The organism is Burkholderia sp. Bp9015, assembly GCF_003853505.1.
Classification (GTDB): domain Bacteria; phylum Pseudomonadota; class Gammaproteobacteria; order Burkholderiales; family Burkholderiaceae; genus Burkholderia.
Window position 1 is genome coordinate 1 of record NZ_QTPZ01000038.1, and the last position, 57,264, is coordinate 57,264.

Annotated in this window: 51 protein-coding genes; 20 read left to right on the forward strand and 31 right to left on the reverse strand. The window is 66.5% G+C overall.

All coding sequences use genetic code 11. The features are described from left to right. Together DIE12_RS38250 and DIE12_RS30505 are read left to right on the forward strand one after the other, a co-directional pair. A partial coding sequence (locus DIE12_RS38250) for a hypothetical protein (protein WP_185641018.1) occupies positions 1-234 on the forward strand: 234 nt, incomplete at its 5' end. A gap of 262 nt (positions 235-496) precedes the next feature. Further along, on the forward strand, positions 497-967 hold the full coding sequence (locus DIE12_RS30505; RefSeq protein ID WP_124523133.1) for an ATPase: 471 nt from the start codon (positions 497-499) through the stop codon (positions 965-967). A 161-nt stretch (positions 968-1,128) separates the two neighbouring features. Here DIE12_RS30505 and DIE12_RS30510 read toward each other — a convergent pair whose 3' ends face one another. From DIE12_RS30510 to DIE12_RS30550, 9 genes are all read right to left on the reverse strand, one after another. Continuing rightward, positions 1,129-1,833: a DUF429 domain-containing protein gene (locus DIE12_RS30510; protein ID WP_124523068.1), complete on the reverse strand. Its 705-nt coding sequence runs from the start codon at positions 1,831-1,833 to the stop codon at positions 1,129-1,131. A gap of 9 nt (positions 1,834-1,842) precedes the next feature. After that, positions 1,843-2,367, reverse strand: a complete 525-nt coding sequence (locus tag DIE12_RS30515; RefSeq protein WP_044848835.1) for an HD domain-containing protein — start codon at positions 2,365-2,367, stop codon at positions 1,843-1,845. Positions 2,368-2,488: 121 nt separating this feature from the next. Then, entirely contained in the window at positions 2,489-5,959 is a 3,471-nt protein-coding gene (locus tag DIE12_RS30520; RefSeq protein WP_124523070.1) for a YhaN family protein, read from the reverse strand. A gap of 3 nt (positions 5,960-5,962) precedes the next feature. Further along, positions 5,963-7,213, reverse strand: a complete 1,251-nt coding sequence (locus DIE12_RS30525) for a DNA repair exonuclease (protein ID WP_124489712.1) — start codon at positions 7,211-7,213, stop codon at positions 5,963-5,965. A gap of 617 nt (positions 7,214-7,830) precedes the next feature. Then, complete coding sequence (locus DIE12_RS30530) at positions 7,831-8,370, reverse strand: hypothetical protein (protein ID WP_044848832.1); 540 nt, start codon at positions 8,368-8,370, stop codon at positions 7,831-7,833. Between the two features lie 247 nt (positions 8,371-8,617). Then, positions 8,618-9,040 carry a hypothetical protein gene (locus tag DIE12_RS30535; protein ID WP_124489713.1) on the reverse strand — a complete coding sequence of 141 codons (423 nt, stop codon included), beginning with the start codon at positions 9,038-9,040 and terminating at the stop codon, positions 8,618-8,620. A 118-nt stretch (positions 9,041-9,158) separates the two neighbouring features. Further along, entirely contained in the window at positions 9,159-9,638 is a 480-nt protein-coding gene (locus DIE12_RS30540; RefSeq protein WP_044848830.1) for an RES family NAD+ phosphorylase, read from the reverse strand. Beyond that, entirely contained in the window at positions 9,635-10,090 is a 456-nt protein-coding gene (locus DIE12_RS30545; RefSeq protein WP_044848829.1) for an antitoxin Xre/MbcA/ParS toxin-binding domain-containing protein, read from the reverse strand. Before DIE12_RS30545 ends, DIE12_RS30540 begins: the two co-directional genes overlap by 4 nt. A 345-nt stretch (positions 10,091-10,435) precedes the next feature. After that, positions 10,436-11,077, reverse strand: a complete 642-nt coding sequence (locus DIE12_RS30550; RefSeq protein WP_124523072.1) for an HD domain-containing protein — start codon at positions 11,075-11,077, stop codon at positions 10,436-10,438. 216 nt (positions 11,078-11,293) lie between these two features. Here DIE12_RS30550 and DIE12_RS30555 point away from each other — a divergent pair, with 216 nt between their 5' ends. From DIE12_RS30555 to DIE12_RS30565, 3 genes are all read left to right on the forward strand, one after another. Further along, positions 11,294-12,259 carry a GlxA family transcriptional regulator gene (locus tag DIE12_RS30555; protein ID WP_185640901.1) on the forward strand — a complete coding sequence of 322 codons (966 nt, stop codon included), beginning with the start codon at positions 11,294-11,296 and terminating at the stop codon, positions 12,257-12,259. 460 nt (positions 12,260-12,719) lie between these two features. Next, positions 12,720-13,031, forward strand: a complete 312-nt coding sequence (locus tag DIE12_RS30560; protein ID WP_124523074.1) for a DUF4148 domain-containing protein — start codon at positions 12,720-12,722, stop codon at positions 13,029-13,031. 312 nt (positions 13,032-13,343) lie between these two features. Then, positions 13,344-14,057 carry a dienelactone hydrolase family protein gene (locus tag DIE12_RS30565; RefSeq protein WP_124523076.1) on the forward strand — a complete coding sequence of 238 codons (714 nt, stop codon included), beginning with the start codon at positions 13,344-13,346 and terminating at the stop codon, positions 14,055-14,057. A 505-nt stretch (positions 14,058-14,562) separates the two neighbouring features. Here the strand turns inward: DIE12_RS30565 and DIE12_RS30570 are convergent. Both DIE12_RS30570 and DIE12_RS30575 read right to left on the reverse strand, forming a co-directional pair. Next, complete coding sequence (locus tag DIE12_RS30570; RefSeq protein ID WP_044848839.1) at positions 14,563-15,504, reverse strand: LysR family transcriptional regulator; 942 nt, start codon at positions 15,502-15,504, stop codon at positions 14,563-14,565. 237 nt (positions 15,505-15,741) lie between these two features. Further along, the gene (locus DIE12_RS30575) at positions 15,742-17,031 is read right to left on the reverse strand and encodes an adenylosuccinate synthase (RefSeq protein WP_124489719.1); all 1,290 of its coding nucleotides are present in this window, start codon (positions 17,029-17,031) and stop codon (positions 15,742-15,744) included. Between the two features lie 140 nt (positions 17,032-17,171). On the opposite strand from DIE12_RS30575, the gene gcvA reads away from it, so the two are divergent. Beyond that, the gene (gcvA, locus tag DIE12_RS30580) at positions 17,172-18,077 is read left to right on the forward strand and encodes a transcriptional regulator GcvA (RefSeq protein WP_124523078.1); all 906 of its coding nucleotides are present in this window, start codon (positions 17,172-17,174) and stop codon (positions 18,075-18,077) included. A 323-nt stretch (positions 18,078-18,400) separates the two neighbouring features. Here the strand turns inward: gcvA and DIE12_RS30585 are convergent, their stop codons facing one another. Both DIE12_RS30585 and DIE12_RS30590 read right to left on the reverse strand, forming a co-directional pair. After that, the gene (locus DIE12_RS30585; protein WP_044848822.1) at positions 18,401-18,727 is read right to left on the reverse strand and encodes a hypothetical protein; all 327 of its coding nucleotides are present in this window, start codon (positions 18,725-18,727) and stop codon (positions 18,401-18,403) included. A gap of 229 nt (positions 18,728-18,956) precedes the next feature. Then, a complete protein-coding gene (locus DIE12_RS30590; protein WP_124523947.1) occupies positions 18,957-19,535 on the reverse strand; it encodes a hypothetical protein in 579 nt (192 codons plus the stop codon). 1,728 nt (positions 19,536-21,263) lie between these two features. On the opposite strand from DIE12_RS30590, the gene DIE12_RS30595 reads away from it, so the two are divergent. After that, the gene (locus tag DIE12_RS30595; RefSeq protein ID WP_044848821.1) at positions 21,264-22,580 is read left to right on the forward strand and encodes a replication initiation protein; all 1,317 of its coding nucleotides are present in this window, start codon (positions 21,264-21,266) and stop codon (positions 22,578-22,580) included. Between the two features lie 90 nt (positions 22,581-22,670). Here DIE12_RS30595 and DIE12_RS30600 read toward each other — a convergent pair whose 3' ends face one another. Together DIE12_RS30600 and DIE12_RS30605 are read right to left on the reverse strand one after the other, a co-directional pair. Then, the gene (locus DIE12_RS30600) at positions 22,671-23,702 is read right to left on the reverse strand and encodes a ParB/RepB/Spo0J family partition protein (protein WP_124523082.1); all 1,032 of its coding nucleotides are present in this window, start codon (positions 23,700-23,702) and stop codon (positions 22,671-22,673) included. Beyond that, complete coding sequence (locus DIE12_RS30605) at positions 23,695-24,390, reverse strand: ParA family protein (protein ID WP_011879640.1); 696 nt, start codon at positions 24,388-24,390, stop codon at positions 23,695-23,697. The genes DIE12_RS30600 and DIE12_RS30605 overlap by 8 nt, the downstream gene beginning before the upstream one ends. A gap of 396 nt (positions 24,391-24,786) precedes the next feature. Here DIE12_RS30605 and DIE12_RS38255 point away from each other — a divergent pair, with 396 nt between their 5' ends. Beyond that, complete coding sequence (locus DIE12_RS38255) at positions 24,787-25,047, forward strand: hypothetical protein (RefSeq protein ID WP_185641249.1); 261 nt, start codon at positions 24,787-24,789, stop codon at positions 25,045-25,047. Between the two features lie 1,236 nt (positions 25,048-26,283). Here the strand turns inward: DIE12_RS38255 and DIE12_RS30615 are convergent. After that, positions 26,284-27,408 carry an MBL fold metallo-hydrolase gene (locus tag DIE12_RS30615; protein WP_124523084.1) on the reverse strand — a complete coding sequence of 375 codons (1,125 nt, stop codon included), beginning with the start codon at positions 27,406-27,408 and terminating at the stop codon, positions 26,284-26,286. An 84-nt stretch (positions 27,409-27,492) separates the two neighbouring features. Here DIE12_RS30615 and DIE12_RS30620 point away from each other — a divergent pair, with 84 nt between their 5' ends. From DIE12_RS30620 to DIE12_RS30635, 4 genes are all read left to right on the forward strand, one after another. Further along, on the forward strand, positions 27,493-28,143 hold the full coding sequence (locus DIE12_RS30620; RefSeq protein ID WP_124523086.1) for a TetR/AcrR family transcriptional regulator: 651 nt from the start codon (positions 27,493-27,495) through the stop codon (positions 28,141-28,143). 193 nt (positions 28,144-28,336) lie between these two features. After that, on the forward strand, positions 28,337-28,828 hold the full coding sequence (locus DIE12_RS30625; protein ID WP_044849164.1) for a flavodoxin family protein: 492 nt from the start codon (positions 28,337-28,339) through the stop codon (positions 28,826-28,828). Positions 28,829-29,490: 662 nt separating this feature from the next. Next, complete coding sequence (locus tag DIE12_RS30630) at positions 29,491-30,150, forward strand: ProQ/FinO family protein (protein ID WP_044849165.1); 660 nt, start codon at positions 29,491-29,493, stop codon at positions 30,148-30,150. 782 nt (positions 30,151-30,932) lie between these two features. Then, positions 30,933-31,994: a DMT family transporter gene (locus DIE12_RS30635; protein WP_124523088.1), complete on the forward strand. Its 1,062-nt coding sequence runs from the start codon at positions 30,933-30,935 to the stop codon at positions 31,992-31,994. 125 nt (positions 31,995-32,119) lie between these two features. Here DIE12_RS30635 and DIE12_RS30640 read toward each other — a convergent pair whose 3' ends face one another. The 10 genes from DIE12_RS30640 to DIE12_RS30685 all read right to left on the reverse strand — a co-directional run bounded on the left by DIE12_RS30640 (position 32,120) and on the right by DIE12_RS30685 (position 41,533). Further along, positions 32,120-32,485 carry a bleomycin resistance protein gene (locus tag DIE12_RS30640; RefSeq protein WP_124523090.1) on the reverse strand — a complete coding sequence of 122 codons (366 nt, stop codon included), beginning with the start codon at positions 32,483-32,485 and terminating at the stop codon, positions 32,120-32,122. A 117-nt stretch (positions 32,486-32,602) separates the two neighbouring features. Beyond that, on the reverse strand, positions 32,603-33,193 hold the full coding sequence (locus tag DIE12_RS30645) for a nitrogen fixation protein NifQ (RefSeq protein WP_124523092.1): 591 nt from the start codon (positions 33,191-33,193) through the stop codon (positions 32,603-32,605). Positions 33,194-33,278: 85 nt separating this feature from the next. Continuing rightward, on the reverse strand, positions 33,279-33,704 hold the full coding sequence (locus tag DIE12_RS30650) for a molybdopterin-binding protein (protein ID WP_124489331.1): 426 nt from the start codon (positions 33,702-33,704) through the stop codon (positions 33,279-33,281). A gap of 183 nt (positions 33,705-33,887) precedes the next feature. Further along, positions 33,888-35,387, reverse strand: coding sequence for an efflux transporter outer membrane subunit (locus DIE12_RS30655; RefSeq protein WP_124523094.1), 1,500 nt, complete (start codon positions 35,385-35,387; stop codon positions 33,888-33,890). Beyond that, positions 35,384-36,349, reverse strand: a complete 966-nt coding sequence (locus DIE12_RS30660) for an HlyD family secretion protein (RefSeq protein WP_124489329.1) — start codon at positions 36,347-36,349, stop codon at positions 35,384-35,386. Before DIE12_RS30660 ends, DIE12_RS30655 begins: the two co-directional genes overlap by 4 nt. Before the next feature lie 2 nt (positions 36,350-36,351). Next, positions 36,352-36,564 (reverse strand): DUF1656 domain-containing protein, encoded by a 213-nt coding sequence (locus DIE12_RS30665; RefSeq protein WP_044849171.1) that lies wholly within the window; start codon positions 36,562-36,564, stop codon positions 36,352-36,354. Between the two features lie 34 nt (positions 36,565-36,598). After that, on the reverse strand, positions 36,599-38,749 hold the full coding sequence (locus DIE12_RS30670; RefSeq protein ID WP_124489328.1) for an FUSC family protein: 2,151 nt from the start codon (positions 38,747-38,749) through the stop codon (positions 36,599-36,601). After that, positions 38,746-39,225, reverse strand: coding sequence for a MarR family winged helix-turn-helix transcriptional regulator (locus DIE12_RS30675; RefSeq protein WP_124523096.1), 480 nt, complete (start codon positions 39,223-39,225; stop codon positions 38,746-38,748). The genes DIE12_RS30670 and DIE12_RS30675 overlap by 4 nt, the downstream gene beginning before the upstream one ends. Positions 39,226-39,494: 269 nt before the next feature. Next, the gene (locus tag DIE12_RS30680) at positions 39,495-41,204 is read right to left on the reverse strand and encodes a dihydroxyacetone kinase family protein (protein WP_124523098.1); all 1,710 of its coding nucleotides are present in this window, start codon (positions 41,202-41,204) and stop codon (positions 39,495-39,497) included. Next, on the reverse strand, positions 41,201-41,533 hold the full coding sequence (locus tag DIE12_RS30685; RefSeq protein ID WP_124523100.1) for a hypothetical protein: 333 nt from the start codon (positions 41,531-41,533) through the stop codon (positions 41,201-41,203). The genes DIE12_RS30680 and DIE12_RS30685 overlap by 4 nt, the downstream gene beginning before the upstream one ends. Before the next feature lie 24 nt (positions 41,534-41,557). Between DIE12_RS30685 and DIE12_RS30690 the strand changes: the two genes are divergently transcribed. Continuing rightward, the gene (locus DIE12_RS30690; protein WP_124523102.1) at positions 41,558-42,766 is read left to right on the forward strand and encodes a collagen-like triple helix repeat-containing protein; all 1,209 of its coding nucleotides are present in this window, start codon (positions 41,558-41,560) and stop codon (positions 42,764-42,766) included. A gap of 176 nt (positions 42,767-42,942) precedes the next feature. Here the strand turns inward: DIE12_RS30690 and DIE12_RS30695 are convergent, their stop codons facing one another. Then, the gene (locus DIE12_RS30695) at positions 42,943-44,061 is read right to left on the reverse strand and encodes a sigma-54-dependent Fis family transcriptional regulator (protein WP_124523104.1); all 1,119 of its coding nucleotides are present in this window, start codon (positions 44,059-44,061) and stop codon (positions 42,943-42,945) included. Positions 44,062-44,149: 88 nt separating this feature from the next. On the opposite strand from DIE12_RS30695, the gene DIE12_RS30700 reads away from it, so the two are divergent. The 5 genes from DIE12_RS30700 to DIE12_RS30720 all read left to right on the forward strand — a co-directional run bounded on the left by DIE12_RS30700 (position 44,150) and on the right by DIE12_RS30720 (position 49,292). Next, positions 44,150-44,386, forward strand: a complete 237-nt coding sequence (locus DIE12_RS30700; protein ID WP_124523106.1) for a hypothetical protein — start codon at positions 44,150-44,152, stop codon at positions 44,384-44,386. Between the two features lie 189 nt (positions 44,387-44,575). Next, on the forward strand, positions 44,576-45,136 hold the full coding sequence (gene msuE / locus DIE12_RS30705) for an FMN reductase (protein ID WP_124523108.1): 561 nt from the start codon (positions 44,576-44,578) through the stop codon (positions 45,134-45,136). Positions 45,137-45,172: 36 nt separating this feature from the next. Then, on the forward strand, positions 45,173-46,276 hold the full coding sequence (sfnG, locus tag DIE12_RS30710; RefSeq protein WP_044848650.1) for a dimethylsulfone monooxygenase SfnG: 1,104 nt from the start codon (positions 45,173-45,175) through the stop codon (positions 46,274-46,276). Positions 46,277-46,465: 189 nt separating this feature from the next. Further along, positions 46,466-47,695: an SfnB family sulfur acquisition oxidoreductase gene (locus tag DIE12_RS30715; RefSeq protein WP_124523110.1), complete on the forward strand. Its 1,230-nt coding sequence runs from the start codon at positions 46,466-46,468 to the stop codon at positions 47,693-47,695. Between the two features lie 148 nt (positions 47,696-47,843). Then, positions 47,844-49,292: an APC family permease gene (locus DIE12_RS30720; RefSeq protein WP_124489320.1), complete on the forward strand. Its 1,449-nt coding sequence runs from the start codon at positions 47,844-47,846 to the stop codon at positions 49,290-49,292. 43 nt (positions 49,293-49,335) lie between these two features. Here DIE12_RS30720 and DIE12_RS30725 read toward each other — a convergent pair whose 3' ends face one another. Further along, a complete protein-coding gene (locus DIE12_RS30725) occupies positions 49,336-49,983 on the reverse strand; it encodes a LysE family translocator (protein WP_124523112.1) in 648 nt (215 codons plus the stop codon). A gap of 106 nt (positions 49,984-50,089) precedes the next feature. On the opposite strand from DIE12_RS30725, the gene DIE12_RS30730 reads away from it, so the two are divergent. After that, positions 50,090-50,938 (forward strand): LysR substrate-binding domain-containing protein, encoded by an 849-nt coding sequence (locus DIE12_RS30730; protein ID WP_124489318.1) that lies wholly within the window; start codon positions 50,090-50,092, stop codon positions 50,936-50,938. Between the two features lie 32 nt (positions 50,939-50,970). Here the strand turns inward: DIE12_RS30730 and DIE12_RS30735 are convergent, their stop codons facing one another. Further along, positions 50,971-51,861, reverse strand: coding sequence for a LysR substrate-binding domain-containing protein (locus DIE12_RS30735; protein WP_124523114.1), 891 nt, complete (start codon positions 51,859-51,861; stop codon positions 50,971-50,973). Positions 51,862-52,014: 153 nt separating this feature from the next. Here DIE12_RS30735 and DIE12_RS30740 point away from each other — a divergent pair, with 153 nt between their 5' ends. After that, the gene (locus tag DIE12_RS30740) at positions 52,015-55,068 is read left to right on the forward strand and encodes an FAD-binding and (Fe-S)-binding domain-containing protein (protein WP_124523116.1); all 3,054 of its coding nucleotides are present in this window, start codon (positions 52,015-52,017) and stop codon (positions 55,066-55,068) included. 81 nt (positions 55,069-55,149) lie between these two features. Here the strand turns inward: DIE12_RS30740 and DIE12_RS30745 are convergent, their stop codons facing one another. Both DIE12_RS30745 and DIE12_RS30750 read right to left on the reverse strand, forming a co-directional pair. After that, the gene (locus DIE12_RS30745; RefSeq protein WP_124489315.1) at positions 55,150-55,452 is read right to left on the reverse strand and encodes an XRE family transcriptional regulator; all 303 of its coding nucleotides are present in this window, start codon (positions 55,450-55,452) and stop codon (positions 55,150-55,152) included. Between the two features lie 88 nt (positions 55,453-55,540). Then, positions 55,541-56,695: a branched-chain amino acid ABC transporter substrate-binding protein gene (locus DIE12_RS30750; protein ID WP_124523117.1), complete on the reverse strand. Its 1,155-nt coding sequence runs from the start codon at positions 56,693-56,695 to the stop codon at positions 55,541-55,543. Positions 56,696-57,264 lie beyond the last annotated feature (569 nt).

Sequence of the window (57,264 nt, forward strand, 5' to 3'; positions counted from 1 at the left end):
TTTAAAGAGCATTTCTGCGAGGACCCGGAGGTTTTCTCAGCAGCGCTGCGTTTTCAGCAGCAGAGAAGCGAGATTATGAACCGCTTTTTTCAGTTCGTCAACAACTTTTTAACTGCTTCGTTGCGACGGCTGGGGTTCAACTTCCTGCACCGCCGAGGCCGCTACGACCCGCCCGACAGCACCGCTTCCCTTCTTCCCCCGCGCTGCGTTTCCGTTAGCGCGAAAGAGGCGTGATTCTAAGCACCCGCCCCGCTCTCCGCAACCCCTTTGTGAAAATATTTTGAAAAAGCCCCGTGCGCTGCCGCGCTCGGGGCTTGGGGTGTCACGCTCAAAATACTGCAGCGCGAGAAGTCCACGGCGGATCAGGAGCGCCGCCTTCTTTCCTCCTATATATAGACGGTCGACGACATCCTCTGGTCCACCGCGCTCCGTATTGGCGTCGCGCTCTCGTCATCCTGCTGCGGAACAAACGAGGGGGCGCACGCCGTCGAGTATCATGCCGCGATCGAACAACGCACTCACACCGACGATGGACAGCACCACACAATGCGGCGACGCCGATCTCCGCGATGAATACGCCGCGCTGCGCGAGCGCGCCGTCATGCTCGAAGAACAGGTCCCGCCGCTCCTGCAACGCATCTCGGATGTACTGCCGCGCATCAGCGGCGATTCCGAACTAGCGGACGAGCATCGTGAACGGCTCGTCGGCGCGCGCAACGCAGCGATGGTCTCGATCGAAAACTATCAACAGGCGATCCCGTTCCTGCAGACCGCCGACTCGATCATCGAGCAGCTCGACAAGACGCCCGAGCGCGACGAGGACATCGAGTGGCGCGAATCGCTGCTGCAGCGGCTCGACGAACTGATCGACGTCGCGGTCGTGATGATCGACGATGCGCAAGGCTACTTCGAGCAGGCAGATGCCTGCGATCTCTCCAGCGTACCGAAGTCCATTCTCGAAGACTGAGCATCACGGCCGTGAGGCATACGGTGCGTCGACTGCCTATGTCGATGCGCACGCCACCTGCTGCGCACATGCCGAACGGCCGTCCCTGCTCGACACCGTGACGTCGGCAGTCCGATGCGCCTCCCGAAAAAGCTCACCCCGCTGCCACGGGTTCACCGGTATCAGCGAGCCGCGGCCCGTGACTGGAGCGTATCGAGAACGATAGTCTCGCCGACGACCGGTACACGGATATACCCGCCCTCCGCATCGCCATACGCGTGTGCGCTGCCGTCGATCACGTATTGCGCGGTCAATGCGCACAGCGTGGCGTCCCGCGCGTCGACCGATCGCAGCGTCGAAACATCGATTCCGAGTTGCGCGAGCAATTGCCGCCGCTGGTTGCGTTTCTGCTTCGCCGACGCAATCGCCTTGCCGAGCATCGCACAGGTAATCGCGTACGGATAAGTCTCGAAGCTCACGCGCCCGCCGGCATACCGTGCGTCGGTCAGCAGCGGATAGGCGCCGGCCAGCGCGCGGTAGACGCGCTCCCCCATGAACATCCAGTCGAAAAAGCCCGACGTGCTGGCCACGGCCTGCTCGCGCGACGGCGTCGGGAAACATGAGATCCGTTCACGCGCGAGCGCCTGCTCGGCCGCCCGGCGCCCGCTTCCGGTCCACCACAGGCTCGGCGCGTCGACGCCGACCGCCACCACGTCATGCTCGATACACAGCGAAGGCAGCGCTTCGGGCGCGATCCGCGCCTCGCGCCGGACGATCGTCGAGCCGCGCAGGATCACGAGGTCGCACTGCTTCCTGTCGCCACCCACGTCGACGCCCGCCACCGCAGGCAGTGACCGCGCGACGGATCGGGATCGGGCCGCCCGCATGGCCGCGCGTCAGTCGGCCGGCCGCGCGTCGTACGCGGCGTCGAAGATCCCTTCCAGACCCGGATGTACGCCGCGCATACGGTCGACGACCGACTTCGCCCAGTCGAAGTACGCCTGTTTGCGCTCGAGCGGCCAGTCCGCGGGCGGATGCCGGGCGATGTCGCGCAGGTTGCAGATCTTGTCCGCGAGCTTCACGAGCTTCGCGCGGCGGCTGATCGTCGCCGCATGCTCGACCTGCAGGCGCTTGCGCTCGTCCTTCGGCAACGACTTGTCGTCGGTGACTTCCATCACGATGTCCGCGACGTCCTTGCCGAACAGCCGCAGCAGTTCCTGCTCGGTGGTCTCCGTGTCCTCGATCGTGTCGTGCAACACCGCGGCGACGATCACGCGCTCGTCCTCGATGCCGGCTTCGTTGGCCAGCACCGCGGCCAGCGCAATCGGATGATTGATGTATGGCGACGCCTCGTCGTCCTTGCGCCGCTGATTGCGATGCTTGTCCGCCGCGAACGCAATCGCAGCTACCAGCTTGTTCATGTCGATCCCTCGTGTGGCTGGACCCGTGACCGGCAGAACCGGTCGCGTGCGTTTCGGAACCGCACATACTACCTGTACGCGATGACCATTCCCACGTATCGGGACATCGGGCCGCCCGGCGTCATGCGCCGGCTGCCTCGCGCTGCAGCGCGACCACGTTGACCTGCGCGCCGAACACGTCCCGCACGAGCGGCAGCAGGTGATCGTGGTGCGTCAGGAACAGCACCTGGGTTCGCGTCGACAGATCGCGCAGCGCCTCGAGCCCCGCCTTCGCACGTGCATCGTCGAAGTTGATGAACAGGTCGTCGGCAACGAACGGCAGCGCGGTCCTGCTGGCGAGCTGCAGTTCGAGCGCCGCGATCCGCAGCGCGAGGAACAACTGGTCGCGCGTCCCTTCGCTCAGGCCGGCGACCTCGACCGACGCGCCCTTCGTGCGCCGCGCATACAGCGCGGGCGGCGTCCGTTCGGTGTCGACGGTCAGCCGCGCGAATTCGCCCAGCGTGAGTCCCGCGAAAATCTCGCCCGCCCGGCGCAGCATCGGCCCCTGCTTCTGGTCGCGATAACGATCGGTCGCCCACTTCAGCAAGCGACTAGCGGTCGCCGCTTCCAGATACTGTTCCGCTGCATCGCCCATCGCCGCGAGCGCTTCCTGCCGCTTTGCTTCGGCCACGGCCGCATTCGCCTGGCCGTCGATCGCGCCGAATGCCTGCCGGGCCACCACCTGCTGCTGCGCGAGCGCGTTCAGGCGCGTGCCGACGTCGCCCAGCGACTGCTTCACCGCTTCGAGATGCGCGGGCACGTCGGCGATGTCCTGTTCAGCGACCTCGGCCTCGACGGCCGGCTGGGACAAGCCGTCGCCGTCGCGCACCAGCGCCTCCTTCGCGGCATCGACGGCCTGTCGAAGCTGGCGCTGCCGATCCGATTGCTCGGCCAGTGGCAGCGCCGCGTCGATCGATGCGACGCCGGCCAGTTGCAGCAACGGCTGAATGCGCGCATCCGCGCCTGCCACCGCGGCGGCGGCATCGGCGACCTTGCCGTCAGCCTGCCGCACCGCGTCGTCGGCACGACCGATCGCACGCGCGGTTTCCCGTGCGGCCGCAACGCGCATCGTCAACCGGCGCGCAACGTCCAGCCAGTCGCCGCTCGCCAGCCACGCGGGCTCGAGCGCTTCGGCCAGCCGCCGTGCGCCGGCCTCGAGCGCGGCCAGCTCCGCGCGGATCGCGGTCATCCGATTGCGCGGCGCATCGGCGTCGGCCAGTTCGGCGGTCACCGTATTCGCGAGCGCGAGCGCACCTTCCGCGGCAGCCAGCGTCACCGCATGGGCGGACAGCTTCGCGTCGGCAAGCGCGTCGCGCCATTGCGCGTGCCACGCATCGTAGGCGGTCTGGGCCTGGTCGGCGCGCGAACGAGCCGTCGCGCATCCGCGTTCGGCTTCGCGCGCGCGGTCCTCCAGGCTGTCCTTTTGCGCGAGCGTCTTTTCCGCCGACTGCACGAACGTCCCGGCGATCGCGATGAGTGCCGTCAGGCCGTCGGCGTCGCCGCCGCGCGATACCATGCGCAGCGCCGAACGCAACGCGGCTTCCGCACCGGCCCGCGCATCGCGGATCGTCGCGAATTCGCGGCGCAGGCGGTCGAGCTCGAGCTGCGCGGCAAACACCGTGTCGCGCTTGGCGAGCCAGTCGCCCATCGCCGCCAGCGGCATGCCGGGCACGCCGGCCGTCGTCGCCAGTTCGGCCCACGCGTCGCGATGTGCCGCCAGCTCGCGTTCGCGCTCGTCCACGGTCGCCTGTCGGCGCGTCAACACGACGCGCGCGGATTCGACCTGCTGACGCAGCGATTGCAGTGTCGCCGCCGCTTGCGTGGCGCCGAGCTGCGCATCGACGAGTTCGTCGGCAAGGCGAATTGCATCGTCGACGGCCGGCGCGCCGGTTGCCAGATCCACCGCGCCGCTGCGAACGTCGCCCCAGGCGCCATCGCGGCGAGCGCGCGCCGCCAGCACCTCGGCGGTCGTGACGACCTTGTGGGTCTGAGCGAAATGCTTCTCCTGCAGTTCGAGCCGCTCGTATTCTTCCTGCGCGCCGTCCCGTGCATCGCGTGCGGCGGCGGCCGCGCTCGCGCGTTCGCTCGCTTCGGTCAGCAGCACACCGAGCCGAGCCGCCGACGGCACGTCGAGCGCACGCAGCGCGTCGACCGGCTTGCGCCACTGGCCGAGCGCATCGAGCGCGTCGGACAGCGTCTGCTCGGCGGCCGCGATGTCGCGTTCGAGTGCCTGTTCACGCTGCCCGCTATTGCGAAAGCCCTGCGCATCGGCGAGCGCCGCACGAAGCGCTTCAGGCACATCGACGGTCGACAGGCGCGCCAGTTGTTCCCGTGCCTGCGCGAGTTCCTGCGTGCGCTCGTCGAGCGACTCGCGCGCGCCGGCCAGCGCCTGATGCAGCGCGCCGTGGTCGCGCAGCAGGTTCGCGACCGTCTTCAGCGACAGCGCGGTCGGCAGGGCCGCGCGCAGCGACGTCTCGTCGGTCGGCCAGCCGAGCTGCGCGGCGGCCGAACCCGCGGCGGACAGATGCCGCTCGACGTCCGCGCCGAGCAACAGCAGATCCTGTGCATGATTCATGCATGCGCCGCGCAGCCGGTCGAGCGCTTCGATATCGGCTTCGAGCGCGAGCGCGTCGGCATCCGGATCGATCGCATCACGCGCCTGCCGTTTCGCGAGCAGGTCCGCGCGCCGTTCCTCGAGCACCTTCTGTTCGGCCGCGAGATCGCCTTGCGCTTTCAGCAAGTCGGCATACGCGGTCGGCGGCAGCTCGACGACGGCCCCCAGTTCGGCCAGCGCCGCTTCCTTGATCGTCAGTTCCTTCAGGTACGGCGCCAGCCGCCGCACGCGCTCGAGCTTCGAGCGCAACGCTTCGAGGCGACGCTGCTCCACGCGCGCCTGCTCGATCTCCTGCTCGACCGCGTCGCGCGCCTCCTTGCGATCGACCCAGTCGCGCGTGCGCACCTGGACTGCCTTCAGTTCGCCAACTGCTTCGTTGAACGAAGTCTCGGCCTGCGCGAATGCGCTACCGCTGCGCCGCGGCGCCCACAGCTCGGCCGCGCGCGCGTCGAGTTCCTCGCGCACGGGGCCGAGCGTGCCGACACCCGCCGCCGATTCGAACAGCACCTGGCCGAGCTTGTCGGACGCGTCGAGAATGCTCCGGCCGCCGTCGACGAGCCGCCCGTGGTCGAGCCCGAACATCTGTTCGAAGAACTCGCGCGTCGCGCCGTCGAGGATGGCGTCGAGATAGTCGTCCGGCAGCTTGTCGTCGGCGGGCGTGCGCAGCGGACTGCGCCCGCGGGCGCGATGAAAGGCGAGCGCGCCGGCGCCGCCCTCCAGCACGCCGCCGATCCGCAGTTCGGGCGTCGCATGCAGGAAGTCGAGCGGGGTCTGCAGTTTCATCCCGAACAGCAGTTCCGACACGGCCGTCCGGATCGTCGACTTGCCGGCCTCGTTCGGCCCCACGATCACGTGGAAATCCTGGCCGGCCGACGGAAAGCGCAGCGTCTCGTCGGTGAACTTGCCGTACTTGATCAGGTCGAGCTGGCTGATTCGCATCGCTTATTCCCCCCTCGCCAGCCGCGCGAGCAACGCGGGACCGACCTGCTCGACCAGCGCCGTGAGTTCGCCGGCGCGCGCCATCGTCAGCAGCGGCACCTCTTCCTTCACGTCGCTGCGCACCTTGCCGACGAACGGCTTCAGGTCGCGTTCGAGCAGCGCGAGAAAATCCGGATCGTGTGCGGCATCGGCCAGGATCTGCTTCAGATCCTCCAGCGCCTCGAGTTGCTCGCTCTCGCCTTGCGGCTGCACGGGCGCGGACGTCGCGAGCCGGACCTTCTCCAGCCACAGCCGTTCGTTGCCGATGATGCCGATCTGGTTCAGCACCTCCGCACGCAATTGCGGCGCACGGCCGAAGAAGAGACCGTGCGCGGGCGTGCGGCCCGTGACCGTCACGCGCACCGCGCGCGGCACGTGGCCATCGACGCTCAACAGCGTCTCCAGCGACTGGCCGATCTTTCTCGACAGGTCGGCGACCGTCAGGCAATCGGACGCGTCGACCGACAACGCTTCCCAGCGCAGCACGTCGAGGTACAGGCGCTCGACGTGCGTGCGGCCCTGCTCCACCGTCACGAGTACCGCACCACGGCGGCCCGTCTCGCGGATATGGCGCCCCTGCAGGTTGCCGGGAAACACGACGGTCGACGGCCCCGACCAATGCTGGAATTCGTGCACGTGGCCGAGCGCCCAGTAGTCGTAGCCTTTCGCATGCAATTCCGCCAGCGAGCACGGCGCATAGTTTGCATGCGCCGCATAGCCTTCGAGCGCGGTGTGCAGCACGCCGATGTTGTAATGGCCCGGCACGGGATCCGGATAGCCGATCGCGAGATTGTCGACGACGGCCTTGTCCTTGAAGCTCTGCCCGTGCAGCGCCACGTCGAATTCCGGCAGCTTGAAGGTTTCCGGCTTGCGGTGGCCGAACACGGTGACGTTGTCGGGCAAGGTCAGCTTCTTCGTCATCTCGCTTTCGGCATCGTGATTGCCGCCGAGCACGAATGCGCGAATGCCGGCCTTGCGCAGGCGGCCCATTTGCTGGCCGAAGAAAATGCCGGTGTTGTGGTCCTTCCAGTCGCCGTCGTACAGGTCGCCGGCGATCACGAGGAACGCGACTTCCTCTTCGATCGCACGATCCACGAGCTGCCGCAGCGCCTCGCGCGACGCGTTGCGCAACTGCGCGGCCGGCGCATCCGGATACGCGCTCAGGCCGTGCAGCGGGCTGTCAAGGTGAATGTCTGCGGCGTGGATGAACTTCACGAAGATTCCTCTGGTTCATGACGAAAGGGCGATGTCGACCGGCATTGTGCGCCGTCGAACGACGCGCGGCCGCTGGTCGCAGTCCGGACCGCCGCCGGATGCGCCGTCGCGGGTGGCGGCGCTCGTCCGCACCGATCGTGCCGCCCGTCGCCAGCGGGTCGGGATGGTACCTGAAAGCGGGCGCCGCGAATTCGTCCGGCCTCGCGCCCACCGTGCTCACCCCGCACGCGTCACTCGCCGCACGGCATAGGCGGTGACGCGCAAGCCGCGAACCGCGGCACGCAAGCAGGCGCGAGAAGACGGAGCGGGATGGTCATGGTCGTGGTGCCTCGGAATGTTATCGGACCACGCCGGGCGGGCCGCGGCAGCGCTTTGGAGTCGTCTGTCGTCATGATGCCGATCGGACATGCTTGCCTGCATCGACCGGTGCCGCGCAAGAACGACCGTCGACCGGGAGCCCCGCTATTTAAGCATGGCGGGCAGGCAATGGGCAGAGGGTGCGCGGCACGCCTGTTCCGGTTCGCGGCACACTGACGCGGCCGCGATGCGCGGCTCGCGCCCAAAAAAAGACCCGGCCCGCATCGAAGCGGGCCGGGCCTTGGCTGAAAGCGTATCGCTTACAGCGCGCCGCCTTGTGCCGACGCCGAACCCTTCACGCCGACCGATGCGCCGCCCTGCACCGAGTTCGCCGCACCCTCAAGCGCTTCGCCGGCCTTCGCCTTCGCGCCGCCTGCGACATCACCCGCCGTCGACACCGCGCCTTGCGCGTGGCTCTTTGCCGAGGATGCAACGTGCTTCACGTGCGACTTCGTCGTGTGCACGGCCGATGTCGCGGCATCCTTCGCCGAACCTGCAGCCGAGCCGACCGCCTGCGTCGCACCGCCAACCGCATTGCCCGCTGCCGAGCCGACGCCGCCGACCGTCTTGCCCACGCCGTTCAGCGCACCGCCGACCAGGTTGCCTGCGCCCGAACCCGAGCCCGCGGCATTCGCGCCTGCACCCGCCTGCACGCCCACGCCGCCGCCGAGCAGCGGCGTCTGGACTTGTGCGCCGACGCCGGCGGAACCTTCTGCGCCCGTCTGGGCCGTTTGTGCGAAAGCGGCCGACGCGATTGCCGTCAGCGCGGCGCCAAGCAGAATCGTGCGAATCTTGTTCATGGTCATTCTCCCCAAAGACGTTGTTGCTGCGGGCCGCCTTCGTGCGGCTTGTCGCATGCCTCACCGCGACGTGCGGCAGGTGGAGCCAATGTAGCCGCACCCACGCCCGAAACCGTCGAATTGCGGGGACTGTTACTTCCGTTGCAAATGCTGACGATTGACTCACACTGTTTGACAATCATCGCGGCAGGCACGTGATTGGCATCGTCCGATCGCATGCATCGGCGCATCCGGTACGCCGCATCGGCTAGCAGGGAAACCGGCCGTTCCTGTAGGCATCCCAAAGAACGCGTGACGGCCAGCCGTCGGTGCGGCCCGACAGCCGGCTTCGCGCGATCAGCTCGATGTCGTCCGACACGCACGCCGCGATGTCGGCATTCCCCGATGCCCGGAACGCGAGCCTGAACGCCTTTTCCCTCAGGGCATCCACGGCCGGCTTGTCCAGCACGGCGCCCGGATCGCCGTCGATTTCGTCGAATGCCGTCATCCAGCCGGCGTCGAACGGCTCCGCCTCGCGGCTGGCCAGCGCTCGATCGCAATCGACGTCGCCGAGAAAATCGAAAAACCCCGGGCCCGACAGGATGGCGTCAATTTCGAGCAGATGCGCGTTCGTCACGGCACCCCCTTGCCACGATGCGTGGCCGTTCTGTTCATCGATCGTTGCTGCCATGTGCCGCCTTCATGTTTCGCATTGGTGACGTGCAGCACCCTGCCCGCCGCGACCGGCAGACCGGAGCCGCAGGCGAGCGCTGATCGGCGCGGTGCCGCGCGACGGCGCGCAATCAGCCCTATTCGCTCTTGTTCGACTGGATCAGCCGCAGAATCCGGCTGTCGTACGGCGACTGCATGACTTCGGCGATGCGGATCCCGGATGCGGCAGGGTGCAGCGGATTCAACAGGAAGTTGTGCGCGTGCGGCACGACGACGCTCGGTACGCGCAACAAGGCGCTCGGCTGCGTGTGCAGCCACTCGGTGCCGGCGCTGCGGGTCCAGTCGACGTCTTCTCGCCAGTCGGCCGGCGCATCGCCCTCCGCGATCTCGGCAACATCCACCGATTCAGGCACCTCGACCCGAAGCAGCTGGTAGCCGCTCGGCAATTGCGCAACGGTGGCGATTTCGAAGTGAACGAGCGTCTCGAGCAGCGCGAGCGCCGGATGCTCGGCGAGATAGACGACGGGCTGCCCGGCAAAATGCCAGCGCCCGCCGGCCCGCAATCCGCCGATGCCTTTCAGGTCCGCGTAATTGCTGATGCGCCACAGCGTCGTCAAGCGAAGTACCCCTCGTCGATCTGCGTGAGGGCTTCCTCGACGAGCCGCGCGCCATGCTCGGTACTCGCCATGTCGAGCGACGTGCGTCCGCCGAAGCGCTGGAGCCCGTTGCGCAGCCACGCCATCGCCTTGTCCTGGTCGCCGAACGTGGCCGTCGCCTGCGCGACGATGCGCGCCAGCCGGATCGCCTTGTCGGACTCCTCCTGCGACAGCCGTTCGTGCGCCTGGCGGCGATGGCTCAGCGTGCGCCGCGGGATGATGAAGGCGAGTTCGTCCGACTTCAGGCCGCGCTCCGACAGCCGGTCGATCACCGCGACGTCGACACGCGCGCTCGCCAACTCCGCGAGATCGGCGCCCGAGCGCACGCGAATCGCGAGCAGTTGCTCGAGGATCGTGAACTCTGCCTGGCGCGGGTGCGCGACGCCCGAAGGGTGAAACGCGATCGTACTCATGACTCTTCTCCGGCAATTTGCCCAACCATTATAGGCGTTTTGCCGAAGACGGGCGGATTCGGTCGTCAGGCGGTCGACGACCGGTCGACGGCGGGCAATTGCGGGTGTCGGCGAAACGGGGCTTCCCGCTCGCCGCGCCGGCACGCGCGGCCGGAGATGCGCGTCTGAAGCGGGATCGTGAAATTCACGTATATGAAGTCGCTGACTGACGTCATGAAGTTGTCACGTAACAACTTTTCTAATGAATATTCCATCGACGAAACGGAGCCCGCCACGTCCGGCCACCGAATTCGACATGCGTCGCACCGGTTGCCTTCCCCCCGCCCCGCCTGCCACCGACACCGATCAACCGGCCCACGCCGACGCTCGGATCACGCTGCAGAAATTGCCTGCATGGAAATGCGGATCCTTGTCGGCCAGCACATCGGCCTTCACGTTGCCGAACGTCGTGTCCGGCTTGTGCCGGATACCGTCGTAGAACGCCTGGATGATGTCTTCCTTGAAGCGCGGCGTCCTCGGATGCGCGTGGACGACGGCTTCTCGCTCGACGTCGCTGTACTCCGGATACGTGAGGCCCAGCACGTCCATCTCGACACCCGCGGTGACGAGCGCGACGACCGGATGCATGTGCTGCGGAATGCCGGGGGTGGTGTGCAGTGCGATCGCGGTCCACACGACGTCGATGTCCTGCTGCGAAATACCCCTGCTCTTCAGGAAATCGCGGGCGGCATTGGCGCCGTCCACTTCGAATCGCTCGCACGCGCTGCTGTGTCGATGCGTGAGCCCCATGTCATGGAACATGCAGCCGCAATAGAGCAGTTCGGGATCGTAGCTCAGCCCGCGGCGCTGGCCCGCGAGCGCACCGAAGTAGTACACGCGGCTGGAGTGATGAAACAGCAGCTCGGACTCGGTATCCCGTACGAGTTCGGTGATCTCGCGCGCGAGTTGGCTATCGGGAAGGGTGATGCCGGCGACGTTCACAGTCATGATCGACCTCCTTGGAAGACAGCATTCATTCTGCGGAGACCGTCGTTTGGCATCAATCGGCGTATTACGCCAAATCCTGCCATTTTGCTCGATCGACGGCCACCACTGCCGGAACCATCGAATCGCACCCGCGTAATGCGCCGATGCCCCGCCCGTCGCATCGCACCGCGCGTCTATACTGCTACGCGTCACATTCGACACATCACGCAACCGAACATGCCGAAGGTCGTGGGTATTTTCGCGGTACCGGGCGTACAGCTGCTCGACGTCTCCGCGCCGCTCGACGTATTCGCACAGGCAAACGCCGAAAGCGGCAAACCGTTCTATACGCTGCGGATCATCGCGAGCGAGTCCGGCCCGATCCGCACGTCATCGGGCGCGCAATTGCTGGCCGACTGGATCGCTCCCGACATTCCCGATCGCATCGATACGCTGCTCGTTGCCGGTGCACCGGGTGCCGGCCGGATCGCGCTGCGCACCGACGTGCTCGCGTGGCTTCGATCGGCCGCCGTGCAAAGCAAACGGTATGGCTCGATCTGCACCGGCGCATTCATCCTCGCGGCGACCGGCCTGCTGAAAGGACGACGCCTGACGACGCACTGGGCCGCGGCCGATGCGCTCGCCGCCGCCTATCCGTCGCTCACCGTCGAAGCGGACGCGCTGTACGTACGCGACGGCAAGCTGCGCACCGGTGCCGGTGTCACGGCCGGCCTCGATCTCGCGCTTGCGCTGGTCGAGGAGGATCTCGGCCGGGAAATCGCGCGGCGCGTCGCCGCGCAACTCGTCATGTTCTTCAAGCGCCCGGGCGGGCAGCTCCAGTTCAGCCGCAGCGGCGCGGCGCGCCCGGCGGGGCGTTCGGTGCTGCAGGAAGTCCAGCGCTGGATCGCCAGTCATCCGGAACTCGAGCACTCGGTGGCGGAACTCGCGAAGCATGCGGGCATGAGCCCGCGCCACTTCGCACGGCTCTTTCGCGCGGAGGTCGGCATGACGCCGGCCGCGTGGGTCGAAGCGACCCGCGTCGCGGCGGCTCGCCAGTTGCTCGAAAACGGACATGACACGCCGAAGCAGGTCGCCGCGAAATGCGGCTTCGCGAATGTCGATACGCTCAGACGGTCGTTCGCGCGGCATGTCGGGATCACGCCTGCCGAATACCGGAAACGGCAGGCGATCGTCGACGCGTGATGCGGTACGCGCGACGAGATGGCACGGGCATTCCCGTCGATGCGTGCAGAAAGGCTCGGCTCGATTTCAACGCGATGGGGCGTGCGGCTTTCCGTGCCCACCATCAATACTTCGTTATCCGATTCAATTGAGCTTTCTATCGGCCAAGCTCGGGGCCAAGGTCGGCGTTCGGTCGCCATACGCTCCTGTCCTGTAGCGCGCCGGCCCATCGTTCTTGCGTCGACATGCCATGCTCGACTCACCGCCGCCGCGACGATCATGCCGCACCGCAACCCGTGACCGCCATCAGGCACGCCAACAATCGTCCGACAAAACCCGATTTTCCCGCGAATCGTTTACCCAGTTGCAATAATCATTCGCTGGAACGCCTATTTCCGACCGGTATCGCGATCGCTACGATGCAAATCAACCGCTCAACGCAACAAGCGAAGCGCGAAATCTACGAAAACCGGAGGTCATCATGAAGTCGTTCATCTACGCAGTCGCCGCGGCCAGCGCCCTGTCCGCATCGTTTGGCGCATTCGCTCAGTCGAACCCGTCGGACCAACTGACGCGTGCCCAGGTCCGCGCAGAGCTCGTCCAGCTCGAACAGGCCGGGTACAAGCCGGAAGTCTCCGATGTCCACTACCCGAATGCGCTGCAGACCGCGCAGGCGCGCGTGACGAACGGCGACACGACCGGTTACGGCGCACAGGCCGCCGCCGGCGTGCGTGCCGGCCGCGCGATCGTGGTCAAGCAGAACGCTCGCGACTCGGTCTATTTCGGTCAGTAAGACTGCCGCACGCGACGCATTCCGCGATACGCCCGTTGCCGACGCAACACCCCGCTCCCGTCCATCGGGGCGGGGTGCTGTGTTTTCGGCGCACGCGACATGCGCGCCGCACGACGCCCGATCGATGCGCGCGCGCGAATCGGCCGCCGCATCGCGCCGTTCACGCAGACCGCCGGCGTTTGCGCATAGAATGGCCGCGTGGTCGGCGCCGGCCGAAGCGAACGCGAGCGAGACCTCGACTCACCGGGCATACCGCACTCGCTGGCCGACCCGATGCTGCACTGATCGCATTTTTCGAAAAGGAGCGGTTTCATGTCTCAATCATCCGGTTCCATGATCACGTTTCGCCGTCCGGACGGCCAGGAACTGCAGGGCTACCTCGCCACGCCGGAAAAGACCGAAGGCGCACCCGCGGTCGTCGTCATCCAGGAGTGGTGGGGCCTGAATGACCAGATCCGCGGCGTCGCCGATCGCCTCGCGCGCTGCGGCTACTTCGCGCTCGTGCCCGACCTGTATCGCGGCAAGTCGACGGTCGAGGAGGAAGAAGCGCACCACCTGATGACGGACCTCGATTTCGGCGACGCCGCATCGCAGGACATTCCCGGCGCGGTGCAATACCTGAAGACGCACGCGTCGCGCGTGGCGGTCACCGGCTTCTGCATGGGTGGCGCGCTCACGCTGCTGTCGCTGCAGTTCGCCGAGGCGGACGCCGGCGTCACGTGGTACGGCTTCCCTCCGCTCGACTACCTCGACCCGTCGAAGATCAAGGTGCCGCTGATGGGTCACTGGAGTACGCAGGATGCGTTCTTCGCGATCGACCAGGTCGATGCGCTGGAGAAGAAGCTGACCGATGCAAAGGTCGACGTCGAATTCCACCGCTATCTCGCGCATCACGCGTTCGCGAACGAAACGGCCGTCGGCCCCGGCCGCATCGGCGGCACGCAGTTCGATCCGGTGTGGTCGCAGATCGCGTGGGATCGCACGCTCACGTTCTTCGGGCGCACGCTCTGGGACAAGCAGCAGTAATACCGCAGCAGGCATCCGCCACTGCCGTGCAGCGGCACGTCAAGCAAAACGCCACGGACTTGCATCCGTGGCGTTGTCGTATGCGGCAAGGATTGCGTTACGCGAGCGGCGATGGCGCCTGCCGCGATCACCAGACCGGCCTCGATTAGCTGGCGACGGAATCCGGATGGTCGGTCTGCCATGGAAGCCTGTGTTCGACGGAGCGGAAACGGAGGAGCGGGTTGCGCGTGGCCGGTGCACGACTTGCAAACGGTCGCGTGAACGCGCGGGCACGCGTCGCATCGATGCCAGGCGGTCGACACTTCACGCCGAACCGACGATCTCCGATATCGAAAGCAGGTTTTCCATAACGGCGCGCATCGAGCGATGCAGCCGGCCGGTGAAGTCGTGCCGCGTCTTTTCACCATCAATTCAGGTATGCAAAGTATCTTGCTCAGCCGAACCTGGATTCAAGGACGATGCGTGTGCCGCATCATGCGATCCGGCACACGTCGTCCGCCTTCGCTCAGGACTCGCAGGAACCGCGCAGCGCAGCCTCGTCGGCGGACAGCATTTCAGGCACGCATTCACGCAGGAAATCGACGAAGGTACGGATCTTCGCGTCGAGGTACTGGCGCGACGCGTACAACGCGTAGACCGTCAGTTTCTGCAGTCGGTACTCGGGCAACACGCGAACCAGCGCGCCGCTCGCCAGTGCGGGCACCGCGGTCGACATCGGCAACGAACCGATGCCGAGGCCGGCGCGCAACGCGGCGCCGAGCGCGTCGGCGATGTTGACCTGGAAATCCGCCAGCGGCAGTTCGAACGTCTCGCGACCGTCGGGGCCGTCGAGATGCCAGCGGTCGCGCGGAAAGATCGGCGTGACGATCTGCAGGCACGCATGCGCTTCGAGATCGCGCACGGTGCGCGGCGTCCCGCGTTCCTTCAGGTACGCCGGCGACGCGCACAGCACGCTGTGCACATCGCCAAGCCGCTGCGACACCAGCCCCGAGTCGGGCAACTCCGTCGCGCTCAGTTGCAGCGACACGTCGTAGCCTTCGTCGATGATGTCGGGCACGTGCTGCGACAGCGTGAGCTCGACGGCCACCGACGGATAGCGCTGCCGGTATCGCACCACTGCGGGCACCAGGTAGGCCTGGCCGAAACTGGTCGTCGCGTGCACATGCAGGCGCCCCGACGGCTTCGCCTGCGCATCGGCCGCCTCGGCTTCCGCTTCGTCGATATAGCCGAGGATGCGCTGGCATCGGTCGAGATAGCGCTGTCCGGCATCGGTCAACGCGATGCGGCGCGTGCTCCGGTTGAGCAGACGGGTGCGCAGGTGCGTTTCGAGTTGCGCGACCGAACGCGATGCGTAGGCGGTGGTGATGTCCAGGCGCTGGGCCGCGCTCGTGAAGCTGCCCTCCTCCGCCACCCGGACGAAAATGCGCATCATCTGTAACGTGTCCATCGACATGTCCCCGGGATTGAAATCGCTTCGCAGCGGGGCCCGCCCCGGCACGGGCCGGTCTGGCGCGAATCGTGCGGAACAGTACCGCAGCGATGCAGGCGTGTCCAGTTTGCCGTGCACCGCGGCGGCAGGCAGTCGTTCACGCGACAACCCATGCCCCAGGACGACCGGCGCCGGAGCGATGCAGGCCGCATGGCGGCGGCCTGCCGGGCACGCATTGCGCGTGCCGCGTCGCGCTCAGGCCGGGTCGAAAGGATTGCTCAGCACGATCGTGTCGTCGCGCTCGGCGCCCGTCGTGATCATCGATACGGGCGCGCCCGCGACCGCCTCGACGCGTGCGATGAAATCCTGAGCGGCACGCGGCAGCGCCGCACGCTCGCGCACGCCCTTCACGGTCCCGTCCCACCCGGCGAACGTTTCATAGACGGGCGTTGCGCGTGCCTGCGCATCGAGGCTCGCGGGCAGATGGTCGACGCGTGCGCCGTCGAGTTCGTAGCCGACACACAGCTCGATCGACGCAAAGCCGTCGAGCACGTCGAGCTTGGTGAGCGCGAGCGAATCGATACCCGAGATCCGCACGGCCTGCCGCAACTGCGCGGCATCGAGCCATCCGCAGCGGCGCGGCCGGCCCGTGTTGACGCCGAATTCCTGTCCGCGTGCGCGCAGCGTTTCGCCGGTGGCGTCGTTCAGTTCAGTGAGGAAAGGGCCGCCGCCGACGCGCGTCGCGTACGCCTTGGTCACGCCCAGCACGTGGCCGAGTTTCGACGCGCCGAGGCCGGTGCCGGCCGCCGCTGCCGATGCAACGGTGCCCGAGGACGTCACGAACGGATACGTGCCCCAGTCGATGTCGAGCATCACGGCCTGCGAGCCCTCGAACAGGATGCGCTCGCCGCGCTCGTTCGCGTCGTTGAGGTCGGCCCACACGGGACGCACGAACGGCAGGATCTTCGGTGCGATGTCGACCAGCATTGCAACCATCGCGTCGCGCGAGCACGGCTCGAGCCCCAGGCCGCGGAACCATGCATTGTGGTGATCGACCAGCACGTCGAGCTTGCCGGCAAGCCGGTCCGGCTCCGCCAGATCGGCAACCCGCAGCCCGCGGCGCCCCACCTTGTCCTCGTAGGCCGGCCCGATCCCGCGCAGCGTGGTGCCGATGGGCTCGCGACGCAGACGCTCCTGCGCCTGGTCGATCGCACGGTGAATCGGCAGGACCAGCGTGGCGTTCTCCGCGATCGACAGATTGTCCGGCGTCACCGACAGCCCGAGCTCGGCCATCCGCCCGATCTCGGCCAGCAGCGCCTCCGGATCGAGCGCCACGCCGTTGCCGATCACGCCGCGCTTGCCGCGCACGATGCCGCTCGGCAACAGCGCGAGCTTGTACGTCTTGTCGCCGACGACCAGCGTATGGCCCGCGTTGTGGCCGCCGTTGTAGCGTGCGACGAGATCGGCCTGCGCCGCCAGCCAGTCCACGACGCGCCCCTTGCCTTCGTCACCCCATTGGGCGCCCACCACCACCACGTTCGGCATGCTCCATACTCCATGTGAGAAATTCAGACACATATTCCGGCCGCGTAGGCCGTTTGTGTGCCATATTGGCGAAGCATGATCGCCCGATCAAACGATTAAATCTGAGCATTCGCGTGAGTAAAACTCACGCGAAACGATGAATGGCCCGACGACTTCCTCCGTTGAATTCGCTGCGCGCGTTCGAAGCCGCGGCCCGGCACGGCAGTTTCACGCTCGCCGCCGACGAGCTGTGCGTGACGCATGGCGCGATCAGCCGGCATGTCCAGCAACTGGAGGCGTGGCTTGGCCGGCCGCTGTTCGAGCGGCACAACCGGCGGGTCGACCTGACCGATGCCGGTCGCGCGTACCTCGCCGAGGTCGGTGCATCGTTCGACCGGATTGCGCTGGCCACCGCGCAGCATTTCGGCCAGGGGCAGCAGCGCGTGCTGCGCGTCAGCGCGCCCGCGACGTTTTCGCTGCGCTGGCTCGTGCCGAAGCTGTCGTCGTTCCAGGTCGCCCATCCGGCCGTCGAAGTGCGGCTGTCGACATCGAACGAGCCGATCGAGAAGTTGCGCGACAAGGTCGACCTGATCGTCCGCGGCGGCCCGCAGGCAATCGACGGCTATGTCGCCGAGGAATTCCTGTCCGAAGTCAGGCTACCCGTATGCGCGCCGAAGCTGCTCGATGGCAGGCCGTTGCGTACGCCGGCCGATCTCGCGGGCTTCACGCTGCTGCATGCGGCGACCTATCCCGGCATGTGGCCCGAGTGGCTCGCGGCAGCGGGGCACGCGAATCTGGTGCCGCGGCATTCGCTCACGCTCGAGCATTTCTATCTGACGCTGCAAGGCGCACTCGACGGTCTCGGCGTCGCGATGGGGCCGATCGCGCTCGTCGCGGACGACATCGCCGAAGGCCGGCTGGTGCAGCCGTTCAGCGAACCGGCACTGCCGCCGTGGCGCTACTTCACTTATGTGGCGGCTGCGCGCGCGGAGGACGAAGCCGTGCGGGCATTCAAGGACTGGCTGAAAGTGACGGGGAATGCGGCGACAGCGAACGCGCGGCGCTGACCAGGTCCTGATGGCGACGATCGCTCGGTCGGTGTGGGTTTCGGGCGCCGTTGCGACGCCGCGTATTGCTCATGCTCGAACGTCTTTCGCCTCGCCCTTCATCCAACGTTTTTCATTCAGTAGGATTACTACTAGTCTGAACAGGACGGACAGAGCAGAAAGAGTCAACGCATCGAGATGGTTTCCACTTCATCTAAAAACAAAGGACATCGAATCATTTGATGCGAATGTGATACCCGCATGCGTGCCCGGACACGTATCGCGTTTCCGCAGCACAAACGACAAACCCCGGCTCGAGCCGGGGCTTTTCACGCGAGGGACGCTTATTGGCTGGCGCCCGCGGCTTCGCCCGCCTTCTTCTCAGCGTTCTGCAGATTCTGCGGGTAGTTCGGATCGTTGGCCGCCGGCTTGTAACCCGCGTCTTCGAGCTTCTTCAGTTCGGCGTTGTTCTTCGCGCGCGCTGCCTTGTGTTCGGCTTTGCGTTTTGCCCGTGCTGCCTTGCGTGCTTCACGCTTCGCAGCTTTCGCATCCGAAGCGGCGGATGCGGCCGGTGCGCTGGCGTCGGTCTGCGCGAACACCGGAGCAGCCGAGCCGAAGAGGAACGCCGCTGCCGTAGCAGCCAGCGTCAGTTTTTTGATCTGGATTCGCATCGCTGAACTCTCTTTTCTGATTGGTCACGGAGTGAAAGTACATCGAGATACCGCCCCTGCCCCTGGCCGGTCTTCATCTCGCGATCAGGGCCTTTGCATCATAACCGCGTTGCAAAAAATGTGGCGCTATCGTGCGCACATTCTTGGGGATATACGTATGGGAAACGTCGCATCGTCACGTCTCCCGCGTGTCCGCCGGACCCTCGTTTCGCAGGGACACGGCAATACATCACGCGACGCGTGCGACCGCCGCAAACATGTGACGAAGCGGATTGTTCCGTCGATACGATGCAGGTTGCCGATGAGGATGAGATCCGCTTCGGCGCACCGCGCCCGCGTACGACGCCGACTGTTTCATCCGTGGAATTTGCTGCTCCCGCAACGCGATCGTTGCCTCATGAGCGGAACATGCGACGAAATCGCGGACCTGTGCGCCATGTTGCGATTTGCGGCCGCGCGAACGACGGCTCCTCCCATAAATGACCACGAATCGTTCCATGCCGAGTCCGCCCCGTTCCTCCACTACACGTCGGCCCGATACGATGCGAACGATCGGGTAACCGGTGGCCGCTTGCATGGTTACCTGTTCGGCGCGATTCGTCGCCACTTTTGGGAGACGGCATCTGCAGCACAAGGTGAGCGCTTCGATCGGCATTCGTTCACGATCGCGCATCTGCATCGTACGATGCAGTCGCATGAGCGCCTGCGCTGCGCGCGTCATCGTATCTGCGTCACGAAGCGTTTTGCGCCTGTGCGACAAGCACGCCGGCGCGTCTGGCGCTGCGCGCATACGCCACAGCTTTTCCATCGGGTGCCCGCATCTCGTGCGGACGCGTCGCACGGATGGTCCATCAACCTGCGAGGAGCTAGTCGGTGAGCCTTTACAGGATCCGACAACTTCCGACGGTGAGCATTTTCGGGATTCGAGTATGTATCCAGTGAGGGGGAGCCTGGTTGATGGCGCTTGCCTCACGTTCGGAACCATGCCGGGATCGCCGTGACCGAAGCGCGTTTGATTGTCGTGTCGACCGGCACAGGGATGCAATTCTTGTCCCGGCTGTCGGGATCCTGTACCGATTCCGATACAGGCCCAAAGGTAGAAAGCTATGAGGCCAAATGAACGGAGCAAGGGCCGGGGGTTTCGTCCGCGCACGGGTTACTGACTGAAAAGTGTCGGACGAGCCGGCGCGCGATAGCCGGAGACTTATCCACGGAAGCGCGGGCACAGACGCAAAAATAACCGCTTGCGGATGAATTCCGGTCATTTCTCACTGCCCTGAGGCGTACCCGCAGTATTCCTGTGCGGGTGTGATGGCCGTCGCCTACGGGTAATCCCGGACGGAGAAACCTCCCGCTGTGGGCATTTTCCGATCCCATAGATGGGAACCTATGTCCTGAAAACGCGGATTCCATCCCATAGGTTTCTACGTTTGAGCGCTTGTTAGTAGGTACTCACCTTCTTGCGAAGCCTTGTCAGGCCTGGGAGGCTCGCAGAATGAGGCCACATATCCGGGGATCCACAGGCTGGAGACCCGGATTGCTGTGCCAGTTGAGCCCGCTGGAGTCCCTTTGGTAGCGGTTTATGGGGGTTGTTTTTCTGCACAGGCACACGTGTGTTTACATCTTTGGTAAACAACGTTTACTTCTTTAACTACTTTTAGACGGCTCACAGCCTTGTCTGGCAAGGGTTTGACAGGTGTTCGGTACCCATTTATGGGAGCACAGGCGGAAGAGTATGGGGTTTCAGGTCTGTGGATTTGGGGAATCGGGTACCGCGTTGTGGGAAATGGGGGTTGTGGATATGGGGCACGCGTAGCCTGTTATGGGAATTCGGCCCAAAAACACTTCAGGTAGCCCTCTATGGGGGAATCCATTGGTAGCCATTTATGGTGCGTTCCAGCTGATCGGTTCGTGCCGCCGGGCACAGCATTTTATGTGGGGTAGCCGGTTATGGGGCGGACTTCAGGTAGCCGTTTATGGGTGCCTGTATTGACCGCGTGATCTCGTTTGGCTCGTCCCTATGGTTGTGGCGTCCCATAAACAGGATCAGGCCGGTAGAAAGGTTACCTTCTGTGGGGGAGTCTGAAGGTAGTCATCCATGGGGAGCATTTTCGCCTGTCGGACACAGTTGAAGACACAACGCCACGCCGGTGGATTTCGACAGGTACCCATTCATGGGGCGTGTCGAAGGTAGCGCGTTATGGGAGGAACGCAGATCGTGTTGCAGGGCACCACGAATCGGGTTCGCCAATCCAGTTCGAGTCGATTGTTTCCCATGAATGGGTACCTTTGATAGGGCAAGTCCCATGCCGGATCCTGGCGACAAACCACACAGGTAGAAGGTTTTGGGAGCTACTTTTGACCCAAAGGTATATGGATATGGGGCTCCGAACAAATAGGAAAACCTAGGTTTTTCCTTTTGTGACTGGAACTTAGCATCGATAGTGAAAGTGATACCGTAGAAAGAGACGTTGCTCGGTGGCTGGAAAAGGTATAAAGTCCGCCATCAACACGGTCACCTTCTCCGGACATCACGATGCCGCGCAAGCCCGCAATCAAAGGCTCCGACAAGCAGGTTTCGCTATTTCAGACGCCCGAGCCTCCCGATCTGCTGCGCAAGGCGGTCCAGGCCATTCATATCGCTCCGAAGTCCGGAAAGATCGGGCTGCAGCAGCGCAAGATGTTCAGCTCGTTGATCAAGAATGCCCTTCGTCAGGAAGCGTTCGAGCCCGGCCGGACGAGCTTCTCGATCTCGATCGCCGCGCTCTCGCACGAAAGCGGGTTGAACAGCAACAACACGAAGTACGTGAAGGACACGGTCAACTCGCTGATCAGTACCGTCGTCAACTGGGACTACCTTGCGGCCGACCGCTCGACGGTGTGGAAGGCGTCGGGCCTGCTCGCCGGCGCCGAACTCGAGCAATCGGTGCTGAAGTACAGCTTCTCCGACCAGATTCGCAGCGAGCTGCTCAATCCGGAGATCTACGCGCTCATCGATATGCGGATCGCGCGCGAGTTTCGGCGCTCGCACTCGCTTGCCCTGTGGGAAAACACGGTGCGCTACGAGGGGATCGGCATCACGGCGAAGATTCCGCTGCCAAAATTCCGCGATCTCATCCTCGGTCAGGACAAGGCATCGCAATCGTACAAGGAGTACAAGCTCTTCAAGAGCAAGGTCCTGGTGCCGTGCATTCAGGAGGTGAACGAAGTTTCCGACCATACGCTCGAGCTGATCGAACACAAGTCAGGTCGCAGCGTGGAGGCCGTCCAGTTCAAGGTGACGCGCAAGCAGAGCGCAGATATGGTGGAGGAAGGCGACGTCAAGAACGAAGCACTCGTCGACGAAGTCGCCAAGTTCGGCATCCCGCGTTCGGAAGCGCGCCGGCTGATCACGCAGTACGGTGTGCAGCGCATCAAGGCGGCAATTGCCTATACGCTCAATCGGACTACGAAGAAGAATGCCGCCCCTGTCGACAACGTGGCCGCGTATTTCCGCAAGGCGCTGACACACGGCTATACGCTGGCCGACGGTCAGGGGACCGAAACGGCCGCGCCGGCAAAAGAATCCGCGCAGAGCAAGCAGGAACAGATTCGCGACAAATACCTGGCGGCGAAGGTCGACGAAGCTGGCGCGTATTTCCGCGAGCTGGAGATCGACGACCAGACCAAGCTGATCGAGCGCTACAACGAGACGGTGGCCGGTTCGAAGGATCTCACGCTGTCGCCGAAGAAGAAGGCGAGCAAGCTGGCGCAAACCAGTTTCTTCCGTTGGCTGGCGATCGACACCTGGGGCGAACCGACCTCGGACGACCTGCTGGAATTCCTGCTGAAAAGCAGCCTCGCGACCAACTGATCAAGGCCTCGCAGCCTGGCATGCGCCGCGCGCCGGACTTCATCCGGTTGCGCGGTGCCGTGCAGGCGCGGGGCCTTTGTCTTGGCGCGGCTACTTTTGCGCGGCGTCTGCCAGTTCGGCGACGTACGCATCGATTACGGTCTTGAGGCGGTCGGCGAGTGCTTCCTGGTGAGACGCATCGACTCCCTTCAGTTGCAGATCCAGACGCCCGTCCGGATAGGTCTTCAGCTGACCGATCGCGCGTGATTCGAGCGCGAAATCGTGACGGACGCTGTAGCGCGTGCGCCCCGCCTTCTTGTTGCCGTCGCTCTGCGCGCGCAGGAAATTCTCGAGGTCGCGTACCGACTTTTTCCGGTCGATCACCGCGGTGAGCAGCCGGTCGGCAGCCGGTTCGCCCAGGCGCTCGAAAATCAGCTTCAGGAAGTACGCCGCCTGCAGGCCGACCACATCGTTCGCGCTGGCCATCCGTTCGAGCAGCGTGTTGGGCAGAGCGTTCAGCGACAGCGTCTTGCTGATCGATGCCTTGTCCTTGCCGATCTTTTCCGCGAGCGTGTTCTGGTCGGGGAAGACCTTTTCGTCGAGAAGACGCTTCCACGCGACCGCATCGTCGAAGATCGTCTGGCGCTCGTGGTCGTGGTTGGCGCGATACGCGATCGTATAGAGTTGCTCGGGCGTGTGGTCCGTGCGAAACGTCGCGTTGATCGTCTCGTCGCCGTTGATGCTCGTCGCGCGCAGGCGGCGTTGCCCGTCGATCACGACGAGCTTGCCGGGAAACTCCGGGAGCCGCGTGACCTTGATCGGCTCGATCTGCCCTTCCCGCTTCAATGTCAGTGCGAGCTCGTGCAGGCTCGATTCCGAATAGAACACGCGCGGGTTGAACGGGTTCGGGATGCAGTCCTTGACCGCGACTTTCTGCGGCGCGCCGAGGTCGATCGCGTCGGCGGACGTGGTCGAGGCGGGGGCGACGGGGGAAGCGGCTTCGGTGGCGGGATTCGACGCGGCCACCGGCTCCGGCAGGCGCGTTTCGAGCGCCGCGTTTTCCTGCGCGAGCCCGCGCAGCAGCCCGGCCGCGAGGTGCAGGTTGCCGGTCGGCTTCTTCTCTTTTGAGGTGTCCTTAGCCATGAGCGGCTCCGGTAGCGCGCGTCGACGCGATGTATTGGGCCATTTCGGTGACCAGCCGCTCGATTTCCGCGCGGGCTTCCTTCAGCCCCTTCAGGTATCGATTGTGATGATGGATCGTGGTGCCGAGGGCGAACGTCTGCCGGTAGACCTCTCGCTGCGCGATCTGGCTGTCGAGCAGATGCTCCCCTATTTCTTCAGCCTTTAGAATTTTTAAAATTTCTTCACGCATTTTAGTTTTTCCATTGACGCTATTCAGCATCAGCGCGGAAGACAAATTCGGGTTCCGAACGGCACGCATCGACTCGATCATCCGAATCATCGCGACGGTGCTGTACAGGTCGGCGGGCGACGGGGACAGCGGGACGAGGCAGAAATCGGCGACTTCCAGCACGGACGCGATGCGCGGGTCTTCGAGGTTGCCCGGGCAATCGACGACGATCACATCGAAATTTGCATCCTGCTTCTTGATCTCGCCGCCGATGCCGCGACCGGCGGGGGCCAAAGACAGAACCGTCATCGGGAGCGTATTTTCCCCGCTTGTGACCCATCTGACTGACGTGCCTTGAGGGTCGGCATCGATCAAGGCGACTTTGTTGCCGCCAGCCTCGAAGGCCGCCGCGATATTGACGGAGATGGTCGTCTTTCCAGTACCACCTTTTTGATTACTAACGGCGATCTTGAAAGCCATTAAATTCCTCCAAGGAGTTTTGCGTAATATATGCAGTTGTTGTTGAAAAGTCCAGAAAAGTGTTAGATAAACAGAGAAATTTTCTGATCAATGTGGTTGTCACGTGACAAGCAGGCCAAATGGCTAGCAGATTATTTCTTGAGTTCAAATCGACTGAAAAATAAAAACGGACAACACGTCATTTGAGATAGTAAGTGCCGATGGAGTGGTGGGGAATTCAGCGGCGGAAGCGACAAGAATCGCGGTGCGGTTTCTAAGGGTGATTTTGTTGTCGACCTGAAAATGCGGGACAGGTTTTCCAACTACTTGAGAACTTGAACAGCGTCGGGATCTGCAGTTGTCACGTGACAAGTCGATGCGGATGACTAAGATCGCAAATGCCCGCCGACGGGGAGTATGCAGATTCGACGCGCGGTGGACTCGTGGGGATTCTTTCTTCCTCTTTCGTCATTGCCGCTGTTGCACTCAGATATGCTGGTGCTGGTGCTGGTGCTGGTGCTGGTGCTGGTGCTGGTGCTGGTGCTGGTGCTGGTGCTGCGACTGCGACTGCGACTGCGACTGCGACTGCGACTGCGACTGCGACTGCGACTGCGACTGCGACTGCGACTGCGACTGCGACGGACGTGGTTGTTACGTGACAACCCGCCTCAGTTGTGATTCCGGGTGGGTTCGCTTGCCTCAATGCACTTACTAGAGAACTTGCTAGCGTGAAGAAATCCGTGCGATATGTGAAGTGACGTGGTCGATCGGACTAGGTCATGGATGGGGGAGCCGTTCGAGTCGCATGGTTGTCACGTGACAACCGCTGAGGTCTCGTGTCGGAATGACCTGCTTCATATCGATGCGGCGTCTTCATTGGGGAGCCAAATTAGCGAGTTGGAACGTGCGAGTGATATGTGCGAGCGAGCGGTACTGGCCGGGCGGCTCGGCCATCCTCTAGCATTCTTGTACTGTGCGGGCTCTCGATCTCCCCACGGCATGTCAGATGGGAACTTTGGCGGCCATGATATGGCCCCAATAAATTGACCCCTGTCTGCGCTCCCCTTGCCACGACGACGTGGCAAGGGGAGGGTTGATATTCGGAGCTTTGTTGCGTTGACGAGTGCTTCAATGGTGGCGGGTATCGACGTCGTTTCACGTATCCTGATCGCGCGACGGCTTTTGGGGCGAATTCATGCATGTCGACGAGGCGAGATGACGCGAATCGACAGGGTCGTGAAACATTTCTCTAAAACGGTTCGTCTCCGTAAACCCTTGTCTAGCAATCAGTTGCGCCACTTTCTTCATGTTGTTTCACGCGAACTGAACGTGATTGATGGGTAAAATGGGGGCGCATGGATCTCGAGCGTCCTATTGGGTTCAAGCGATGAAGAGCGAGGTCAAACCGTATCAATGAAAACGTGTTTTGTAGTTTTCAATACGTTTCGCTCTGCGAAGACAATCGACACGCCGTCGAGCTGCGACGTCGCGCCGAACAGACCCGGGATTCAAGAAATGCGACGCTCCTCTTCATCGCCAGTTGTCACGTGACAACGCGCTGTCCCGGCGGTGCCGGATTGCGAATCCACGGGGGTTGGGAGAAATCGAAGCGGGCGCCGGGCCGATGTTGAATTTACCGGGCGTCCAAAGACTGCGTCGAACTAATGCTGATTCTGTAGACAGCCTCGGATGAACGTCTCCGAGGGGCTTGGCCAATGTCTATCGCAGCGCATACGAAACGGGGATCTGCAGAAACTGCATCAAGATAAGGTGCATTGCCATCGTCGGGCCGGCCGTGTCTATCTGGATAGCGTGGAAGGTCAGATTTCCGGCCTCACCGACCATCAATCCCGTATCGCGACGAAAATTCATCGCCGCGACGTTTCCGCCCAGAAACCGTCGCGGCCATCGAACCTACTTCGTCGCTTGCGACGCGCAGGGTTGCCACCGGCGTGTCTTCGTTTCGGAAGTCTTTGCCGGCTCATCGACCGATCGCCACCACCGCTCGCCGCGATGCGGCTTATTCAGATCGAGTCGCTCGCCCATCCTGGGCGTTGACAGCTCGACGCCATGCACCATTGCCAGCGCGGTGACGCGTTCGAACGGCTCCTGCCAACGGTGCATCGCGAGATCGAACGTGCCATTGTGAATCGGCATCAGCGTGCGACCGCGCAGGTCGATATGCGCCTGCACGGTTTCTTCCGGCTGCATGTGCACGTAAGGCCATTGCGGGTCGTATGCGCCGGTCTCGATCAGCGTCACGTCGAAGGGCCCAAGACGCTCGCCGATTGTCCGGAAACCGTCGAAATAGCCGGTGTCGCCGCTGAAGAACACGCGCAGATCGTCGTCGACGACGACCCACGACGCCCACAGCGTGCTGTTGCCGTCAAACAGGCTGCGCCCGGAGAAGTGCTGCGCCGGTGTCGCGATCAGCGTCAGGCCGTCGACGTCGATGCTCTGCCACCAGTCGAGCTGCCGTACCTTCTGCGAGTCGATACCCCATTCGATCAGGCGGTCGCCGACGCCCAACGTCGTGACGAACACGCCGGTGGTGGCCGCAAGCGCGAGCACCGTGTCGCGGTCGAGGTGATCGTAGTGATCGTGAGACAGGATCACGCCGCGCAACGGCGGGAGGTCCTCGAGCGCAATCGGCGGCGCATGGAAGCGCTTGGGGCCGACGCGCCGGAACGGCGATGCACGCTCGGCAAACACGGGATCGGTCAGCCAGAACTCACCGCGCAGTTTCAACAATAACGTTGAATGCCCCAGCCGATACAGGCTGCGGTCGGGGGCCGCGTCGAGTTGCTCGCGGGTCAGTGAATCGATGGGCAATGCGCCTGTCGGAACCGTGTTGCGCGGCTTGTTGACCAGCATGTTCCATGCGATACCCAGCGTCTTGCCGAAGCCTTCGACCGGTCGCGGTGCGACGTTGCTGAAGCGTTCGCCGTTGTGCTGCGGCGACTCGCCGGACAGCGTGCGGCCACGCCTGGCGGCGGCGAAACCCAGTACGCGATGAAGAAAAACGAGAGGCGAAGCCATGTCGATTCGTCCGGAAATAAAAGTACACCGAGCAGTGTAGTTTATCCCTGGGAAAAGTAAACTCGGCGGTGTAAAATTTTTTGTATGGATACGAGCACTTCTCCTCAGCGCCTGACCGACCGAAAGCGTGCGGCAATACTCGCCGCGGCGATCGAGGAATTTCTCGCGGCCGGCTATGACGCAACCAGCATGGATCGCATTGCCGCGCGCGCCGACGTGTCGAAGCGCACCGTCTACAACCACTTCCCGGGCAAGGAAGCATTGTTCGCGGCGATCCTGCATCAGCTGTGGGACGCGACACTTACCGCCGGCGCGCCGGCTTACTGCGCCGACGTGCCGTTGCGCGATCAACTGCTCGCGCTGCTGGGCCGCAAATTGCGGTTGCTGAACGACGAAGCGTTTCTCGCACTCGCACGCGTCGCGATCGGTGCGGCCATCCACTCGCCGGAACGCGCGCGCGACATGGTCGAGCGCATGGGCGAGCGCGAAGAAGACGTGACGGTCTGGATTCGCGCGGCCGCGGCGGCCGGCCGGCTCACGGTGACCGATCCGGTATTCGCCGCGCATCAGCTGCACGGAATCGTAAAAGCGTTCGCGTTCTGGCCGCAGGTGACGATGGGCCAGCCGCCGCTCGGTGTGCGGGAGCAGAAGAAGGTCGCGGAAACGGCCGCCGACATGTTTCTTGCGTACTACGCGCATGCGGACCGCGCCGATGCGAGTGCCGGGCAGGACTGACCGCACATCGTGCGAAGCGCGGAGTGGAACAGGCGCGTCGATATACTCGATGTGCGCTGCGTCTGCCGCCTCGAAGAATCTGCCATTCGACAGCGGAAGAACGCAGGCCCGGGCACACACGTCGACGTAGTCCGTTTGAGCCGTACCGACGTGTGCGGCGGACGCATTTGAAACCGAACGCGAGCGAACCCCGATGAAGACGCTGTTGATCGTCTATCACACGATGACCGGAGGCACGCAGCAGATGGCCGAGGCGGCCGCGGATGCCGCGCGTCAGCAACCCGGCGTCGACGTCAGGTTGCAGCGTGCGGATGCGACGAGCGCGGATGACGTGCTCGCCGCCGACGCCTACCTCTTCGCGACGCCGGAAAATCTCGCCGCGATGTCCGGGCTGATGAAGGATTTCTTCGATCGCTGCTATTACGCGGCACTCGATCGGGTGAACGGCCGTCCGTATGCGGCGATGATCTGCGCAGGCAGCGACGGACAGAACGCGCTGCGCCAGATCGACCGGATCGCGACCGGATGGCGGCTCAGGAATGTGGCGCCGGGCCTGATCGTCTGCACCCATGCGCAGACACCGGAGCGCATCCTCGCGCCGAAGACGATCGGCAGCGAGGATCTCGCGCGCTGCGCGGAGATCGGCGCGGGTCTTGCCGCAGGGCTTGCTCTCGGCGTGTTCTGATTGGCGACGATCGAGCCGGCCGCCGCGAAGCCGCAACTGCGCGCAACGACCGGAGCGCGACGCCTCGTGTGCCGCATTCGATGACCGCGAGTGCTAGCGATGCGCACGATTCGCGGGACACCACTCCAGCGAACCGCATTGCCGTTCGCGGCAGCGACACCCAGCGACACCAGCGACACCCAGCGATACCAAGCGACACCAAGCGACACCAAGCGACACCAAGCGACACCAAGCGACACCAACAGCTTGTCGATGCCCCGGTCAACCTTTGCCGACACTGGCAGCCGATGATGTTCGGGCCACATGCTTTTCACGTGAAGCGCACTGAAGCGAGAAAGTGCGGAAAGCGACACTACGTAACGCGTGTGTCGATACCTGTCGAAAACACCGCCATAATGCGCGTCACGACTGCGCGGACGCCTTGCCTGCCACCCGGATCCGTCAAATCCGAACCGGTGAGTCAACCGACTGCCGCGCGTACCGGTATACTTCCACTCCTGCCTTTGTCCGGCATCGTGGCCGGGTGCCTGAAACAGTGGTGGTGGCGATGCGGCCCCGCAATGATCCGCATCGGTGGCAGTCGAGCCGCAGGCGATGCGGCGAACGCCGATGTGCGGAATGGCCGCACGAACCACACCTTATATTCCTGGTGGATTGAATTTATGGGTTTTGAACAACTTGCCGAATTGCGGGCGCAGCTCGCAGCCAAGGCCAAGCAGGAGCGCAACGCGAAGCGACCGGCTACGCAACCGGACGCAGGCGCGAAGCCGAAGTCCGGCGATCGGCCCGCTCGTGGGGCCAAATCGGGTGCCGGGGCCAAAGCGCCGTCCGGCGCGAAGCCCGCTTCGGCGAAGCCGTCGACGCCGGTCGATCCGGTCATCGTCGCAATCGGCAAACTGCAGCGCCGGTTCCCGCGCGCGTTCCCGAAGAATCCGGCTCCCAAGGTGCCGCTGAAGGTCGGTATCTGGGACGATCTCGCCCGCGAGGCGCAAGCCGTCGGCCTGAGCGAAGCCGAGCTGCGCGAGGCAATGTCCACGTGGTGCCGCGGCAATCGTTACTGGTCGTGTCTCGTCGAAGACGCGGTGCGGGTCGATCTGCAAGGTAACGAAGCCGGACGTGTGACGCATGACGACGCCGCGCGTGCGCGCCGGCTGAAGTCGCGTCGTCCGGGCAACAAGGGCGGCGCACAAGCAGCGAAGGGCGCACCGCAGCAGCCGAAGGCCGATGCACAGGCCGACGCCGCCGCGCCGCAGCCGGCAGCCGTGGAAGCACCGGCCGACGCAGCACCGCAGGCCGAGCAGCAAACGGCCGCGAGCGAGTAACACGCGATGCGTCGCCGCGCGATATGCGCGGTGACGCGCCGGCCTTCACCGCGCATATCGCGCATCACAGACGGACCGACCTGTCCTTGTCCGGGCGGGTCGGGACTGCCACCGCTGGCCGTACAGCCAGTCAGCCTTGCCCGATCAGCATCGAACTGCCAATCGAACCGACGACGAAAGCACGTCGGCGGACGCGGCTTGCGAAACGTGTCGCTTACGTCGGGCGCGCGGCGATCAGGCATCGGGGAGTGTCAGCGCGCATCATGAATGCACGGTGCCGTCCCATCCGGAGAACGATGCACAGGCGGGCGTCCCGCACGACTGCGTATCCGCGCTTGCGCGCAGACGATCGACGCATGCGCCATCGAGTGAGTGACCAACGCACATCCGCTTGCGTTCAATCATGATAATTCGTGTTCCTAATGTAATCGGATCGGCGATGAAATCCGGATTCGCACCCACGCGAATATGTCTCACGGGAACTGTTGTCAGGCGTGAAGTGCGGCCGTATTCGAGAGACGGACGTTGAGATGTCCGGATGCGCCGCCGCGGCCGGCCGCTCGTCAGTTGGCGACCCGCAACACAAACGCGATAATCTCCCCGGCACGAATCGTCGGGCCGGCCTGCGTTGCCGCCCGCGCATGACGCGACAGGTACCTGAAAGCCTGCGCAATTCGTCCGACATTCCCCGACATTGAAAGGCACCGGCAAACCGCAAGCGCCACCGCATCGCACGCAACCTGCCGATTCCATACGCCCAACGCCAACGCCAAGACCGCATCATGAACCCGAGACATTCCGCGATTCTCGTCGCGCTCACCGCCGCCGCGCTGTTCGGCGCCGCGACGCCGCTCGCCAAGGCACTGATCGGCGCGATGTCGCCGTTCATGGTCGCGGGCCTGTTCTATCTCGGCAGCGGCATCGGCCTGGGCGTCGGGATCCTGCTGCGCGGGTTGCGCCGCCGCCGCGCGCCGGCCGAGGACGCAGCGCCGCTGCAGCGCGCGGACCTGCCGTGGCTCGCCGGCGCGATCGCGGCCGGCGGCGTCGCGGGTCCGGCGCTGCTGATGCTCGGGCTGTCGAGCACGCCGGCCGCCACGAGTGCGCTGCTGCTCAATCTCGAAGGCGTGCTGACGGCGGTCATCGCGTGGGTCGTGTTTCGCGAGAACGTGGATCTCCAGGTGTTTCTCGGCATGGTTGCGATCGTCGCGGGCGGCACGCTGCTGTCGTGGGTGCCGGGGCGCGCCGGCGTGCCGGTCGGCGCGTTGCTGATTGCCGGCGCATGCCTGTGCTGGGCGATCGACAACAACCTGACCCGCAAGGTCGCCGCGAACGATGCGATGGTCATCGCGTGCGTGAAAGGCCTGGTCGCCGGGCCCGTGAACATCGGCATCGCGCTCGCGACGGGTGCGTCGCTGCCCGCCGTTCCGGCCACGGCCGCCGCGATGCTGGCCGGCCTCGGCGGCTACGGGATCAGTCTCGTGTTGTTCGTCGTCGCGCTGCGCCATCTCGGCAGTGCACGCACGGGCGCGTATTTTTCGGTGGCGCCGCTGTTCGGCGTCGTGCTGTCGTTGCTGATCTGGCCGGCGCTGCCGTCGGTCACGTTCTGGATCGCGGCCGCGCTGATGGCGCTCGGCATCTGGCTGCATGTGCGCGAACGGCACGAACACGAGCATGCGCATGAGCGGCTCGAGCATACGCACCGGCATCGGCACGACGAACATCATCAGCACGCGCACGACTTTCCGTACGACGGCGATGAGCCGCACACGCATCCGCACGTGCATCTGCCGATCACGCACAGTCACGCGCATTTCCCGGACATTCACCACCGCCATCGACACTGATCGCGCGGCACGGGCGCACGACCCGCGCTGTGTGCCACGCGCATCGCAAGGTAACCGTTTATGGGGCCGTCGTTCGTGTCCGCTGCACGGCTTCGGCGTCGATCGACGGGGCGAACCGTAGCGAGTCAGTCGTCCGTCTGAATCAACCGGATCAACGACCCGTCCGGGTCGATCAGCGCGCCGACGGTGCCGCCCCATGCCTCGCGTTTCGGCCGATGCACGCGCGGCCAGCCGGTCGTTTGCTCGGGAATACCGGCGGCGAGCACTTCGTCGAAAAACGCACCGACGTTCCCGAGCCGGAAGCAGCAGCTGAACCAGCTCGTGGCCGGATCGAGACCGGGATGCAAAAAGAATTCCAGCAGCAGGTCGCCGCGCCGCAGGATCATCCAGCCGTCGTCGCGCCAGGTTTCGACGAAGCCGAGCTTCGCGTAGAAAAGCGACGTAACTTCGAAATCGCGCGACGGCAGATTGGGACTCGCAAAGTCGGTCAAGGCGGTTCCTCCAGTGGGCGCAGCGATCGAACGAAGCGCGGGAAAAACGTGCGGACGGATGTCGCGCATGGTCGGTCAACGATGCGCACCGGCAAGCCGCGCAAGCCGCCGCCGCGACTATCGTCCGGCGGGAAAGCAGAATCCGAAATCCTCGCAGCCCGGGCATCCGGGGGCGGGCCCGGGCGGCAGGCCGAGCGATGCGGCCGCTTCCTCCGCGAGGAATTTCTTCCAGCGCAGGTTCGCGACATTGCGTGCGGCGAGCGCGGGAAAATAGCGGTCGAGCAGCGCGGACACCGCGGCGCGTCCGTCGAGGCCGAGATCGCGCCACAGGTGATCGGGGCGCAGGCACGCATGCGCGATGATGGTAGCGACGCAGTCGGCATCGTCGCGTGCGACGGCGCAATGCGCATCCTGCATCAATCGCGCGTGCAGTGTCGCGACGAACTGCGCGTGCGCGGTCGGCAGCGGCGCGATGGCGGCCGCCGACACGAGCGCGGCGGCATCGTCCGAACCCAGGTGCGGGAACTGGCGAGCAAGCAGGCCGCTCAACCGCGCGGGAGACAGACCGAGCAGCGCGAGCTCGTTGCGGCATGCGCGTGCCGCGACGAGCGTGCCGAACAGACGTGCATCCGGAGAATCGGCGTCGGTCGCCCCGGCCAGCAGCGATTGCAATATGCGCTCATGCGCGTGCTCGAGCATGGACGTCATCGTGTGCGCCCGCGCGCCGGTCGAGCGTCGCACGCCGCGTGCGGGCGCGGCGCACGATGGATCGTCGGTGCGGTCGACAGGGCGCTCACTCGACTCCGACGATCACGCTCGACGCCTTGAAGATGGCGGACGCGGCCTTGCCGCTCGCGAGGCCGAGACGATCGACGCTGTCGTTGGTGACGATCGCGACGATCTCGGCGCCGCCCGCCGCCTTGATCACGACTTCAGAATTGACCGCGCCTTTCGCGATCGACGACACGGTGCCCGAGACGCAGTTGCGGGCCGACACCTTGCTGCTGTCGACGTCGACCATCACGATCACCGACGATGCCTTGACGAGCGCAAACGCCTTCGTGCCGGCCGCGAGGCCCAGCGATGCGACGCTGCCATGCGTGATCACCGCGACGATGTCGAGGCCGTCCTGGGTACGCAGCGTGATTTCGTCGTTGACCGCACCGGGCTTGACGGCGCCGATCTGGCCGGCGAATTGATTACGGGCGCTGGTTCGCATGATGACTCTCCGGGAAATGGGCGGCCCGACGGGCGGCCGGCGAATGACGGAAACTGCGGACGAGTTTACCGGCAATGCAGGCGACGCGCGACGTCGGCATCGACATACCGGACATGCGAAATCGCGCACGATGGCGCGGGACGGCAGACGTGTCGTGCACGCCGGCTGCCGCCCCGCGCGCGCTTACTTTGCGGCGGCCGGCGCAGCAGCCGGCGTACCCGCTGCCGAAGTCCGCTGCGCCGCAGCGGGCGCAGCATCGCCTTCCCATCCGCCGCCGAGGGCGAGGAACAGCTTGACCTGATCGGCGGCGACCTGGCCCTCGGCCGCGGCGACCTGTGCGCGCACGCTCGTCAGCGTGCGCGTCGCATCGAGATCGGAGATGAACGACTCGCGGCCGGCCGTATAAAGCCGGTGCGTTTCGTCAGCGGAACTGCGCGCCGATTCGTAGGCCGTGCGCAGCGCATCGGTGCGCTGCACGTCGGCAGCATAGGTCGCGAGGCTCGACTGCGTTTCGCGCAGCGCGTTCAGCACGACGCCGTCGAAATGCGCGAGCGCGCCACCGGTCGCGGCTTCGGCCTCGCGCACGCGCGCGCGCTGGCCGTTGACCGGGAACGACCAGCTGATCAGTGGTCCGAACGACCAGCGATTGGTGGTGGACGAGAACAGGTCGGCGGCGACGCCGACCGAGCCGGCCGACGCGCCGATGCTGACCGACGGATACAGCGCGGCCGTAGCGACGCCGATCCGCGCGGTCGCGGCGGCGAGCTGGCGCTCGGCCTCGCGCACGTCGGGGCGGCGGCGCAGCAGCGCGGCGCCGTCGCCGATCGGAATCGGCTGGCGCAGCTTCGGCAGCCGCTCGCATTCGGCGACAGCCTTCGGCAGGTCGGCGGGTGAGCGCGCGAGCAGCGCGGCGAGCTGGTACTGCGCGATCTTGCGGCGGCCTTCGAAACGCGGGATGTCGGCCGCGAGCGTGCGCACCTGCGTGACGCCGCGCGTGACGTCGGTCTGGTTGCCGCGCCCCGCGTCGCGCAGCCGCTGCGACAGCTTCACGCGCTGCTGCTGCAGCGCGAGCGACTGCTTCGCGATCGCGAGCTCGTCGCCGGCGGAGCACGATTCGACGTAGGCGCGCACGACGTCCGCGACTACCGTGATGCGCGCGAGGTCGGCGGCCGCCTGCACGGCTTCGCTGTCCGCGCGTGCGGCCTCGACGCCGCGCCGCAGCTTGCCGAACAGGTCGAGCTCGTACGACACGCTGATGCCGACCGCGCCCTCGTTCACGACCGGCAGCTTGTTTTCGAGCAGATACTGTTCGGCCGATTCCTGCGCGCGCTGCACGGCGGCTTCCGCGCGGCCGGAAAAGCCGCCCTGTTCGTTCGCGACTTCCAGCGCCGCGCGCGAACGCGCAAGGTTGGCCGCGGCGACGCGCAGGTCGGTGTTCGATTTCAGCGCGCTGCGCACGAGTTCGTCGAGCACGCGGTCGTCGTACAGCTGCCACCAGTTGCCGGGCACCGCGTCGCGCGACACGAGCGTGCCGTTCGCATCGTCGAGCGCATGGTTCGCGAGCGGCGCATTCACGTACGCCTGCTGCGGCAGCCTGTAGTCGGGGCCGACGGATTTGCACGCGCCGAGTGCGAGCGCGAGCGGCGCGAGTGCCGCCGCGAGGCGCAGGCCGTGCCGCTTCATTGCGAGGCTCCCGTCGCGCTTGCGCCCGCGGGTGCCGAAGCCGTCGCCGGCGCGGCAGCGCCGGCAGCCGGCTTCGCCTTGTCGTCACGACGCGCATCGGGCGAGCGCATCGCGACGGTCGCGGTGCGCCCTGCGATCATCCGGAAGTCGTCGGGCACCTCGTCGAGCACGACGCGCACCGGCACGCGCTGTGCGAGCCGCACCCAGCTGAATGCCGGGTTCACGTTCGGCAGCAGGTTCGCGCCCTGCGTGCGGTCGCGATCCTCGATCGCGGCGACGATGCTCTGCACGTGGCCGCGCAGCGGCCGCGGCTCGCCCATCACGACGATGTCGACCGGCTGGCCGATGTGGATGCCGCGCAGCTTGGTTTCCTCGAAGTAGCCGTCGACGCGGAACGAATTGCGGTCGACGACCGACAGCACCGCGCGGCCGGCCGGCACGTATTCGCCGACGCGCGGCGCGCGATCGTTCAGGTAGCCGTCGACGGGACTCACGATCGTCGTGCGCTGCAGGTTCAGCTTCGCTGTGTCGAGCGACACCTGCGCGTCGGCGACGGCGGCTTCGCCCTGCTCGACGCGTGTGCGGCTTTCCTCGACCTGTTCGCTGGCGACCAGGTTGCCGAGCTGCTGGTTGCGCGCATATTCGCGCTTCGCCTGGGCGAGAGTCGCGCGGCGCTGCGCGAGCGTCGCTTCGGCCAGCCGTTGCGCGAGCGCGTAGCGGGCCTGGTCGATCACGAACAGCACCTGGCCGCGCTTCACCTCCTGGTTGTCGGCGACCTGCACCGCGGTGATGAGCCCCGCCACGTCGGGTGCGACCTGGATCACGTCGGCGCGCACGTGGCCGTCGCGTGTCCACGGCGAGAACATGTAGTAGTTGATGATCCGCCACAGCACGAGGGCGGCCACGACGACGACGATCAGGGTGAGCAGGATCTGCCCTGCCGAGAGCCAGGTTTTTTTCACGGTTAGCTAGCCACGAGATGGTGAGACACGATGACGACCGCGGCAAGCACGAACACGTAGATGCCGAGGTCGAAGATCGAACGGTGCCAGACGAGGCGGTAAAAGCCGACGCGTTCGAGCAGCGCGCGCACGACGATGTTGATCAGGTAGGCGATCAGCATCAGCACGAGCGGAGCCGGCACGAATACGCCGAAGATGTCGATTTCGCCGATCATGGTCGCGGTCGGAAAGACGGGTTGGAAAGCGGGATCATGCGCGTGCTCCGTCCGGTGCGGCTTGCGGCGGCTGCGCGGATGCGGCCGGGTACAGCGACAGGCGCAGGCCGACGAGCGCGTGCAGCGTATCGCGCAGCCGGCGGTGCGTCGCGGGCGTGACCGGCGCCGCGGGCGCGCCGGGCGTCGTGCCGCCGTCCGCCGGCGCGACGGAAGTGCCGGGCAGGTTGCGCCCGGCCACGCGCTGCAGCGCGTCGTCGATCGATGCGAGCAGCGCGGGCGGTGCAGGCTGGCGCGCATTCGCGGCCGCGCAGCGCGTGTAGTGATCGTTGACGCCGGCCAGCACTCGGTCGATCGCATCGGGCACGTCGCCCGTCAGCTTGCGGCGCGAGCGGCGCAGGTCGAGCGCGTTCAGCGCGATGCGCAGGTCGCGGAAGCTCTCGATCGACGGATGGCGGTGGTCGTCCGACGCGCCGAGGCGCGGCAGCAACTGCGTGACGCGATCGAGCATGCGCGATGCATGGTTGCGCTGGTCGTCGAGCGGCTGCGTCGACGCGGAGCGCGCGACGTCCTCCCAGCCCGAGCGCAGCAGGCGCCGCACCGCGAGCTCCGCGCCGAACGGCCGCGTCGCGCGCGTCCATACGTACGCGAACAGCAGCCCGGCGACACCCGCGAGGTTGCTGTTCAGGAACACGAAGAAGTCGGCGTCGTATGCGCTCTGGATGCTGATGAAGGTGGCGGTGTTCACCGCGACGAGCATCGTCACCATGTTGAATTGCGGGCGCGGCAGCAGCGTGCCGATCAGGATGAACGGCCCCGCGAACATCAGCACGAGCATCGGGAAGTCGTGCACGTGCGGCAGCACGACGAACAGGTACAGCCCGGCGAACACGACGCTCGCGGCCGTCGACAGGAAGAACTTGAACACCAGCGGCGCCGGTTCGTCGAGCGCGGCGAAGAAGCTGCACGACACGGCCACGAGCGTGACGGCCGCGGCACCGTCGTGCCAGCCGGACGAGATCCACAGCGAGCACGCGAACACGATCGCGAGCACGACGGTCAGCGTCGAGAACAGCATCATCCCGCGATCGAAGAAGCGTTCGGTGCCGCCGAGCCGCCAGTGCCGGTAGCGCGGCTGCCAGACGCCCGACTCGTTCGCGATCAGCGCGCGCAGCGAGCGGCAGTCCTGCCAGATGTCGATGACCTGGCGCAGCCGCCACAGCGCGTTCGACAGCAGCGCGCCGTCCCAGCTCGCCAGCGCGCCGTCGGCCGGCTGCAGCGCGGCGATGCGTTCGCGCAGGTCGTCCGCGACCGGGTCGTGCGCCATGTCGCCGTCGCTGCCGGCCTTCACGGCCGGCAACGGCGCGTCGAACCACTTCGCCGCGTCGGCGAGCAGCGCGTCGAGCGCCGGCGGCCGCACGTGCAGGTCGCGCATCAGCGCGATCAGCGGATCGGCGAGCGACGACATCAGCGGCAGGAACAGCTGCATCCGGCCGGCGAGTGCCTGCGCGCGGGCGAGCACGCGCGGGTGCGCATGGTCGTAGCTCAGCTGGCTCAGCAGGAATTCGAGGCCGGTGATGGTCGCGGCGAGGCGTTGCCGGCACGCGGACAGCGCCTTGCCCGCGATATGCCCGGACAACGTCTCGCGGCCGTAGAATGCGGCGTCCTTGAACCATGCGTCGGTGCGCTCGATCAGCGTCGGCGCGAGCCGGTTCGGGAACACGGCGCTGCCGACCACGCTCGCGCACACGATGCCGAGCACGATTTCCTCGGTCCGCGCGATCGCGACGTCGAAGATCGTCGACGGATCGGTCACCGTCGGCAGCGCGACTAGCGGCATCGTGTAGCCGGCCAGCATGAACACGTAGCTACGCGCGGTGCGGTCGGAGATCGCGAGATAGAGCAGCGTGCCGCACCATGTCGCGACGATGACGCTGAACAGGAACGGCGTCTCGACGAACGGCGGCACGAACAGGATCGCGGCGGCCGCGCCGAGCGCGGTGCCGAGCGCGCGATACAGCGCCTTCGAGCGCGTCGCGCCGACGAACGGGTTCGACACGATGTAGACGCTCGCCATCGCCCAGTAAGGGCGCGGCAGCTGGAAATACAGGCCGAGGTACAGCGCCAGCATCGACGCGGCGAACGTCTTGCCCGAGAACAGCCAGTCGCGAAGGCTCGGATAGGTCATGACGCGGAGTCGGCGGGGTGGGACGGACGCGACGCCGGATGCTGCGCATCGGCCGCGTTGAACGCGTTCAGCACGCGCAGCGTGGCTTCGAGATCGGCGCGCGTGACGCCCTTGAGCACCCGGGCGCGGAGCACGCGCAGGTCTTCTTCCATCTTCGCGGTGACCGCGCGGCCGGCGCCCGTCAGCGAGATCGTCTTCGCGCGGCGGTCGTGCGGATCCTCGTCGCGGCGTGCGAGGCCGGCCGCGCACAGCTGGTCGAGCAGGCGCACGAGCGACGGCCCCTCGATGCCGACGTGTTCGGCGAGCGTACCCTGGCGCACGCCTTCGCCGAGGCGGCCGGCGATCAGCAGCGGCGTCGCGCAGGCTTCGGATACGTTGTACGCGGTCAGCACGCCGTCGCTCGTGCGGCGCCACTTGCGCGCGGTGAGCACCAGCAGGCTGCTGACGGCGAGGCGGAGGTCGTGCAGATTGGTCATGGGCGAGATGATAGGAGCAAAAACATTCGATAGCAAACTATCGGTTTTGTCACCCGGGTGTCATGCCGCATGCCGGGGCGCCGACCTGCAATGCGCAATTCGGGCGTCCGGCCGAGAGCGGGTCAACCTGTAAGGTCGCAAGCGCGCGGTGCGCCGTGATGCCGCGCGGCAACCCGATGGATCGCCCGGATCGCGCCGTCTGGTCCGACCGGGAGATCGCGCCCGGCGAACGCCGGCTCGCGAGGCCGACGCGTCGCCCGGATCCCCGTCTACCGCACGTACGGCAGCAACGCGCGCAGCCAGTACGCGACCGCCACCGCGCCGCCGTCCGGCGTGCCGATCGCGCGTTCGCCGAGATAGCTCGCCCGTCCCGCACGCGGTGTCATGCCGGCCGTCTGCTGCGCGCCGCGTTCCGCGGCGTCCACCGCGGCCGCCCATGCGCTCGCGGGGTCGCGGTCATGGTCGAGTGCGTGGTCGAACGCATCGGCGGCGGGCAGCAGCGCGTCGAGCATCGTCCGGTCGCCGGCGCGTGCGCCGCCCAGTTCGGCGATTGCATCGGCTGCGCTGCGCAACGCCGCGGCCCAGTCGCGTGCCGACGGCTCGGCGGTATCGGCCGCCGCGGCGAGGCGCCGCGACGCGCGCAGCAGCGCGGTCGCGTAGAACGGTCCCGAACTGCCGGCGATCGCGCGGCGCAATGCGGCGCCGAGCGCCGCGAGCGTGCCGGCCGGCGAGCCGTGCGCGGCGTCAGGCAACGCGAGGATCGCCTGCGCGGCGCGCCGCATGCTCGCGCCGAGATCGCCGTCGCCGGCGGCCGTGTCGAGTTCCGTCAGGGTCGCCTCGTGGTCGATCAACGCCTGCGCGACCGCACGCAGCGCCGGCTGCAGCCGGGCGGCCCACGCATGACCGGCCGCATCGAGCGGCGGCAGCGGCTCGTCGTGCGCGGCGGCCGCGGCCACGCGAATCTGCGCGTTGACGGCGCCGCCGCCGGGCCATGCGCGCGCCTGCGTCGGCGCGTCGAGCAGGGCGATCCGCTCGTCGTTCAAGCGCAGCAGCGAGATCGAGCAGCCGGGCATGTCCAGCGCGGACAGGAACGTGCCGGCCCATGCGCGCGCGACGGTGATACCGCGCCGGCTCAGGTTGTCGTACGCGGCGCGCAGCACGATCGCCAGTTCCATGTCCGGGGTCGCGCCGAGACCGTTGACGAACAATGCGACGCGTTCGCCGCGATCGAGCACGAGGTCGGTGACGATGCTCGACAGCAGCGTCTCGACGAGCGCGTCGGCCGGCATCGGCGCGGTGCGTTCGACGCCTTTCTCGCCATGGATGCCGAGGCCGAGCTCGATCTCGTGTTCGGCGAGGCTGAACCCCGACTTGTCGGCGCCGGGGATCGTGCAGCCGTCGAGCGCGACGCCCATCGTGCCGAGGTCGGCGGCCGCGTCGCGTGCGATCGCCGCGACGCGGACAAGCGGCAGCCCGCGCGCGGCAGCCGCGCCGGCCAGCTTGTGGATCAGCACGGTGCCGGCGATCCCGCGCCGCTGCCCGCGCTCGACGCGGCCGCGCAGCGACACGTCGTCGGCAACGATCACCGTCTCCACCGGAATGCCGTCGGCGCGCGCGAGTTCGGCGGCCAGCCCGAAATTGAGGCGGTCGCCGGTGTAGTTCTTCACGACGAGCAGCGCGCCGTTCGGGCCGGCGCTCGCGCGGATCGCGGCGAGCACGGCTTCGGTCGGCGGCGACGTGAACACTTCGCCGCAAACGGCCGCGCTCAGCATCCCTTCGCCGACGTAGCCGCCGTGCGCGGGCTCGTGACCGCTGCCGCCGCCGGACAGGATCGCGACGGGGCGCCGCGACGGCTCGGGCAGCGGCTGGCGGACGAGCACCTGCTCGTCGCCGAGGATCGCGACATGCGGCGACTGCCGCGCGATGCCTTCGAGCATTTCGCGCACGACGTCGGACGGGTGGTTCACGAGCTTTTTCATGGCGACGGTTTCCTGACGATGGGGCGCAGCCCGGCGGCACGCGTGCGGTGCCGCCGGGGCTGCGTACTGTGGATGGTAGGCGGTGAATGGCAGGCGGCGCGCGCCGAATGCAATGCGCCGCGCTTAGCGTTACGTAACATCGAAGCATTCGTAGCACGAATGTAACGATACCAGCGCCGCTCATGGGCATGAAACGCATCGATCGCGATCGCGTGCAGGCGCTTGTCCGGGCCCGCGGGCGCCGGCACGGCGGCGGGAATGCCCGTGCGCTCGCACCAATGGCATGGAAAATGCTGTTTCTTCCTCCGGTCCTCAATCGAACCTTCCATCGCCCGGACCGCGAGGAGACCACCATGTATCGCACCCGCATTGTCACGTCCGCGGCGTTGCTCGCCGCCGCCGGCGTGCTGGCCGCCTGCGGCGGCAACGACGTCGCCGCGCCGTCGAGCGCCGCCGCGAGCACCAGTGGCGCAACCATCGCGGGCGACGCGCCCGGCAGCAACACGCCGGACGGAGGCTGGGGCACCAGCGGCGCCCCCGGCACGCGCGGCGTCGTGAGTACCGCCGGCGCGCTCGCGGTCGGCGTCGGCTCGACCGTCAGCGCGGCGTCGTTGCCGGTACTCGGCAACGCCGTGACGCGCAGCGCAGGCGACACGATCTCGAGCGTCAGCACGATTTCGCGCGCCGCGACCAATGCGCTCAGCGACGGGCTCGGCAGGATCGGCTCGACGTCCGATCCGGTCGGCACGACGGTTGCCGGCCTCGGCGACGTGGTCGGCGCAACGGCGAATCCGGTCGCGGGCCTCGCGCAGACCGTCCGCGCGCTCGGCTCGGGGCCGCTGGCGCCGCTCGCGCCGGTGACCACCCCCGTCGGCGCGGCGCTCGACACCGTGGCCGGCGGCCTCGGCACGGCGGGCAAGACGGTCGGCGCGACGCTGGCGTCGGGCGCCGTGCAGCAGGTCACGCAGCCGCTCAGCTCGGCCGTCACGCCGCTCGTCATCACGGCCGGCCAGGCGACGCAGCAGATCGGCGCGACCACGGGCCTCGGGCAGCCGGTGGCCGGCCTGCTCGGGCAGGTCGGCGGCGTGCTGGCGACGACAGGGGGGCGGATGGGCTCCGTTTCGTCGCAACCGGCGGTCGGGGCGGTGGGCGAAGTCGTCGGCGCGCTCGGCAATACCGTCACGAACGCAGGTGGACTCGTGAACGCCAACGGCCCGAACGGCGTCGCGCCGATTCCCGGCCTGATCGTGAGTCTCGCGGGCGCTTCCATCACCACCGTGCAGAACGGTCCGTCGAACGGCGCGCCGGGCGGTTCGAGCGCGTCCGGCCCGCTCGGCGGCTTGCTGTCGGGGGCCGGCTCGACGCCGCTCGGGTCGCTGACCGGTGCGCTCGGCAGCGCGGCCGGTGCCGGCGCGGCGAGTCCGCTTGCTCCGGTGACCAATCTCGTGTCGACGGTCACCGGTGTGGTCGATAGTGGCGCGGGCGGCGCCGGTGCCGCGGCGAATCCGCTCGCGCCCGTGACGTCGTTGCTCGGCGGTGTGACGGGCGGCGTCGGGAAATAGCGGCGCACCGCGCGGCGAGCGGCCGGACGACGCGCGGCTCGCCGCTGCGGGAACGCGCGCCGCATCGCCTTCGCCGAGCCACGCCGTCGACGATGCGCGACGATGCGCGACGCGCCGACGCGGCCGTCACCCGCAGCACCTGACGCGCGGCGCCGCGTGCCGCCGCGCGATCGCGCCTACTTGGCTGCCGCGATCGCCTTCGCGCGAATCAAGCGCGCGCGCAGCACATTGCGGCTGATGCCGAGCAGGCGCGCGGCCTGGATCTGGTTGCGGTGACTGAAGTCGAACGCGACCCGCATCACGGTGTCCTCGATATACTCGAACAGGTTCTCGTGCGCCTCGTCGAACAGCGCGCACAGCGCCAGCTCGAGCGCTTCCCGGGCAGGCACCCGGCTCGCTGCTTCCCCCGCGGCCGTGACCGGAACGCACGACGATGCCAGGTTCAGGTCGGTGTCCTGCAGTGCATCGTGACGGCTCACCAGCAGCGCGTGATGCATCACGTTCTCCAATTCGCGGATATTGCCGGGCCACGAATGCGCTTCGAGGCGGCGTGCCGCGCGCGGATCGATGCTGCGCGGCCCGTGGCCGAGGCGGCCGCGGTATGCGTCGAAGAAGTGGCGCGCGAGCGGCAGGATGTCGCCGGGCCGTTCGCGCAGCGATGGCACGTCGAGCCGCACGACGTTGAGCCGGTAGAACAGGTCGCCGCGAAACCGTCCGTCCGCCACCGCCTGCTGCAGGTCGACGTTGGTCGCGGCCACCACGCGCACGTCGATCGGGATGCTCGTGCGCGAGCCGAGCCGCACGACCTCGCGTTCCTGCAATACACGCAGCAGCTTGACCTGCATCGACAGCGGCAGGTCGCCGATCTCGTCGAGAAACAGCGTGCCGCCGTTCGCGGCCTCGAACCAGCCCGGCTTCGTGCCGGCCGCGCCCGTGAATGCACCTTTCTCGTGACCGAACAGTTCGCTGTCGACGAGCGTGTCGGAGAGCGCGCCGCAATTCACGGCGACGAACGGCCCGCCGCCGCGATGGCTGACGTCGTGCACGTGGCGCGCGATCAGCTCCTTGCCGGTGCCGGTTTCGCCGACGATCAGCACGTTCGCGTCGCTCGGCGCGACGCACCGCACGCGCTCGAGTAGCGCGAGCGAACGTGGATCGACGAAGACGTGCGTACGTGGGCGGGCCGGTGCGTGGTGCGCCGGACGGGCGGGAGCGGGCGCGCTATGCGATTCGTCCGGCTGCGCGGTGACGACACGAAGATTGACCGGACGTGGCGTGGCAAACAGTGAAGTCATGGCGATGAAGGCGTAAGTCGATCGAACGGGCCGGACCCGCGCCGACGGGCGCCGCGGTCCGGTTGCTGCCCGGTCAGCAGAGTGTTCAGTGTTTTGCGCCGCACGGGAAACATCGATTTCTGATAACGAAAGCGGGATTGCTGCGCAGGATGCAACGGCGCGGGAACGTGCTGCCGTGACAGCGGATTCGACGGCATTGCGCTCGGCACGACGCGCGCAGGGCGTTGCGATCGGACGGCTGGAGCGCGCGGCACTGCTGATTGAGCAGCAGCGCATCAGCACGGCTGTTTCCGCCGGTTCATCGCCGTGCGGAATATCGATGTGACGTGATTTCCGGAACGCTTGCCACGGCCGGCCATATGGCTGCGGAAGCCGCGCCAGGCGGTCGCTCGAACGATATTTCGTGATGCAGAGGATCGACGCGATCGCGCCTGCGTCGACAATGGCACGCTCCTTGCGGACCCGACACGGTATCGGCGCGGCAACGCGCAGCTCGACAACGGGAACGCATGGCATGAGCAATACCCTCAACGTCGTCGCCATCTCGGGCGGCCTGCAGCGGCCGTCACGCACGCTGGCGCTGACGAACGCGATCGTCAGCGCGCTCGGCGATGCCGTGCCGATCGACGCACGGTCGATCGAACTCGGCGAAATCGGCAGCCGGCTGGCCGGCGCGCTGAAGCGCGCGCAGGTACCGCCCGATCTCGACGCGCTGATCCGCGCGATCGAGACGGCCGATGCGCTCGTCGTCGCGAGCCCCGTGTATCGCGCGTCGTACACCGGCCTCTTCAAGCACCTGTTCGACCTCGTGCATCACGAGTCGCTGGTCGATGTGCCGGTGCTGCTCGCGGCCACCGGCGGCAGCGAGCGGCATGCGCTCGTGATCGACCATCAGCTGCGGCCGCTCTTCAGCTTCTTCCAGGCGCGCACGCTGCCGATCGGCGTGTATGCGGCCGAAAGCGATTTCGACCGCTACGAGATCGCGAACCCCGCACTGCGCGCACGCATCGCGCTCGCGGTCGAGCGCGCGGTGCCGCAGCTGCGTCCGCGCGCGCTTGCCGCCGCGGCCGCGTAGCCCGTCTCTCGTTTTTCCATTCGATCAGGACTTCTCATGAGCATTCAAGAACCTTCGGCCGACGGCGTCAAATTCGCATACTGGGTGCCGAACGTCAGCGGCGGCCTCGTCGTCAGTACGATCGAGCAGCGTACCGACTGGAGCCTCGAATACAACCAGAAACTCGCTCGCACGGCCGAAGCGGCCGGCTTCGACTACGCGTTGAGCCAGATCCGCTTCACGGCCGGCTACGGCGCCGAATACCAGCACGAGTCGGTGTCGTTCAGCCAGGCGCTGCTGCACGCGACGACGAAGCTCAAGGTGCTTGCGGCGATCCTGCCGGGGCCGTGGCATCCGGCCGTGGTCGCGAAGCAGCTTGCCACGATCGACCACATCTCGAACGGGCGCATTGCGATCAACGTGGTGAGCGGCTGGTTCAAGGGCGAGTTCACCGCGATCGGCGAGCCGTGGCTCGAGCACGACGAACGCTATCGGCGCTCGAAGGAATTCATCCAGGCGCTCAAGGGCATCTGGACGCAGGACAATTTCACGTTCAAGGGCGACTTCTACCGCTTCAACGACTACACGCTGAGCCCGAAGCCCGTGCAGAAACCGCACCCGGAGATCTTCCAGGGCGGCAGCTCGCGCGCGGCACGCGACAACGCGGCGAGCGTGTCGGACTGGTACTTCACGAACGGCAATACGCCGGAGAACCTGAAGGCGCAGATCGACGACATCCGCGCGAAGGCTGCTGCGAACAACCATCGCGTGCGGATCGGCGTCAACGCGTTCGTGATCGCGCGCGACACCGAGGAAGAGGCGAAGGCCGTGCTCGACGACATCATCCGGCACGCGCATGTCGAGGCGGTGAATGCGTTCGGCGATGCGGTGAAGGAGGCCGGCAAGGCGTCGCCGGAAGGCGAGGGCAACTGGGCGAAATCCACGTTCGAGGATCTCGTGCAGTACAACGACGGCTTCCGCACGAACCTGATCGGCACGCCGCAACAGATCGCCGAGCGGATCGTCGCGCTGAAGGCGATCGGCGTCGATCTCGTGCTCGCCGGGTTCCTGCATTTCATCGAGGAAGTCGAGTACTTCGGCAAGCGCGTGCTGCCGCTTGTGCGCGAACTGGAAGCGCAGCGGCAGGCGGTTGCCGCGTGATGCGCGGCGCCTGCGCGCTGAGGCGCTGAGGCGCTGACGCGCTGACGCAGGCCGCGCACCGGGCGGGCGAACGGACGGCCTGCGATGAGCATCGCAGGTGAGGCGCCTGACGCTTCCCCTATCGAAACTGGCGGTCGACGGATGCCTGCGCGGCGTCGTCGATCCATGCAGATTTTTGCCGGAAACTCCATGTCCACGGAAATCATCGAAGAACACACGCGGCCGCAAGCAGACGCTGCGCCGGTTCCCGTCATCGGCTCCGATGCCGAAGCGCTCGACGTCGCGCATCAGGTCGCGGCGCGACTCGCCGAACATGCGGCGCTGCGCGATCGCGAACGGAAGCTGCCGTACGACGAAATCGAGTTGTTCTCGTCGAGCGGACTGTGGGGGATCACCGTGCCGCGCGAATACGGCGGCGCGGAAGTGTCGAACGTCACGCTCGCGGAAGTGATTGCGATCGTCTCGCAGGCGGACCCGTCGATCGGGCAGATTCCGCAGAATCACTACTGCCTGATCGAGGATATTCGTCTCGAAGGCAACGATGCGCAAAAACGCTTCTTCTTCGATCTCGTGCTGAAGGGCGCGCGCTACGGCAACGCGTTTTCGGAAGCGGGCGGCAAGAACGTGCTCGACATCCGGACGCGCGTGCGCCGCGACGGCGACGGATTCGTGCTGAACGGCCGCAAGTTCTACTCGACCGGTACGCTGTTCGCGCACTGGATTCCGGTGCTGGCCCTCGACGAGGCGGACCAGGCGGTACTTGCATTCGTGCGGCAGGGCGCGCCGGGGCTTACCGTGGTCGACGACTGGAGCGGCTTCGGCCAGCGCACCACCGCGAGCGGCACGGTGATCGCCGAGAACGTGCGCGTGAGCGCGTTCGAGATCTTCCATACGCAGCGTTCGTACGATCGTCCGACCTTCGCGGGCCCGTTCGCGCAGATCACGACGGCCGCGATCGATCTCGGCATCGCGCGCGCCGCGCTGCAGGACACGATCGCGTTCGTGCAGCAGCATGCGCGGCCCTGGATCGACAGCGGCGTCGAGCGCGCGAGCGAGGACCCGCTGACGATCGCGCAGATCGGCGACATCGCGTACCGCGTGCATGCGGCCGAAGCGCTGCTCGCGCGCGCGGGGCGCTTCGTCGACGTCGCGAAGCGCGAGCCTGACGAGGACACGGTCGCGCAGGCCGCGATCGCCGTCGGCGAGGCGAAGATCGCGACGACCGAGGTATCGCTGCTCGCGGCGAGCAAGCTGTTCGAACTGGGCGGCAGCAAGTCGACGCTCGCGAAATACAACTTCGACCGCCACTGGCGCAACGCGCGCGTGCATACGCTGCACGATCCCGTGCGCTGGAAATACCACGCGGTCGGCAACTACTACCTCAACGGCGTGAAGCCCGCGCGCCATTCGTGGAACTGACGAACCCGCGCCGGCGGCGCTGCCGCGACGTCGTTCCGATGTTCGCCGCGGCGCGCATTTTCGGACGGGCACACGCAGCGGCCCGCGTTGAGGCCATGCCACGGACGCGGCACACGCCGCGCCGCCCCAATCATGACAAGGTGAATCGATGAGCCATCCAGCCACACCCGCGCAGGCGCTGCCCGCGCCGGGCACCGCGCCGCAGGCAGGCGGCCTGCGGCGCAATTACCTGAGCCTGCCCGAGCTGATCGCGCAGTCGATCGGCCTCGTCGGCGTGTCGGGCGGGATCGGCGTGCTGATTCCCGCCGTGTTCGCGACGGCCGGCAACGGCACCTGGCTCGCGTACCTGTTCGCGATCGTCGCGCTGCTGTTCTCGTCGTGGAGCATCTCGGTGTTCGCGCGCGATTCGGCGTCGCCGGGCGCGCTGTATGCATACGTGTCGGCCGGCATCGGGCCGACCTGGGGCGCCATCTGCGGCTGGTCGCTGCTGATCGCCTATGCGGTGGCCGCGGCGGGCATCCTGCAGGGCACGATCAACACGTTTCTCGTGCTCGGCCGCGAAACGGGGCTGCTCGGCGGCGCCACGCCGCTCGGCACGGTGCTCGGCCTCACGGTCGTCACCGCGTTTGCCGCGTGGTACATCGCGTTTCGCGACATCCGGCTGTCCACGCGCTTCACGCTGTTCGTCGAGCTCGCGACGCTGCTGCTGATCGCCGCCGTCGTGATCGGAACGATCGCATTCGGCGGTCATCCCGTCGATCGTGCGCAGCTCACGCTCGAAGGCGTGAAGCCGACGCAGCTGCAGCTCGGGATGGTGCTGGCGTTCTTCAGCTTCACCGGGTTCGAGAGCGCGACCGTGCTCGGCGCCGAGGCGCGCGACCCGTTCCGCGCGATTCCGCGTGCGGTGCTGATCAGCGTGGTCGGGCCGGCGCTGCTGTTCGTGGTGGGCGCGTACGGGATGGTCGGCGCGTTCCACGGGCAGACGCCGCCGCTCGATCGCGTCGACGGGCCGCTCGCGGTGCTCGCGCATCGGCTGGGCGCCGGGTGGGTCGGGGTGCTGATCGACGCAGGGGTGGCGCTCAGCTTCTTCGCGGCGTTCTTCTCGTCGATCAACGCGGCGGCGCGCATCGTCTATACGTTCGGGCGGCAGGGCGTGCTGCATGCGTCGACCGGGCGCGCGCACGAGACGAACGCGACGCCGCACGTCGCGGTCGCGCTGATCGCGGTGCTCGCGCTGGCGACGGCGCTGGTGCTGACCGCACGCGGCACGGCGCTGCTCGATTCGTACGGCTATCTCAGCTCGATCGCCACCTACGGCTGGCTGCTCGCCTACGTGCTGGTCGCGATCGGCGCGCCGCTCTATCTGCGTCGGCAACGCAGGCTTCGCGCGCGGCACGTCGCGATCAGCGTCGTCGCGGTCGTGCTGCTCGCGATTCCGCTCGCCGGCAGCGTGTATCCGGTGCCGGACGGCGTCTATGCATGGCTGCCATACGTGTTCGTCGCGTTGCTGGCGGTCGGGCTCGCGTGGTTCGTGGTGCTGCGCGTGCGGTTTCCGGAGCAACTGCGCGACCTGGAGGCCGAATTGCTGACGAAGTGAACGCGCGGCGGCGCGATGTACCTCGATACGTGCGTCGCGGCCGTCACGCCACACCCGCCATGCTCGACGCCTCGACGAGCATCTGCATGCCGAGGCCGCCGAGCACCGCGCCCATCGCCCAGCGTTGCGCGAGCAGCAGCGCCGGCCGCCCGTGCAGGAACGTCGCGATGCGGCTCGAGCCGATCGCGACCAGTCCGTTCGCCGACACGAACGCCGCGATCAGCAATGAGCCGAGAAAGAGCGACTGGCCGAACACGCTGCCTTGCCGGTAATCGATGAACTGCGGCAGCAGCGACACGAACAGCATCGCGAGCTTCGGATTCAGCACGCTGGTCGTCGCGCCCATCGCGAGCAGCCGCAGTGGCTGCTCGTTTGGCAGCGTCTTCACCTCGAACGGTGAACGGCCGCCGGGCCGGACAGCCTGCCACGCGAGGTAGAGCAGATATGCGGCGCCCACCACGCCGAGCACGGTGCCCGCGTACGGCACGCTCAGGAACAGCGTCGTGATCCCGAACGCGGCGCCGAACATGTAGAACAGATAGCCCACCGTCACGCCCGCCAGCGAAATCATCCCGGCGGTGCGCCCTTGCGCGATCGAGCGCGACATCACGTAGACCATGTTCGGCCCCGGCGTGATCGCGAGCATGCCGCCGATGACCAGGAATCCGTAGAGCGAGCCGGAGGTATGCATGGTTACAGCTTCCCGCGATGAATGTCGATGACGTCCATTGTCCGGCGTTGGAGGAGGACAGTAAAACGGGATAAACTGAATCGATTGATCAGATTTTCTGAATGACATGAAAAAGCTCGACCTCGATGTGCTGGCGATGGTGGTGGCCGTGGCGGAGTCCGGTTCGTTCGCGCAGGGCGCGCAGGCGGTGCACCGGTCGCCGTCGGCGGTGAGCATGCAGATCAAGGCGCTGGAGGATGCACTCGGCAAGCCGCTGTTCATCCGCGACACGCGCAACGTCACGGCCACCGACGACGGCCGCATGCTCGCCGAATACGGCCGCCGGATGCTGGCGCTGCGCGACGAGGCGTGGGCGTCGGTCGTGCGGCCGGAGATCCGCGGGCGCGTGACGATCGGCGTGCCGGACGACTACATCTCGTCGCTGCTGCCGCAGGTGCTCGGCAAGTTCGCCGCGATGCATCCGCGCGTCGAAGTGCGCGTGATCGGCCAGCCGAGCAGCGCGCTGGTGCCGATGCTGAAGGACAACACCATCGATCTGGCCTGCCTCACGCGCATCAAGGGCGTGACCGGCGAGCTGGTGCGGCGCGAGCCGATCGTGTGGACCGGCTCGGCGAAACGGAACGTATGGGAAGAGCGGCCGCTGCCGGTCGCGCTCTTCACGCACGGCAGCATGGCGCGCGATCACGCGCTCAAGGCGCTGAACCGGCAGAAGATTCCGTTCCGGATGTCATACGAAAGCCCGAGCTTCCTCGGCTTGCTCAGCATGGTCGAGGCCGGCCTCGCGATCGCGCCGCTCGCGCGCTGCAGCATTCCCGCGCATCTCGTCCGGCTGTCGCAGAACGAAGGGCTGCCGCCGCTCGACGCGGTCGAGGTCGTGCTGGCGCGCAGCGCGCAATCGGCGCGCCCGCTGTGCGACTACCTCGCCGAACAGATTCTCGACGAATGGCGCGCGTGAGCGCGCCGCGCGGCTGCCTGCGCGTCAGCACGTCAGCACGAATTCAGCAGCCATTCCCGAAACGCGACCAGCGACGGCAGTGTGTCGTTTTCCGGCGGATACACGAGGTAGTAGCTGCGCTGGCTGGTGATCGCGTCGCCGATCGACACGAGCTCGTTGCGGCTCAGCTCGTCTTCCACCAGCACCTTCGGCACGAGGCCGATCCCCATTCCCGCCCGCACGGCCTGGATCAGGTGCGACGTCAGCTCGAAACTGGGACCGATGCGCATCTCGCGATGATCGAGCCCGAAATGCGAGAACCATTCGGCCCACGCGTGCTGATTGCTCGTCACGCCCAGCAGCGTCTGCCCGGCCGCCCATGCCGGCGCGCGCGGGCCGGCCTTGCGGCGCCCGACTGACTCGGGGCTCGCGATCGCGATCAGGAACTCGTTGTACAGCCGGTGCGCGTGCAGGCCGGGCCAGTCGCCCGCGCCGACGGTGATGGCCGCGTCGAGATCGTCTGTATGGAAGTCGATGCCGCCGATCCGCGAATGCAAGTGCACGGTCACGCCCGGATGCGCGGCATAGAAATCGTGCAGGTGCGGCAGCAGCCATTTCGAGCCGAAGGTCGGCAAGGTCGCGAGCCGCAGCGTGCCGGCGCCGGCCTGGTGCGACATCGCCTGCAGCGTCGCGCCGCGGATGCGCCCGAGCGCGCCGCTCAGCTCGACGAAGTAGCGCCGGCCGACTTCCGTCAGCTTCACGGAGCGGCCTTCACGCCGGAACAGCGGCACGCCGAGCTGATCCTCGAGCGTCTGGACCTGCCGGCTGATCGCGCTCTGGCTCAGCGACAGCTCGTCGGCCGCACGCGTGTAGCTTTCGTGGCGCGCGGCGGCCTCGAACACCAACAGCAGCGACATGGACGGGGTCAGGCGACGGTAATTCATGAGTTTTATGCAAGTTTTGCCGGGGGAGAATTCGTTTGTTTCTCGCGCTGATTCGCACGATACTGGATTTCCGGGCTGCGTGGAATCTTGCTCAAAACTCATGTTTTCGATCGAGGCCGCGCACCGGCTCCCTCCACATTGCGCTTTCATCCCATGCCGATCGCTCCGTTGCCCCGTCCCGCCAGCCCGCCCGAGGCTCGTTACCGCGACTTTCTCGCCGCCCTCCAGGCGGCCGGATTCGCCGGCGAAATCCGCGCGGACCATGCGAACCGGACCGTGCAGGCGACCGACAACTCGATCTACCAGCGCCTGCCGCAGGCAGTGATCTGTCCCGCGCATGCGGACGACGTGCGGCTGCTCGCGCGCCTGCTCGCCGAACCTGCGCACCGCGACGTCGCGGTGGCGGCGCGCGGCGGCGGCACGGGTACCAACGGGCAGTCGCTGACCGACGGCGTGGTCGTGGACCTGTCGCGCAACATGAACCGGATCCTGGAGATCAACGCCGGCGAGCGCTGGGTGCGCGTGCAGGCGGGCGTCGTCAAGGACCAGCTCAACGCCGCGCTGAAGCCGCATGGCCTGTTTTTCGCGCCCGAACTGTCGACGTCGAACCGCGCGACGGTCGGCGGGATGATCAACACCGACGCGAGCGGGCAGGGCAGCTGCACGTACGGCAAGACACGCGACCACGTGCTCGCGCTCGACTTCGTGCTGATGGGCGGCGAGCAGCTGCACAGCGACGCGCTCGCGGACGACGAACTGGAACGCCGCTGCGCACGGCAGGACCGGGTCGGCAAGGTCTATCGCGCCGCGCGCCGCATCAGCGACGAAAAGGCCGCGCTGATCGACGCGAAGTTTCCGAAGCTCAATCGCTGCCTGACCGGCTACGATCTCGCGCACCTGCGCGAACCGGACGGCCGCTTCAACCTGAACAGCGTGCTGTGCGGCGCCGAAGGCTCGCTCGGTTTCGTGGTCGAGGCGAAGCTGAACGTGCTGCCGATCCCGAAGTATTCGGTGCTGGTCAACGTGCGCTACGCCGGCTTCATGGACGCGCTGCGCGATGCGCGCGCGCTGCTCGAACTCAAGCCGTTGTCGATCGAGACGGTCGACTCGAAGGTGCTGATGCTCGCGATGAAGGACTTCGTGTGGAGCAGCGTGGCCGAGTATTTCCCGCAGGACGATGCGCGTCCGACGCTCGGCATCAACCTGATCGAATTCTGCGGCGACGACGCCGGCGACGTCGATGCGCGCGTGCGTGCGTTCGTCGAGCATTTGCGCACCGACACGAGCGTCGAGCGCCTCGGCCACACGGTCGCGACCGGCGACGACGCGGTGAAGCGCGTGTACGCGATGCGCAAGCGCGCGGTCGGCCTGCTCGGCAACGTGCAGGGCGAGGCGCGCCCGCAGCCGTTTGTCGAGGACACCGCGGTGCCGCCCGAGAATCTCGCCGCGTACATCGCCGAATTCCGCGCGCTGCTCGACGGCCACGGGTTGCAGTACGGGATGTTCGGCCACGTCGACGCGGGCGTGCTGCACGTGCGTCCGGCGCTCGACATGAAGGACCCGAAGCAGGCCGCGCTGGTGCGGCCGGTGTCGGACGCGGTGGCCGAACTCACGCAGCGGCATGGTGGCCTTCTATGGGGCGAGCACGGCAAGGGCGTGCGCTCCGAATATGCGCCGGCGTTCTTCGGCGAGCTGTATCCGTCGCTGCAGCAGCTGAAGGCCGCGTTCGATCCGCACAACCAGTTCAACCCGGGCAAGATCGCGACGCCGCCGGCGCCCACGCTGCGGCTCTTGAAGATCGACGAGGTGCCCACGCGCGGCGATCACGACCGGCAGATCGACGAGCGCGTGTGGCAGAGCTACGGCACGGCGATGCACTGCAACGGCAACGGCGCGTGCTACAACTTCGATCCGGACGACGCGATGTGCCCGTCGTGGAAGGCGACGCGTGAACGCGTGCAGTCGCCGAAGGGGCGCGCGTCGCTGATGCGCGAATGGTTGCGTCTGCAAGGACAGGCCGGCGTCGACGTCGTCGCGGCCGCGCGTGCGCGACAGCCGTTCCTGCGCGGTTTCGCGCAACGCTGGCGCAACAGCCGCGCGGCGCGCAACGGCGAAGCCGACTTTTCGCACGAGGTGTACGACGCGATGGCCGGCTGCCTCGCGTGCAAGTCGTGCGCGGGGCAGTGCCCGGTCAAGGTCAACGTGCCCGAGTTCCGCTCGCGCTTTCTCGAGCTGTATCACCAGCGCTACTTGCGGCCGCTGCGCGACTACCTGATCGGCTCGCTCGAATTCACGATGCCGTGGATGGCGCGCGTGCCCGCGCTGTACAACGGCCTGATGCGCGCCGGCTGGGTGCGCACGCTGCTCGAGCGGCACGTCGGCATGGTCGATAGTCCGCTCCTGAGCCGCTTCGACCTCGCGGCCGTGATCCGGCAATGGAAGGTGCGGCCGGCCGAGCCGCAGGCGCTCGCCGCGTTGAGCGATGCGCAGCGCGCACGCAGCGTCGTCATCGTGCAGGACACGTTCACGCGTTATTTCGACACCGAGCAACTGGCGACGCTGATCGAACTGGCCGCGCGTATCGGCTTCCAGGTGTGGCTCGCGCCGCTCGCGCCGAACGGCAAGGCGCTGCACGTGCAGGGCTTTCTTCGCGCGTTCGGGCAGGCGGCGATTCGCAACGCGACGCAACTGGCCGCGCTCGCGCGCTCGGGTGTCGCGCTCGTCGGCCTCGATCCGGCGATGACGCTCACGTATCGGCAGGAATACCTGAAGGTGACGGGGCTCGCCGACGTGCCGAAGGTCGCGCTGCCGCAGGAGTGGTTGCTGGATGCGATGCCGGAGGCCGGGGCGGGCGCGCTCGGCGTATCGGCAGCGTACCGGCTGCTGCCGCATTGCACCGAGAAGACCAACGCGCCCGACAGCGGCAGGCAGTGGGCGCAGGTGTTCGCGCGTCGCGGGTTGCGCCTGGCGGTTCAGGCGGCAGGGTGCTGCGGGATGTCGGGGACCTACGGGCACGAGGCGCGCAACCTGCAGACGTCGCGCACGATCTATGCGCAATCGTGGGCCGCGCATGTCGATGCGCCGGAAGTGGAGGGTGAAGCGCTGGCGACCGGGTATTCGTGCCGCAGCCAGGTGAAGCGCATGTCCGCGCGGCAGGTGCGTCATCCGCTGCAGGCGCTGCTCGAGCACGTGCGTGCGGCAGCGTGACGGGCGGGCCGCGAGCGCGGCGTGGCAGCGCGCGTGACGGTGTCGAGCGGCACCGGCGATGCCGCTACCGACCGCTGCGGCTCAGGAGCCGGCTTTCGCGGTCTTTCGCGTGCGCGGCTTGTCCGCGACCGGAAACGCGCCGACGCCGCGCGGCCGTTTCGGCTCGATGCCCGTCTTGCCGATCACGTGCCGGAAATCGATCTCGTGCGCGGCGAGCGCGCCGATGAGTGTCGCGATGACCGCGAGGTGGGAAGGGACGGTGCCCTTGCTCGAATAGTTCGTGATGGAACTTTCGTTCATCCGGATCAGCCGGGCGAACTCGCGCGCCGTCAACTGCGCTTTCTTCAACTCCTGTTGAAATTCCGCGTACGCCATTGCACACATGTCGCCTCGTCTCCGCAAAACTTGAATCGGCCCCGCGCGACGCCGGCGCAAACGGGTGGCGTTCCCGTCGTGCCGGCGTCGCGAGGCGTTACATCTTCACCTGGTCGAGGAAGGTCTTCTTGCCGCTCTTGTAGCCGTAGATCGAGATGATCCCGTGCGTCAGGTCGCCCTTCGCGTCGAACGTCGTCGTGCCGATCACGCCTTCATATTTCGTCGACGGCATCGCGGCGAGGATCTTCGCCGGGTCCGTCGAGTTCGCGCGCTTCATCGCGTCGACCGCGATGTAGACCGCGTCGTACGCGAACGGCGCATCGAACTTGATGCCCTGGTTGAAGCGCTTCTGGTACTTGGCGAGGAACGCCGCGCCGCCCGGCATCTTCTCGAGCGCCGCGCCCGCCTGCGAGCACAGCACGTTGTCGGCGGCCGGGCCGGCCAGCTGGGCGAGCGAGTCGGTGCACACGCCGTCGCCGGACAGGATCTTCGCGCGCAGGCCGAGCTGCTTCGCCTGCTTCGCGAGCGGGCCGCCGGTGGCGTCCATGCCGCCGTACATGATCGCGTCCGGGTTCTCGCCCTTGACCTTGGTGAGAATCGCGCGGAAGTCGACGGCCTTGTCGTTGGTCGCGTCGTGCGACAGCACCTTCAGGCCGAGCGCCTTCGCCTTCTTCTCGAATTCGTTCGCGAGGCCCTGGCCGTATGCGGTCGAATCGTCGATCACCGCGACGCTCTTCACGCCCTTCGACTGCGCGTAGCTCGCGAGTGCCGGACCTTGCTGCGCGTCGGTCGCGACCACGCGATACGTGGTCTTGAAGCCCTGCAGCGTGTAGGTCGGGTTCGTGGCGGACGGCGAGATCTGCACGATGCCCGCGTCGCTGTAGATCTTCGACGCCGGGATCGACGTGCCCGAGTTCAGGTGGCCGATGACGGCGACGACCTTGTCGTCGACGAGCTTCTGCGCGACCTGCGTGGCCTGGCGCGGGTCGGCCGCGTCATCCTGCGCGTCGAGCTGCAGCGTGATCTTCTGGCCGCCGATCGTCAGGCCCTTCGCATTGATTTCTTCCACCGCGAGGCGCGCACCGTTCTCGTTGTCCTTGCCGAGGTGCGAAATGCCGCCCGTCGTCGGTTCGACGCTGCCGATCTTCACGACCTGGTCGGCCATCGCGCCCGACGCGGCCGCAAATGCGGCGGCGGCCAGTGCGACGGTGATCAGGGGTTTGCAGCGCATGCCGACAGTGCTTCGTTCCATCTGCCATCTCCGTTGATTGATATTTCTGGTGCCGTCCGGTTTGCCGCGCGCCCTTGTGAGGCGGTCGGTGTGCCGGACGAATCTCCGTGACCCGTGACGGGCCCGGCTTGCATGTCGCCCGGGGCTCGCACGAGCGAGCGGGCGATTGCGTCCGGCGACACGCAATTCGTATGAATATATCCGAACGCGCTTGCGCCCGCTTCCGCGAATTGCCCGGCCTTGCGCAAATGTGATGCGATGGCGCAGCCGTTTCGCGATGCGTCGCGCAGGTGTGAGCGTCTTGCGCCGTCGATTGCTTCGATTATTCGATCGGGCCGATTCCGATGACCATGGACAGCGCGATGCAATCAATCCGGCACTGTTCGGTCGATTCGTCTGCACAGTTTCATCGCCGTGGCGCTGCTCGAGATGCCGCCACCCGCTTGTTGCAACTAACGGTCGAGCCCGGCGGCGTCGGCGAATGGCGAATGGCGACGGGCCGTTCGGCGCAGCGTGTACGTCCGGCTTTGCAGATGACGGGGCCGGTTCGGCCCACTGCCGGCTCGTCCGGCCCGCCGTTGCCGTCCGGC

Coding starts and splice junctions, on each gene's coding strand:
- DIE12_RS30505 (WP_124523133.1), top strand. CDS start 497: ATGCCGCGATCGAACAACGCACTCACACCGACGATGGACAGCACCACA.
- DIE12_RS30510 (WP_124523068.1), bottom strand. CDS start 1,833: ATGCGGGCGGCCCGATCCCGATCCGTCGCGCGGTCACTGCCTGCGGTG.
- DIE12_RS30515 (WP_044848835.1), bottom strand. CDS start 2,367: ATGAACAAGCTGGTAGCTGCGATTGCGTTCGCGGCGGACAAGCATCGC.
- DIE12_RS30520 (WP_124523070.1), bottom strand. CDS start 5,959: ATGCGAATCAGCCAGCTCGACCTGATCAAGTACGGCAAGTTCACCGAC.
- DIE12_RS30530 (WP_044848832.1), bottom strand. CDS start 8,370: ATGAACAAGATTCGCACGATTCTGCTTGGCGCCGCGCTGACGGCAATC.
- DIE12_RS30535 (WP_124489713.1), bottom strand. CDS start 9,040: ATGGCAGCAACGATCGATGAACAGAACGGCCACGCATCGTGGCAAGGG.
- DIE12_RS30545 (WP_044848829.1), bottom strand. CDS start 10,090: ATGAGTACGATCGCGTTTCACCCTTCGGGCGTCGCGCACCCGCGCCAG.
- DIE12_RS30550 (WP_124523072.1), bottom strand. CDS start 11,077: ATGACTGTGAACGTCGCCGGCATCACCCTTCCCGATAGCCAACTCGCG.
- DIE12_RS30555 (WP_185640901.1), top strand. CDS start 11,294: ATGCCGAAGGTCGTGGGTATTTTCGCGGTACCGGGCGTACAGCTGCTC.
- DIE12_RS30560 (WP_124523074.1), top strand. CDS start 12,720: ATGAAGTCGTTCATCTACGCAGTCGCCGCGGCCAGCGCCCTGTCCGCA.
- DIE12_RS30565 (WP_124523076.1), top strand. CDS start 13,344: ATGTCTCAATCATCCGGTTCCATGATCACGTTTCGCCGTCCGGACGGC.
- DIE12_RS30570 (WP_044848839.1), bottom strand. CDS start 15,504: ATGGACACGTTACAGATGATGCGCATTTTCGTCCGGGTGGCGGAGGAG.
- DIE12_RS30575 (WP_124489719.1), bottom strand. CDS start 17,031: ATGCCGAACGTGGTGGTGGTGGGCGCCCAATGGGGTGACGAAGGCAAG.
- gcvA (WP_124523078.1), top strand. CDS start 17,172: ATGGCCCGACGACTTCCTCCGTTGAATTCGCTGCGCGCGTTCGAAGCC.
- DIE12_RS30585 (WP_044848822.1), bottom strand. CDS start 18,727: ATGCGAATCCAGATCAAAAAACTGACGCTGGCTGCTACGGCAGCGGCG.
- DIE12_RS30590 (WP_124523947.1), bottom strand. CDS start 19,535: ATGGAAAAGCTGTGGCGTATGCGCGCAGCGCCAGACGCGCCGGCGTGC.
- DIE12_RS30595 (WP_044848821.1), top strand. CDS start 21,264: ATGCCGCGCAAGCCCGCAATCAAAGGCTCCGACAAGCAGGTTTCGCTA.
- DIE12_RS30600 (WP_124523082.1), bottom strand. CDS start 23,702: ATGGCTAAGGACACCTCAAAAGAGAAGAAGCCGACCGGCAACCTGCAC.
- DIE12_RS30605 (WP_011879640.1), bottom strand. CDS start 24,390: ATGGCTTTCAAGATCGCCGTTAGTAATCAAAAAGGTGGTACTGGAAAG.
- DIE12_RS38255 (WP_185641249.1), top strand. CDS start 24,787: ATGCAGATTCGACGCGCGGTGGACTCGTGGGGATTCTTTCTTCCTCTT.
- DIE12_RS30615 (WP_124523084.1), bottom strand. CDS start 27,408: ATGGCTTCGCCTCTCGTTTTTCTTCATCGCGTACTGGGTTTCGCCGCC.
- DIE12_RS30620 (WP_124523086.1), top strand. CDS start 27,493: ATGGATACGAGCACTTCTCCTCAGCGCCTGACCGACCGAAAGCGTGCG.
- DIE12_RS30625 (WP_044849164.1), top strand. CDS start 28,337: ATGAAGACGCTGTTGATCGTCTATCACACGATGACCGGAGGCACGCAG.
- DIE12_RS30630 (WP_044849165.1), top strand. CDS start 29,491: ATGGGTTTTGAACAACTTGCCGAATTGCGGGCGCAGCTCGCAGCCAAG.
- DIE12_RS30635 (WP_124523088.1), top strand. CDS start 30,933: ATGAACCCGAGACATTCCGCGATTCTCGTCGCGCTCACCGCCGCCGCG.
- DIE12_RS30645 (WP_124523092.1), bottom strand. CDS start 33,193: ATGACGTCCATGCTCGAGCACGCGCATGAGCGCATATTGCAATCGCTG.
- DIE12_RS30650 (WP_124489331.1), bottom strand. CDS start 33,704: ATGCGAACCAGCGCCCGTAATCAATTCGCCGGCCAGATCGGCGCCGTC.
- DIE12_RS30655 (WP_124523094.1), bottom strand. CDS start 35,387: ATGAAGCGGCACGGCCTGCGCCTCGCGGCGGCACTCGCGCCGCTCGCG.
- DIE12_RS30665 (WP_044849171.1), bottom strand. CDS start 36,564: ATGATCGGCGAAATCGACATCTTCGGCGTATTCGTGCCGGCTCCGCTC.
- DIE12_RS30670 (WP_124489328.1), bottom strand. CDS start 38,749: ATGACCTATCCGAGCCTTCGCGACTGGCTGTTCTCGGGCAAGACGTTC.
- DIE12_RS30675 (WP_124523096.1), bottom strand. CDS start 39,225: ATGACCAATCTGCACGACCTCCGCCTCGCCGTCAGCAGCCTGCTGGTG.
- DIE12_RS30680 (WP_124523098.1), bottom strand. CDS start 41,204: ATGAAAAAGCTCGTGAACCACCCGTCCGACGTCGTGCGCGAAATGCTC.
- DIE12_RS30685 (WP_124523100.1), bottom strand. CDS start 41,533: ATGGAAGGTTCGATTGAGGACCGGAGGAAGAAACAGCATTTTCCATGC.
- DIE12_RS30690 (WP_124523102.1), top strand. CDS start 41,558: ATGTATCGCACCCGCATTGTCACGTCCGCGGCGTTGCTCGCCGCCGCC.
- DIE12_RS30695 (WP_124523104.1), bottom strand. CDS start 44,061: ATGACTTCACTGTTTGCCACGCCACGTCCGGTCAATCTTCGTGTCGTC.
- msuE (WP_124523108.1), top strand. CDS start 44,576: ATGAGCAATACCCTCAACGTCGTCGCCATCTCGGGCGGCCTGCAGCGG.
- sfnG (WP_044848650.1), top strand. CDS start 45,173: ATGAGCATTCAAGAACCTTCGGCCGACGGCGTCAAATTCGCATACTGG.
- DIE12_RS30715 (WP_124523110.1), top strand. CDS start 46,466: ATGTCCACGGAAATCATCGAAGAACACACGCGGCCGCAAGCAGACGCT.
- DIE12_RS30720 (WP_124489320.1), top strand. CDS start 47,844: ATGAGCCATCCAGCCACACCCGCGCAGGCGCTGCCCGCGCCGGGCACC.
- DIE12_RS30725 (WP_124523112.1), bottom strand. CDS start 49,983: ATGCATACCTCCGGCTCGCTCTACGGATTCCTGGTCATCGGCGGCATG.
- DIE12_RS30730 (WP_124489318.1), top strand. CDS start 50,090: ATGAAAAAGCTCGACCTCGATGTGCTGGCGATGGTGGTGGCCGTGGCG.
- DIE12_RS30735 (WP_124523114.1), bottom strand. CDS start 51,861: ATGAATTACCGTCGCCTGACCCCGTCCATGTCGCTGCTGTTGGTGTTC.
- DIE12_RS30740 (WP_124523116.1), top strand. CDS start 52,015: ATGCCGATCGCTCCGTTGCCCCGTCCCGCCAGCCCGCCCGAGGCTCGT.
- DIE12_RS30745 (WP_124489315.1), bottom strand. CDS start 55,452: ATGTGTGCAATGGCGTACGCGGAATTTCAACAGGAGTTGAAGAAAGCG.
- DIE12_RS30750 (WP_124523117.1), bottom strand. CDS start 56,695: ATGGAACGAAGCACTGTCGGCATGCGCTGCAAACCCCTGATCACCGTC.